General features: G+C 63.3%; 53 protein-coding genes and 2 pseudogenes (1 of these 55 only partly in view). 18 read left to right on the forward strand and 37 right to left on the reverse strand.

Going from position 1 to position 57,186, the window contains the following annotated elements; translation table 11 throughout:
• Nucleotides 1-167: 167 nt before the first annotated feature.
• The gene (locus tag B9A15_RS13300) at nt 168-1,049 is read left to right on the forward strand and encodes a hypothetical protein (protein ID WP_084410587.1); all 882 of its coding nucleotides are present in this window, start codon (nt 168-170) and stop codon (nt 1,047-1,049) included.
• 1,069 nt (nt 1,050-2,118) lie between these two features.
• Here B9A15_RS13300 and B9A15_RS13305 read toward each other — a convergent pair.
• The 4 genes from B9A15_RS13305 to cobT all read right to left on the reverse strand — a co-directional run bounded on the left by B9A15_RS13305 (nt 2,119) and on the right by cobT (nt 8,161).
• Complete coding sequence (locus tag B9A15_RS13305; RefSeq protein ID WP_244556948.1) at nt 2,119-3,078, reverse strand: SHOCT domain-containing protein; 960 nt, start codon at nt 3,076-3,078, stop codon at nt 2,119-2,121.
• Nucleotides 3,079-3,262: 184 nt separating this feature from the next.
• Nucleotides 3,263-4,807 (reverse strand): serine protease, encoded by a 1,545-nt coding sequence (locus B9A15_RS13310; protein WP_084410793.1) that lies wholly within the window; start codon nt 4,805-4,807, stop codon nt 3,263-3,265.
• A 165-nt stretch (nt 4,808-4,972) separates the two neighbouring features.
• The gene (locus tag B9A15_RS13315) at nt 4,973-6,145 is read right to left on the reverse strand and encodes a DNA recombination protein RmuC (RefSeq protein WP_084410588.1); all 1,173 of its coding nucleotides are present in this window, start codon (nt 6,143-6,145) and stop codon (nt 4,973-4,975) included.
• 105 nt (nt 6,146-6,250) lie between these two features.
• A complete protein-coding gene (gene cobT / locus B9A15_RS13320) occupies nt 6,251-8,161 on the reverse strand; it encodes a cobaltochelatase subunit CobT (RefSeq protein ID WP_084410795.1) in 1,911 nt (636 codons plus the stop codon).
• 253 nt (nt 8,162-8,414) lie between these two features.
• Between cobT and B9A15_RS13325 the strand changes: the two genes are divergently transcribed.
• A complete protein-coding gene (locus B9A15_RS13325) occupies nt 8,415-9,440 on the forward strand; it encodes a GGDEF domain-containing protein (RefSeq protein ID WP_084410589.1) in 1,026 nt (341 codons plus the stop codon).
• A gap of 176 nt (nt 9,441-9,616) precedes the next feature.
• Nucleotides 9,617-10,474, forward strand: coding sequence for an NAD(P)-dependent oxidoreductase (locus B9A15_RS13330; protein ID WP_170923292.1), 858 nt, complete (start codon nt 9,617-9,619; stop codon nt 10,472-10,474).
• 76 nt (nt 10,475-10,550) lie between these two features.
• Here the strand turns inward: B9A15_RS13330 and B9A15_RS13335 are convergent, their stop codons facing one another.
• Nucleotides 10,551-10,850, reverse strand: a complete 300-nt coding sequence (locus B9A15_RS13335) for a hypothetical protein (RefSeq protein ID WP_084410591.1) — start codon at nt 10,848-10,850, stop codon at nt 10,551-10,553.
• A gap of 89 nt (nt 10,851-10,939) precedes the next feature.
• Nucleotides 10,940-11,830: an NAD(P)-dependent oxidoreductase gene (locus tag B9A15_RS13340; protein WP_084410592.1), complete on the reverse strand. Its 891-nt coding sequence runs from the start codon at nt 11,828-11,830 to the stop codon at nt 10,940-10,942.
• Between the two features lie 243 nt (nt 11,831-12,073).
• Here B9A15_RS13340 and B9A15_RS13345 point away from each other — a divergent pair, with 243 nt between their 5' ends.
• On the forward strand, nt 12,074-13,528 hold the full coding sequence (locus B9A15_RS13345) for an aldehyde dehydrogenase family protein (protein ID WP_084410593.1): 1,455 nt from the start codon (nt 12,074-12,076) through the stop codon (nt 13,526-13,528).
• A 36-nt stretch (nt 13,529-13,564) separates the two neighbouring features.
• Here B9A15_RS13345 and B9A15_RS13350 read toward each other — a convergent pair whose 3' ends face one another.
• The 3 genes from B9A15_RS13350 to B9A15_RS13360 form a co-directional block, all read right to left on the reverse strand.
• Complete coding sequence (locus B9A15_RS13350; RefSeq protein ID WP_084410594.1) at nt 13,565-14,944, reverse strand: TRAP transporter large permease; 1,380 nt, start codon at nt 14,942-14,944, stop codon at nt 13,565-13,567.
• A complete protein-coding gene (locus B9A15_RS13355; RefSeq protein ID WP_084410595.1) occupies nt 14,937-15,410 on the reverse strand; it encodes a TRAP transporter small permease in 474 nt (157 codons plus the stop codon). The genes B9A15_RS13350 and B9A15_RS13355 overlap by 8 nt, the downstream gene beginning before the upstream one ends.
• A gap of 117 nt (nt 15,411-15,527) precedes the next feature.
• Entirely contained in the window at nt 15,528-16,550 is a 1,023-nt protein-coding gene (locus B9A15_RS13360; RefSeq protein ID WP_084410596.1) for a DctP family TRAP transporter solute-binding subunit, read from the reverse strand.
• Nucleotides 16,551-16,715: 165 nt separating this feature from the next.
• On the opposite strand from B9A15_RS13360, the gene B9A15_RS13365 reads away from it, so the two are divergent.
• The 5 genes from B9A15_RS13365 to B9A15_RS13385 all read left to right on the forward strand — a co-directional run bounded on the left by B9A15_RS13365 (nt 16,716) and on the right by B9A15_RS13385 (nt 22,267).
• Nucleotides 16,716-17,642 (forward strand): IclR family transcriptional regulator, encoded by a 927-nt coding sequence (locus tag B9A15_RS13365; protein WP_084410597.1) that lies wholly within the window; start codon nt 16,716-16,718, stop codon nt 17,640-17,642.
• Entirely contained in the window at nt 17,639-18,808 is a 1,170-nt protein-coding gene (locus B9A15_RS13370) for an acetyl-CoA acetyltransferase (protein ID WP_084410598.1), read from the forward strand. The genes B9A15_RS13365 and B9A15_RS13370 overlap by 4 nt, the downstream gene beginning before the upstream one ends.
• Nucleotides 18,805-20,430 carry an acyl-CoA synthetase gene (locus tag B9A15_RS13375; RefSeq protein ID WP_084410599.1) on the forward strand — a complete coding sequence of 542 codons (1,626 nt, stop codon included), beginning with the start codon at nt 18,805-18,807 and terminating at the stop codon, nt 20,428-20,430. The genes B9A15_RS13370 and B9A15_RS13375 overlap by 4 nt, the downstream gene beginning before the upstream one ends.
• 161 nt (nt 20,431-20,591) lie before the next feature.
• On the forward strand, nt 20,592-21,341 hold the full coding sequence (locus B9A15_RS13380) for an SDR family NAD(P)-dependent oxidoreductase (protein ID WP_244556949.1): 750 nt from the start codon (nt 20,592-20,594) through the stop codon (nt 21,339-21,341).
• A gap of 23 nt (nt 21,342-21,364) precedes the next feature.
• Nucleotides 21,365-22,267 (forward strand): PPC domain-containing DNA-binding protein, encoded by a 903-nt coding sequence (locus B9A15_RS13385; protein WP_084410601.1) that lies wholly within the window; start codon nt 21,365-21,367, stop codon nt 22,265-22,267.
• Nucleotides 22,268-22,432: 165 nt separating this feature from the next.
• On the opposite strand, the gene B9A15_RS13390 is transcribed toward B9A15_RS13385, so the two are convergent.
• A complete protein-coding gene (locus B9A15_RS13390; RefSeq protein WP_084410602.1) occupies nt 22,433-24,025 on the reverse strand; it encodes a GMC oxidoreductase in 1,593 nt (530 codons plus the stop codon).
• A gap of 197 nt (nt 24,026-24,222) precedes the next feature.
• On the opposite strand from B9A15_RS13390, the gene B9A15_RS13395 reads away from it, so the two are divergent.
• The 7 genes from B9A15_RS13395 to B9A15_RS13425 all read left to right on the forward strand — a co-directional run bounded on the left by B9A15_RS13395 (nt 24,223) and on the right by B9A15_RS13425 (nt 32,363).
• Nucleotides 24,223-24,693: a DoxX family membrane protein gene (locus B9A15_RS13395; protein ID WP_084410603.1), complete on the forward strand. Its 471-nt coding sequence runs from the start codon at nt 24,223-24,225 to the stop codon at nt 24,691-24,693.
• Nucleotides 24,694-24,730: 37 nt separating this feature from the next.
• On the forward strand, nt 24,731-25,282 hold the full coding sequence (locus B9A15_RS13400) for a VOC family protein (RefSeq protein ID WP_170923293.1): 552 nt from the start codon (nt 24,731-24,733) through the stop codon (nt 25,280-25,282).
• Nucleotides 25,283-25,524: 242 nt separating this feature from the next.
• Entirely contained in the window at nt 25,525-26,643 is a 1,119-nt protein-coding gene (locus B9A15_RS13405) for a cytochrome ubiquinol oxidase subunit II family protein (RefSeq protein ID WP_084410605.1), read from the forward strand.
• On the forward strand, nt 26,643-28,730 hold the full coding sequence (locus B9A15_RS13410) for a cbb3-type cytochrome c oxidase subunit I (RefSeq protein ID WP_084410606.1): 2,088 nt from the start codon (nt 26,643-26,645) through the stop codon (nt 28,728-28,730). Before B9A15_RS13405 ends, B9A15_RS13410 begins: the two co-directional genes overlap by 1 nt.
• A complete protein-coding gene (locus tag B9A15_RS13415) occupies nt 28,727-29,365 on the forward strand; it encodes a cytochrome c oxidase subunit 3 (RefSeq protein WP_084410607.1) in 639 nt (212 codons plus the stop codon). The genes B9A15_RS13410 and B9A15_RS13415 overlap by 4 nt, the downstream gene beginning before the upstream one ends.
• A gap of 2 nt (nt 29,366-29,367) precedes the next feature.
• Nucleotides 29,368-29,703 (forward strand): cytochrome o ubiquinol oxidase subunit IV, encoded by a 336-nt coding sequence (gene cyoD / locus B9A15_RS13420; RefSeq protein WP_084410608.1) that lies wholly within the window; start codon nt 29,368-29,370, stop codon nt 29,701-29,703.
• On the forward strand, nt 29,703-32,363 hold the full coding sequence (locus tag B9A15_RS13425) for an MGH1-like glycoside hydrolase domain-containing protein (protein ID WP_084410609.1): 2,661 nt from the start codon (nt 29,703-29,705) through the stop codon (nt 32,361-32,363). The genes cyoD and B9A15_RS13425 overlap by 1 nt, the downstream gene beginning before the upstream one ends.
• Nucleotides 32,364-32,625: 262 nt before the next feature.
• Here B9A15_RS13425 and phnX read toward each other — a convergent pair whose 3' ends face one another.
• From phnX to phnG, 14 genes are all read right to left on the reverse strand, one after another.
• Nucleotides 32,626-33,399, reverse strand: coding sequence for a phosphonoacetaldehyde hydrolase (gene phnX, locus B9A15_RS13430; protein WP_084410610.1), 774 nt, complete (start codon nt 33,397-33,399; stop codon nt 32,626-32,628).
• Nucleotides 33,400-33,402: 3 nt separating this feature from the next.
• Nucleotides 33,403-34,542, reverse strand: coding sequence for a TIGR03364 family FAD-dependent oxidoreductase (locus B9A15_RS13435; RefSeq protein WP_084410611.1), 1,140 nt, complete (start codon nt 34,540-34,542; stop codon nt 33,403-33,405).
• Nucleotides 34,539-35,123 (reverse strand): phosphonate metabolism protein/1,5-bisphosphokinase (PRPP-forming) PhnN, encoded by a 585-nt coding sequence (phnN, locus tag B9A15_RS13440; protein WP_170923294.1) that lies wholly within the window; start codon nt 35,121-35,123, stop codon nt 34,539-34,541. The genes B9A15_RS13435 and phnN overlap by 4 nt, the downstream gene beginning before the upstream one ends.
• Nucleotides 35,113-36,246 carry an alpha-D-ribose 1-methylphosphonate 5-triphosphate diphosphatase gene (locus B9A15_RS13445; protein WP_084410613.1) on the reverse strand — a complete coding sequence of 378 codons (1,134 nt, stop codon included), beginning with the start codon at nt 36,244-36,246 and terminating at the stop codon, nt 35,113-35,115. The genes phnN and B9A15_RS13445 overlap by 11 nt, the downstream gene beginning before the upstream one ends.
• A 222-nt stretch (nt 36,247-36,468) precedes the next feature.
• Complete coding sequence (gene phnE, locus B9A15_RS13455; RefSeq protein ID WP_244556950.1) at nt 36,469-37,293, reverse strand: phosphonate ABC transporter, permease protein PhnE; 825 nt, start codon at nt 37,291-37,293, stop codon at nt 36,469-36,471.
• Between the two features lie 111 nt (nt 37,294-37,404).
• Nucleotides 37,405-38,421: a phosphonate ABC transporter substrate-binding protein gene (gene phnD, locus B9A15_RS13460; protein ID WP_084410617.1), complete on the reverse strand. Its 1,017-nt coding sequence runs from the start codon at nt 38,419-38,421 to the stop codon at nt 37,405-37,407.
• A gap of 57 nt (nt 38,422-38,478) precedes the next feature.
• Complete coding sequence (gene phnC / locus B9A15_RS13465) at nt 38,479-39,339, reverse strand: phosphonate ABC transporter ATP-binding protein (protein ID WP_084410618.1); 861 nt, start codon at nt 39,337-39,339, stop codon at nt 38,479-38,481.
• Between the two features lie 207 nt (nt 39,340-39,546).
• Entirely contained in the window at nt 39,547-40,173 is a 627-nt protein-coding gene (locus B9A15_RS13470; protein WP_139798378.1) for a DapH/DapD/GlmU-related protein, read from the reverse strand.
• Nucleotides 40,170-40,889 (reverse strand): phosphonate C-P lyase system protein PhnL, encoded by a 720-nt coding sequence (gene phnL / locus B9A15_RS13475; protein ID WP_084410622.1) that lies wholly within the window; start codon nt 40,887-40,889, stop codon nt 40,170-40,172. The genes B9A15_RS13470 and phnL overlap by 4 nt, the downstream gene beginning before the upstream one ends.
• Nucleotides 40,890-41,666, reverse strand: coding sequence for a phosphonate C-P lyase system protein PhnK (gene phnK / locus B9A15_RS13480; protein WP_084410624.1), 777 nt, complete (start codon nt 41,664-41,666; stop codon nt 40,890-40,892). It abuts the gene before it with no gap.
• On the reverse strand, nt 41,663-42,508 hold the full coding sequence (locus B9A15_RS13485; protein ID WP_084410626.1) for an alpha-D-ribose 1-methylphosphonate 5-phosphate C-P-lyase PhnJ: 846 nt from the start codon (nt 42,506-42,508) through the stop codon (nt 41,663-41,665). Before B9A15_RS13485 ends, phnK begins: the two co-directional genes overlap by 4 nt.
• On the reverse strand, nt 42,505-43,602 hold the full coding sequence (locus B9A15_RS13490) for a carbon-phosphorus lyase complex subunit (RefSeq protein ID WP_084410628.1): 1,098 nt from the start codon (nt 43,600-43,602) through the stop codon (nt 42,505-42,507). The genes B9A15_RS13485 and B9A15_RS13490 overlap by 4 nt, the downstream gene beginning before the upstream one ends.
• Before the next feature lie 3 nt (nt 43,603-43,605).
• Entirely contained in the window at nt 43,606-44,202 is a 597-nt protein-coding gene (phnH, locus tag B9A15_RS13495) for a phosphonate C-P lyase system protein PhnH (protein WP_084410629.1), read from the reverse strand.
• Between the two features lie 3 nt (nt 44,203-44,205).
• Nucleotides 44,206-44,703 carry a phosphonate C-P lyase system protein PhnG gene (gene phnG / locus B9A15_RS13500; RefSeq protein WP_280173801.1) on the reverse strand — a complete coding sequence of 166 codons (498 nt, stop codon included), beginning with the start codon at nt 44,701-44,703 and terminating at the stop codon, nt 44,206-44,208.
• A 262-nt stretch (nt 44,704-44,965) separates the two neighbouring features.
• Here phnG and phnF point away from each other — a divergent pair, with 262 nt between their 5' ends.
• A complete protein-coding gene (gene phnF, locus B9A15_RS13505) occupies nt 44,966-45,700 on the forward strand; it encodes a phosphonate metabolism transcriptional regulator PhnF (RefSeq protein ID WP_084410632.1) in 735 nt (244 codons plus the stop codon).
• Nucleotides 45,701-46,317: 617 nt separating this feature from the next.
• Here phnF and B9A15_RS23655 read toward each other — a convergent pair.
• From B9A15_RS23655 to B9A15_RS23205, 4 genes and pseudogenes are all read right to left on the reverse strand, one after another.
• A complete protein-coding gene (locus B9A15_RS23655) occupies nt 46,318-46,890 on the reverse strand; it encodes an acyclic terpene utilization AtuA family protein (RefSeq protein WP_342170363.1) in 573 nt (190 codons plus the stop codon).
• 128 nt (nt 46,891-47,018) lie between these two features.
• Nucleotides 47,019-47,228: pseudogene (locus tag B9A15_RS23660) on the reverse strand (acyclic terpene utilization AtuA family protein); the annotation flags it as partial.
• A 169-nt stretch (nt 47,229-47,397) separates the two neighbouring features.
• A pseudogene (locus B9A15_RS23200) lies at nt 47,398-47,625 on the reverse strand (IS110 family transposase); the annotation flags it as partial.
• Entirely contained in the window at nt 47,567-47,779 is a 213-nt protein-coding gene (locus B9A15_RS23205; protein WP_210190519.1) for a hypothetical protein, read from the reverse strand. The gene B9A15_RS23205 and the pseudogene B9A15_RS23200, both read right to left, overlap by 59 nt.
• Before the next feature lie 57 nt (nt 47,780-47,836).
• Between B9A15_RS23205 and B9A15_RS13520 the strand changes: the two genes are divergently transcribed.
• On the forward strand, nt 47,837-48,244 hold the full coding sequence (locus tag B9A15_RS13520) for a hypothetical protein (RefSeq protein WP_139798379.1): 408 nt from the start codon (nt 47,837-47,839) through the stop codon (nt 48,242-48,244).
• Nucleotides 48,245-48,334: 90 nt separating this feature from the next.
• On the opposite strand, the gene B9A15_RS13525 is transcribed toward B9A15_RS13520, so the two are convergent.
• The 9 genes from B9A15_RS13525 to B9A15_RS13565 all read right to left on the reverse strand — a co-directional run.
• On the reverse strand, nt 48,335-48,751 hold the full coding sequence (locus B9A15_RS13525; RefSeq protein WP_084410634.1) for a GlcG/HbpS family heme-binding protein: 417 nt from the start codon (nt 48,749-48,751) through the stop codon (nt 48,335-48,337).
• A 367-nt stretch (nt 48,752-49,118) separates the two neighbouring features.
• Entirely contained in the window at nt 49,119-49,499 is a 381-nt protein-coding gene (locus B9A15_RS13530) for a c-type cytochrome (protein ID WP_084410635.1), read from the reverse strand.
• Complete coding sequence (locus B9A15_RS13535) at nt 49,487-49,948, reverse strand: hypothetical protein (protein WP_084410636.1); 462 nt, start codon at nt 49,946-49,948, stop codon at nt 49,487-49,489. Before B9A15_RS13535 ends, B9A15_RS13530 begins: the two co-directional genes overlap by 13 nt.
• Nucleotides 49,945-50,562 carry a cytochrome c oxidase subunit 3 gene (locus tag B9A15_RS13540; protein ID WP_084410638.1) on the reverse strand — a complete coding sequence of 206 codons (618 nt, stop codon included), beginning with the start codon at nt 50,560-50,562 and terminating at the stop codon, nt 49,945-49,947. The genes B9A15_RS13535 and B9A15_RS13540 overlap by 4 nt, the downstream gene beginning before the upstream one ends.
• Nucleotides 50,555-52,498, reverse strand: coding sequence for a cytochrome c oxidase subunit I (ctaD, locus tag B9A15_RS13545; RefSeq protein WP_425292960.1), 1,944 nt, complete (start codon nt 52,496-52,498; stop codon nt 50,555-50,557). Before ctaD ends, B9A15_RS13540 begins: the two co-directional genes overlap by 8 nt.
• Before the next feature lie 10 nt (nt 52,499-52,508).
• Nucleotides 52,509-53,597, reverse strand: coding sequence for a cytochrome c oxidase subunit II (gene coxB, locus B9A15_RS13550; RefSeq protein WP_084410640.1), 1,089 nt, complete (start codon nt 53,595-53,597; stop codon nt 52,509-52,511).
• Nucleotides 53,594-54,364, reverse strand: coding sequence for a c-type cytochrome (locus B9A15_RS13555; RefSeq protein ID WP_084410801.1), 771 nt, complete (start codon nt 54,362-54,364; stop codon nt 53,594-53,596). The genes coxB and B9A15_RS13555 overlap by 4 nt, the downstream gene beginning before the upstream one ends.
• Before the next feature lie 160 nt (nt 54,365-54,524).
• The gene (locus B9A15_RS13560; RefSeq protein WP_084410642.1) at nt 54,525-55,349 is read right to left on the reverse strand and encodes a quinoprotein dehydrogenase-associated putative ABC transporter substrate-binding protein; all 825 of its coding nucleotides are present in this window, start codon (nt 55,347-55,349) and stop codon (nt 54,525-54,527) included.
• On the reverse strand, nt 55,333-57,186 hold the 3' portion of the coding sequence (locus tag B9A15_RS13565) for a PQQ-dependent dehydrogenase, methanol/ethanol family (RefSeq protein ID WP_280173803.1). 129 nt of this gene lie beyond the right edge of the window; 1,854 of the gene's 1,983 nt are visible here — the last part of the coding sequence; its start codon lies beyond the right edge, outside the window; its stop codon occupies nt 55,333-55,335. Before B9A15_RS13565 ends, B9A15_RS13560 begins: the two co-directional genes overlap by 17 nt.

A 57,186-nucleotide genomic window follows, 5' to 3' on the forward strand; every position in this document is an offset into this window, starting at 1 on the left:
CCGTCGCAACCATGCGAAAGCTCCTCACCATCCTCAACGCCATCATAAGGGACAAAAGACCATGGCAAAGCGCTTGACCGGAAAGACAGTCGCTCCCCCCTCGGAAACGAACGGTCCATATAAAGGAACATACTGGAAAGGAAGACCAAGAAAGGGAACCTAGCTGCTTGGCCGGCACGCTCGCTCCGCTCACGTCCGGCGGGCAGCTTTTCGACCCGAACGAAGGCTGGGAACATCCGGAGGAGGCAGAGCCCTTGTCTTCGCGGAAGTCTTCTTCCCTCCCCCCGGTTGCGCCGCCCCCCCTCCCGGAATTGTTCGACCGGCTGGCGCCGCTGACCGGGCCGCGCAAACAGCGCGCCAAGTCCGTCACGCCGGAGGAAGTCATCCAGGTGTTCAACCGCGCCTTCGATGAAGTCCACGGCGCCATCCCGAACGTCGTCCGCCCTCAGTGGGGCGAAAACGCAGCCCATAAAATTCGATCGGCGCTGATGAAACCCTGGAAGGACGGCACCAAGACCGAGGAAAGCGGGCAAGAGCTTCTGGCCTTCGTCGATTGGTTCGTCCGGGAGTGGGGGGACATTCGAGGCGTAGCTCTCAGGTTCCGCACTCAGCGCCCCGCGCCCGAGTTCCCGACCGTTGGCTTCCTCCTCTCAGCCAGGGCACGTGAGCCGATCGTCGATTACTGGAACGGCCGGGCAACCGCCGACTGGACGCGCTCGATGCCCGCCGGAAAGCGCCGCCGCCTGGAGGAGCTGACCCGCAAGAAGGGCCTCAGCCGGGAGGAAGCCCTGGTTCAGTTCGGCAAGGAACAGTCGGCCGAGGAGAACGAGCGCAAGATGGCCGAGGTCCGGCAGCAGGCGGACGACGCGACCAAGCGAGCAGCTTACGAGCGTCGAAATTGGGAAGCCGAGCGTCGCACGCTTCAGAACGTCCCGGACATCAAAGAAGGGGCACGCCGCTTGCGCGAGCAGGTCGAAGCAAGAGCGCGCGGCCGGTCAATCTTCGCGTCCCGTGTGCATCCGGTTTCAAACTCGGGGAACGACGCATAATGAACGCTTATACCGCCGAAGAGCGCAACGCTGAAAATGAGGCGCTGGCTGATAGCGTTACGATACGACCTAAACGCTTCCCGCTGAACAACTTCAGTCGCCCCCTAAGCGTTGCGCAATCAAGCGGTAAACTTTCGCATTAGCGATTGGTACAGAAGCTCGGTACACAAAACGTGGCGTTCAAGCCTTAAGATATTGATTTTTCGATTTAATTTTTGCCGCGTGGCGTCCCCGCTCAGCTCCACCAACTCCACCTTTCTTCATCAATTCCCATTGAAAACAATGGCTTAGGCATTAGGGCTGAATTGCCTTGCACCCAAATTCGTGCCCATAGTTGGCGTCAGCGGAGCCCAAAATGTTTGGGGAAAAATCCGAGCGGTCATCTAGATGAATGTGAGCGCGTGCTTCCCCCCTTACCGGGGGTCCCTTCGATCCCTAAAGCTCCGCGAAAGCGTTTCGATCGACGGTCACCTCAGGCACCATCTTCACTGTGACGCCAAGGCGATGCTCCTTGAGAAGCTCGCAGAGATCGGTCTGAACTGATGCGGTGGATGCCCCCGCGCAGCGGCATCTTGTATGCCATGACGGTTCTATAGGAACCCGTCGGAGGGCGCATCCACGACGAAGACCTGCATTTTTGGCGATCGACCTGGCAAAGGGAAGCTTTCAAGTCTGCGCCGTTGGGCTAGATGGGGCGATCGTCTACAATCGGGTGCTGTCGCGACCCCGAAGCCGTGTCGGCAAGCGCATGTGGCGGGGGCAAAGATAGAGCACCCCATCCCCATCTGATCGGCACAGTCCCCTCGCAGGATGACGGATGAAGGATGACGGAACCAGACTCGATCGATGCCGCTCGGGGCGATGGGTAGAACCGAAATCGACACTGTCGATTGGATTCGTGAGCGTTGGATCCAACATTCGCCGAGTCCGCGCTTGGCTGACGATTTTTATCGTCTGCATCGGCGCGGCGATCATCAGCCTCTTTGGCGCCCGTGACATCCACGGGCGCCGCCTAAAGAGCTCTCTTCACAGCTGACGATTTCGCGAGAGGCGAGAGGCGAGAGCGCGGTCAAAGCCGGGAGAGAAGCTCGGCCTTCTTGGCTTGAAACTCCTCGTCGGTCAGGATGCCGTCCTTATGGAGATCGGAGAGCTTGCGAAGGAGTTCCAAGGGATCGCCCTGCGCCGACGCCTTCGGTCGGCTCTCTTCGGTCCTCGATGCCGGGGCTTGGGATGCGGGCTGAAACACCGGCTCGGGCTGCTGGGCCGGCGCGAAAGGCTCGGCCGCAGCGCTCGCCTCGGCCGGGACGAAATTGGACGGCTCGAGATCGTGACCGGATCGTTGGGGCTCGGACGCCGTCGTCCCAATCGGCTCCGAGGAGGCGGCGGGATCGGCCATGGTCGGCTGGGAGAGCGGTGCCGTCGCCGGACTCGGCTGGCTGAAGGAAGGCTCCGGACTCATCTCGCCGCCGCCGCTCACGAGGGGCAGGTCCTCCGCCGCGATCGTTCCGAACTGGCTGGAAAAGCGCAAGGTCGATGTGCCGCCCTGCTGCTGCGAGACGCCGCCGATCTGATGATCGCCCGTATCGTAGAGCCTGACGCCGGACCCGGTGTCGAGCGCGAGACGCCGCGCGCCGGGAAAGACGGCATAGCGCACGCCGTTCTGCGATCCGCTGGAGGACGGTTGGCCAAGTCCGTCCGGCCACCAAGCGCCACCGCCGAAACCGAAACCCGAACCGCCCATGCCCTGGCTCTGGCTCTGTCGCACCGGCAGGCGACCCTCATAGAGCGAGGACGAAGCCATGTCGGCGAGTTGGGCGACCCGGCCCTTCAGCGAATTGTTGAACATGTCGCCGATCATCAGCATTCCGCCGGACGACCATTGGCCGAAACCGCCGAGCTCGGGGTGATCGAACTGCGCCATGGTGCCGCCGCCGGCGCGCAGCGCCTCGACCATCGTGCGCACAGCGCCCTCGCTGAAACCCGTCATGGATGCAATGCGCAGAATTTCGTCCTGACCCTCGGTCATCATGGGTCCTTTCTTGAGCGATCCGCCCGCGGCGAACATCACGCTTCAGGTGGACCAAACCAGCGGTCAGCGAAAGGGGGCAGGCACGATTTGTCGAGATGAACGCAGGGTTGTCGGCAGAGTGAGATCTTACGAAAGCCTCGCACCATCATCGGTAAGGGCTTTCGCGCGCCAGAGGCATTTGGCCTCATTCGTCGTCGAGGCAAAGAACCGGAAGAACGGAATCCTTCACCATCGCCGTCGCATCCGGGACGCTGACGAGCTCGGCCTTGGGATTGGCCGTCAGATAGTCGACGCCATTCTTGTCGAGAAAGGTCGTGACCGTATCCGGCCGGATCGCGAAATTGATCGACTGGGGAATGTCGCCGGTCGCATCGGCGATCGCCACAGCGTTGAGCTTGGCGGTGACGACGCCCACGACGCGGCCGGCGAGATCGACCAGCGGGCCGCCGGAATTGCCCGGCTGGACTGGCGCCGAGATCTGCAAATAGCGCGGATCGTTCATGAGGCCAAGCAGCGAGGAGACGTTGCCGCGCGTCACATTGAGCGAGTCGGCGAGGATCGAGCGCAGCGGGAAGCCAAGCGCGAGAATGTCTTCGCCAAGACGGGGCTTGGTCACCGAAACACGTAGAGGATTCTCGAAGCGGCCGGAGACCTTCACGAGAGCAAGATCGTTCGCCTCGTCTACGACCTTCTCCACCGCCCGGCCATGCCCGCTGACGAGCACCGAGCGGCACGCCTTGACCACATGAGCATTGGTCAGGACCCAGCCATCCTTAGAGACCGCGAAGCCGGAGCCCGCCATGTCGAAGGCGACATCGGAGGGGTCCTTCTCGATCGCGGACTCGCCCATGGGCGGGATCGCGAAATAGTTCGGCTGGCTCGGATCGGCATAGGCCATGGCGAAGCGGCGATCGCTCGGCGCATCTAGATTGCGCTGGCGGGCCATCATGGTCGTAAAGGGCTTGTCGTCGCGGCTTGCCAGAAGCGGAGCGCGCGCATCGCCCGCAAAGGGCTCGAACAGCTCCGAGGCGACCGCCACATAGGGACGCATCTCTTGGCCGACCGCCGGATCGTAGGACACGGAGAAACCGCGCAGGTCATGGCTGTCCGAGCCGGATGCCGCAAAGCGCATGACATAGCTGCGCCCGCTTTCCTTGCCTTCCACCCGGAACCAGGTGCCGGCAAATTCAGCGCCCGACACCGAGCGCGTATCGGTCTCGACCTTCAGGACATCAAAGAGGCCGCGCAAGGTCTGCCCCGTATCGGCGATACGAACGGTCTCCATCTCGACGCGGCCGTCTTCGGCGCGCCACAGATTGCCCACATCGGTGCGGCCGGAATCGATCACACGGCCGAAGGGAACGAGGATCCGCGCGCCGGTCGCGGCATCGTCCACCAGCGAGACGCCGAGGCTGTTCTGGATCGCGTCGGACTTGTCGACGAGGCGACGCAGCATGCCGTCGGTGATGACGCCGTCCGGCTCCATTCCGTGACGGGCCTGAAAGTCCCGAATTGCCCGCAGCGAGCGCGGCCCGATGACGCCGTCGAACGCGCCGTCATAATCGCCGGTCCATGCCAGACGAATCTGGAGGCCCTGGCGGAAATCCTTGTCCGTTTGGCTATTGTAAGCCTCGGCCAGACCCATGGCATGGGCAGCCGGGACGGGCAGCACGGCCGGCAGCATCGCCAGCCCCAGAACCGCCATCATCGTCCGCGCAGCGCGCCGCATGGTATCCCCCTCGTGATCGAACACAGTCACGCATAAAAATGCGCATGGCTCAATTTCGATCCCGGACAATTTAACCTTTCAGTAACTTTAAACTGGATCGGGCCGAGTGAACAGCGGCTGAACATGCCGGAATTCGGCCATTTTTCCGCAACGTTAATGGCACCTTCACGAAGACGTGTAGGTGGCCGGTCGCGGCACCGCTCCGCCTTCATCCTGAAACGGCAAGGTCTCGATCCTGTCCGCCCGCTGCATCACCTTGCGCGTTGCGGTCAGGATCTCGTCGACGTCGCGTCCCGTGCGGTTAAAATGGGTTTTCAGAGCGCCGACGCGCTCGTCGAGACGCCCCAGTTCTTCGGCCAGATGGCGCACTTCGGTCTGGATGCGCCCGGCCTCCTGGCGCATGCGCGCATCCTTCAGAAGGTTCTGGACGAGCTGAATCGACAGCATCAACAGGCTGGGCGAGACAATGACGACACGGGCCCGATAGGCTCGCTGAAGAATTTCAGGCAGCTTCTCGCCGATTTCCGCATAGACCGATTCCGAGGGCACGAACATGAAGGCGGTGTCCTGGGTCTCGCCGGGAATGAGATATTTCGAGGCGATCGCGCGGATATGGACGTCCATGTCCCGTCGCAGTTTGGCGAGGGCGAAGTCCTCGGCGTCCTTGGTCTCGGCATCCTTCAACGCCGCATAGGCCTCCAGGGGAAACTTCGCATCGATGGCGAGCGGCGGTGCCTTGTTCGGCATAAGGACGAGACAGTCGGGACGCTTCCCGTTGGAAAGCTGCGACTGGAACCGATAGGCGGAGGCGGGAAGCGCATCGGCGACGATCGCCTGCATCCGCGCTTCGCCAAAGGCGCCGCGCGTCTGTTTGTTGTCGAGAATGTCCTGAAGCCGGCCGATATCGCCTGCCAGATCGGCGATGCGCGACTGGGCCCGGTCGATGACCGCAAGACGCTCGCCGAGCGCCGACAGGGACGAATGGGTCTGGTCGGTGGTCGAGGCGAGCGACTGGCCGATCCGGCTCGACAGCCCGTCGAAGCGATCGGCGAGCGTCCGGGTCATCTCCGCCTGGCGCGAGCCCATGATGTCGGCCATGGATTGCAGCCGCCCGGCCATTTCGGCCTGGGAGCGCAGCAGCGTCTCGATCCGCCCTTCCCCGGACAGATCGACGCCGAGATCGGCCCGCAGCGCGCGCAGCCGGCGCCAGACGCGGATCAAGAGCAACAGGAGCAAGGCGGCGAGCCCGATCGCCACGAGCGCCGCGCCGGACAGCGGCACGCCGGCGATATCGACATGGGTCGCGGCCAGAAAGGCGATGAGCGCTTCGACGGTCATGGTTCGATCCTGACGCAGAACCCTTAACGAATGGATCAAATCATGAACGAAATTGGATCGATCGTCGAGTGTCGGCCTTTTCCGGCACTCGCAGCCTGAAGACGGTCAGCGACCGAAGCCAGCCCTTCGGCGATAGGTGGACTGCATGGCCGGCCCCTCCTCGGCAAAGAGGGCGGCCAGCTGTTCGGTCATGGCGCCAGCCAGTTCCTCGGCATCGACGATCGTCACCGCCCGGCGATAGTAGCGGGTCACGTCATGACCGATGCCGATGGCCAGAAGCTCCACCGGCGAGCGCTGCTCGATCTCCTCGATCACGCCACGCAAGTGACGCTCCAGAAAGTTGCCGGCATTGACCGAAAGCGTCGAATCATCGACCGGCGCGCCATCTGAAATGACCATGAGAATGCGCCGCTGCTCGGGCCGGCGCATCAGGCGCGAATGGGCCCAGATCAGCGCCTCGCCGTCGATATTCTCTTTCAGAAGCCCTTCGCGCATCATCAGGCCGAGATTGTTGCGCGCCCGCCGCCAGGGGGCATCGGCCGACTTGTAGACGATATGGCGCAGATCGTTGAGCCGGCCGGGCTTTTGCGGCTTGCCAGCCTTCAGCCAGGCTTCGCGGGATTGACCGCCCTTCCAGGCGCGGGTGGTGAAGCCCAGCACCTCGACCTTAACCCCGCAGCGCTCCAGCGTGCGGGCGAGAATGTCGGCGCAGGTGGCGGCCACCGTGATCGGCCGACCGCGCATCGAGCCGGAATTGTCGATCAGAAGCGAGACAGTCGTGTCGCGAAATTCGGTGTCGCGCTCCATCTTGAAGGAGAGCGGCTGCATGGGATCGATGACGATGCGGGTGAGGCGCGCAGTGTCGAGATAACCCTCTTCCAGATCGAAGTCCCAGGAGCGGTTCTGCTGGGCCATCAGACGGCGCTGCAACCGGTTGGCAAGACGCCCGACGACCCCCTGAAGGCTCGTCAGCTGCTTGTCGAGAAAGCCGCGCAGCCGGTCGAGCTCGGCCTCGTCGCATAGTTCCTCGGCGCCCACCTCCTCGTCGAATTCGCGCGTGAACACCTGATAGTCGAGCGCCATCAAGGGGTCGGGCGGCGTCGTGTTCGGCCGGCGCGAGTCGCCCGGCGTCTCGGAATTCTCCTCGCCCTCGTCGACCGGGTCTTCGCCGGTCACCTCGGAGGATTCGGCTTCGGCCGTCTCCTCGCTTTCGCCCTCGGCCTCCCGATCTTCAGCCTCGGCGGCCTCCGAACCGCTCTCGTTCTCTTCGCCGCCCTCGTCCTGATCTCGGACCTGATTGTCGCCGTCTTCTTCGTCGTCCTCGGACTCGTCGTCGTTCTGTTCGGGTTCGGCCAGTTCCTCGGCCATTTCGAGCGAGACGAGGACATCGCGCACGGCCCGGGCGAAGGCCGCTTGGTCTTCGACGATGTCAGATAGGTTTTCGAAGCGTTGGCCGACCTTCTCCTCGATGAAGTCGCGCCAGACATTGACCAAGGCCTTGGCGCTGTCGGGCGCGGCGCGGCCGGTCAAGGCCTCGCGGACCATCAAGGCGACGGCATCCTCGATCGGCGCTTCGCTGCGCTCGGTCACCGCGCCGAGATTGGAGCGGACATATTTGTCCTCCAGCATGGAGGCGAGATTGTCGGCGACGCCGGACATGGCCTTTGCCCCGATCGCCTCGCAGCGCGCCTGCTCGACCGCGTCATAAACGGCGCGCGCAGACTGGCTGTCGGGCGAAAGCTGGGCGTGAAGCTTCGGATCGTGGCGCGCCCGTCGCAGCGCCATGGCGTCGGCCACGCCGCGCGTTACCGAGACGTCGTTCTTCGTCGCCCGTTTGGGAAGCTCGGGAAGCCTTGCCCGATTGCCGGCCAGGCCCGGCCGGTCGGAGGAGAAGGTCACCTCCATCTCCGCATCGCCCGAGATCGCCCGCAACGTGTTGGCGAGCGAACGCCGAAAGGGCTCCCGGTCGGTCGTCTTCTGGGAAGTGGGACGCTTGTTATCGCCGATCTTGCTCATGGAGACGAGATAAGGGGTTTGTGCGACGATGGGCAAGGGAGCAGGCCGCCCGTCGGCGAAAAGACGATTGCGCGCCAACGCCGCATCCAGACCGCCGCCCTGAGGCTGCCGCGATTTCAGCCTGCGTTTACACGCTGGAAACGGCGAACGCATTGTTCCCCGTCACGCCTCAAGTTCAACCGTGACAATCATAGATAGTTCGCTTTATAGACGGGCGGTGCCTGAAAATTTGAGTGATATCCGATCGATAGTCATGACTGAGAAGACAAGCATCTTCGATTCGGTCGAGGCTTACCGACGAGCGGTTCTGTTCATTCTGCTGCTCTTCACCGCCACCTTCGGCGCAGTGTTCTCCATCCTCAATTTTCGCAACGACAATTACATCGCCATGGCGGGCGAATTGGCGATGGGCTGCTTCGCTCTGTGCCTCGCGCCAGTCATCCGGACGACCCATCGCCTGCTCCTTTGGTCGTTCGTCTATCTCCTGCTCTTCAATTCGACGATGATGGCGATCATCGCGACGCCTGAGGCCTCGCCCTCGGTCTTTGCTTGGGTTCTTATGATCCCGATCCTGTCCCATATGCTGCTCGGACGGGCGCTCGGCGGCGGCGTTACGCTGGTGTTTCTCGCGATCGCCTTTTGGCTCTATATTACAAAATACGGAAGCGATGCCGCTCTCGGCAGCGACCGGGCTCTTCTCAACGTCGCGGGTGTTGCTCTGTGCATCTTCGGCTTTTCCTATGTCTATGAGACATCGCGGGCACGCGCCGAGATCGCGCTGAAACGCCGAGCTTATACCGATCCGCTGACCGGCCTTGGCAATCGCGCCGCCTTCTATCATCGGTTCGGCGAGGCCATCGCGCGCTTCGAGCGTCAAGGCGCCGGACCGGCCATCGTTCTGCTCGACATCGATCATTTCAAGGCCATCAATGACGATCATGGTCACGAGACCGGCGACGATGCGCTCAAACAGCTCTCGGCGATCCTGATCGAGACCATACGCCCGAGCGACGACGCCTTTCGCTATGGAGGCGAGGAATTCTGCCTGCTTCTTAACGACACCTCGCCGGCAGAGGCTGCAAACTTTGCCGAGACTTTACGCAAGGTCGTCGAGGCTGCGGAGATGAGCCGCGAAGACCACATGATCCATCTGACGGTCAGCCTCGGCGTCGCGACCGTTTGTGAAGACGGGACCGACCTCAAAAAGCTTCTGCAAGCGGCCGACCAACGGCTCTATGAGGCTAAGGCGAAGGGCCGCAATCGGGTCGTCTCCGGGTAAGCGCACCGACAAGCGCACGCTCGCCGTTGGCTGAGGGCGAGCGTGGACGATCTTGCCCTTACAGAAAAGACATGGGCTGCCGCGAAACCGCGCGAACCCGCAAGCGTTGGAGAAAAACATCACGCGCGATCCATTTACCGCGCGATGACGTCATTCCAACTGCAAGGGGACGATCCATGCCGACGATAGCCTTTCTCGGATTGGGCGCCATGGGAAGCCGCATCGCGAAGAATCTTCTCGATGCGGATCACGATCTCATCGTCTGGAACCGCAGCGACGAGAAGACGAAACCACTGGTGGAGGCGGGCGCCAGACGGGTGGAAACGCCGCGCGAGGCCGGCGAGACAGCCGATATCGTCATGGCGATGGTCGCCGATGACGAGGCCTCGCGTGCCGTCTGGCTCGATCCTGAAACCGGCGCGCTCGCCGGCATGGGAGCAGGCAAGACCGCCATCGAGATCTCGACGCTCCAGCCCGGCTGGGTCGAGGAACTCGGCAAGGCAATGAAGGCGCAGGGCGTCGATCTTCTGGAAGCGCCGGTCTCCGGAACCCTGCCCCAGGCCGAGAATGCTGATCTCGTCTTCTTTCTCGGCGGGGATCGCTCCGTTGTCGAGAAGGCTGAGCCCTTCCTGAAATCGATCGGCAAGGCCTCGACCCATGTGGGCCAATGGGGTGACGGCGCGCGCGTGAAACTTGCCACCAACGCCATGCTCGGCATCCATGTGGCAGCCTGGGCCGAAATCCTCTCCATGCTGGACCGCTCACCAACGGACACGCAGACCGCCGTCGAGGCGATCTCCAAAACCTCCGTCTGGGCGCCGAATTTCGGCTATCTGACGAAGACGATGATCGACCGGAACTTCGAGCCGAAATTCCCGATCGATCTGATCGAGAAGGATTTTCGCTATGCGATGGGCGTTGCCGGCGAGGCGGAGGCGCCGCTTATGCGTCAGGTCCATGAGACGATCGCACGGGCGATTTCAAAGGGCTATGGCAAGGACAATATGACGGCTCTGCGCAAGCTCTACGAATGAAGGGGCCCTCGAAGACGAGCCCGCCCCTCGATCCGTCATCGGCATCGCGGGGGTGTCCGAGACCAAGTCCGCCGCCTTAGCCCGTCCTCGCGGCGGCATAGAGGCGCCGACACAACGCGCCCAGCAGCAAGAGAAGGCCAATCGCGGCAATCGGAAGGCCGATCGGCAGGGTCATCAGGCCCAACCATCCCAGAACCCCGAACTGGTAAAGCGTTTCGCCGATGTCGTAGCCCCAGAGCGGGCAAGGATGAATAGAGCCTTCGTTCACCTCGCAGCCGAGGCTCGCGCCGAGTGTGCCGGCGCCGATGGCCAAGGCGACAGGCGCAATGCCGAACAGGAGCCCCCCAAGGGTGAGAAACAAGCCCAGCCTGATCAACCCTGCAAAATCCCTTCCTGACCATCACGACGGGTCTGATACGGTGTCCGACGGATAGTGCTCTCAAATCGGCAGCGGCAACGAGCTTCCTACGGTGCCATCTTCGCTTCGCGAAAAGCATCGCAGGCCTCCGGCATCATGCGGCGCCCATGGCCGTTGTGGTTCAGCCATTCGAGCGCGGCGAGAATACCTTTCGCCGCCTCGTGGCGCGCTCCCGTCTCGGCCACAAGGCTCTGATAATAGTCGATATCCTTGAGAGCATTGGCATTGGAAAAGCGCATGGCGGAAACGTCCTTCGACAAGATGAAGGGCGCCATCCGATCGAGCGCGGCGCCATAGCCCCCGCCCCGCTTCAGGCAATCGACGAGGACTTCCGCCGCGATGCCGCATTCGGCGGCGCAGGCCGCAGCTTCGGCGACGACGACCGCCGTTCCGAGCGAGACATAATTATGGAGGAGTTTCAGCGTCTGCCCTGCCCCGACCGCTCCCGCATGGAAACGGTTTTCGGAAAATGTCGCGAGAAGAGGCGTCAGCGCCTCGATCACCTCCAAATCGCCGCCGATGAGGAGATTGAGCCGTCCGGCCTTGGCCTCCGCCGGCGTGCGGGTCATGGCGGCGTCGACGAAGCGGCAGCCCGTGGCTTCGATCCGCTCCGCGACACGGCGCGTCTCGCTCGGAATGCCCGTCGAGCAGTCGACGACGATGGTTCTCGGCCGAAGCTTTGCCACCAGATCGTCCTCGCCAGTGAGAATCGCCTTGATCTCCCGACTGCCCGTCACGCAGAGAATGAGGATATCGATCTTCGAGACGAGGGTGGACGCATCGCTTTCGCGCTTTGCGCCCGCCTGATCGAGATCGTCGGTCGACTGATTGCCTTCGTGATGAAGATAGAAAAGGGGCCATCCCGCCGCGACGATGTTGGAGGCAATGCCATGCCCCATCATCCCGACCCCGATCATTCCGATGGTCTGCTTCGTCATGTTTTTCCCTCCTCACCGGATGCCGTCCGAGCCGCGACATGGACGATCGCTTGGGTCGTTTCGTTGCGCCGCGCATCTGAATCGACGGCCATCGAACGACACGCCCGAGCGAATCGCGCCTCACGCTCCCGATGCGCGCGGATGCTATCCAATATGCCGACGGGACGATAACAAAGCGCTCGAGACAACGGCCGGAGCGGGACGGTCCGGCCATCAGCCCGCCGCGACCCCATCGGAGGAAAGATGACGATCCATTTCGGTTTCGAGCGCACGAAACTCTTCATCGGCGGGGCTTGGTGCGACAGCGCCTCACACGAGACGATCGATGTGGAGGACCCTTCGACGGGGGAGCGCATCGGCCGGATCGCCCGAGGAACGGAACGGGATGTCGACGCGGCGGTGGCGGCGGCGCAAGCGGCCCTTATAGGCGAGTGGGGGGCGAAGAGCGCGACGGAGCGCGGCCGCATCCTCACCCGCCTCGGCGCGCTGGTTGAGGCAAATGTCGAGCGGCTCGCCGAGCTGGAGTCGCGCGATGTGGGCAAACCGCTCAACCAGGCACGGAACGACGCGAAGGCGCTCGCCCGCTATTTCGAATTCTACGGCGGCTCGGCCGACAAGGTCACCGGCGAGACGATCCCCTATCAAGAAGGCTCGACCGTCCTCACCTTGCGCGAGCCCCATGGCGTGACGGCCCATGTCATTCCCTGGAACTATCCCATGCAGATCCTCGGGCGTTCGGTCGGGGCGGCGCTCGCCATGGGCAATGCCTGCGTCCTGAAGCCTGCGGAAGATGCATCGCTCTCGGCCCTTGCCATCGCCGAACTCAGCCTCGAAGCCGGTCTGCCGGCCGGTGCCCTCAATATCGTCACCGGCTATGGCCATGATGTCGGCGCAGCGCTTTCCGCCCACCCCCATGTCCATCATGTCTCCTTCACCGGCTCGGTCGGGACAGGCCGCCGCATTCAGGAAGCGGCCGCCGCGAATGTCGTGCCCGTGACGCTGGAGCTCGGCGGAAAGTCGCCGCATATCGTGTTCGACGATTGCGATCTGGAAGCCGCATTGCCGACCCTTGTCGGCGCCTGCCTCCAGGCTGCCGGCCAGACCTGTTCCGCCGCCTCGCGCGTCCTCGTCCAGCGCGGTCTCTACACCGAAGTGAAAGAGCGTATGGCGGAGGTCTATCGCGGCCTCGTCGCCGGTCCTGCGAGCCAGTCCCGCGATCTCGGGCCTTTGGTCTCGGCCAAGCAGAAGCGGCTGGTGATCGAGTTCATCGCGAAGGGCCGCGAGGATTTGACCGTCGCCGCGGAAGGCTCGATCGCCGAGGATGCGCCCTCCGCCGGCCACTATGTTGCACCGATCCTCTTTGCCGACGTGCCGCCCGATCATCGCCTCGCCCAGGAGGAGATTTTCGGACCGGTCCAGGTTCTGATCCCCTTTGACGACGAGGCGGATGCGATCCGCATCGCCAATGGGACCGAATACGGTCTCGTCGCCGGGGTCTGGACCGAGAATGGCGGGCGCCAGATGCGGCTTGCCCGCGCGCTCCATTGCGGCCAGGTCTTCATCAACAATTACGGGGCCGGCGGTGGCGTCGAACTTCCCTTCGGCGGCGTCGGTAAATCAGGCCACGGCCGGGAAAAGGGCTTCGAGGCGCTTTACGGCTTTTCGCGGCTGAAGACGATCTCGATCAAGCACGGCTGACCGCCGCCTCGCTCCTGCGCCCAACGCAATGGACGCTCACCGCCCGACGGTGCCGAGAAGATGGGAGAGCTCCGGGAAGCCCGCGATGATGGCAAGGCCGATCAAGGCGGTGAGGAGGAAAGGCAACGCCCCGATGGCGATCTTCTCCAACGACAGTCGCGTGATATTCGCCGCGACGAAGAGATTGATGCCGACCGGCGGAGTGAACAGGCCGATCGCCAGATTGATCATCAAGAGAACGCCGAACCAGACCGGATCCCATCCAAGCGTGCGAACGACGGGCAGGAAGATCGGCAGGGCGATGAACATGATGGTGATCGCGTCCATGAACATGCCGGCGATCAGGACGACGATCATGATGATCGCCAGGATCACCCATTCATTGCTGGACAGACCGAGCAGCACCTCGGAATATTTGCCCACGAGATCGTCGACCGTGACCACCCAGCCGAACAGGCTGGCATAGGCAACGACCAGCATGACGACCGCCGAAGAGGCCGCCGATTCCGTCAGCACCGTATAAAGATTGCGGATGGTGAGCGTGCGATAGACGAGTGCGCCGACGGCGAGCGCATAGACGGTCGCCACGATCGCCGCCTCGGTGGGGGTGAAGACGCCGGTATAGATGCCACCGAGAATGACCACCGGCGTCATGAGCCCCCAGAAGGCATCGCGGAAAGAGCGTGCCAGGCGCTGGAAATAGGGCAGGCCTTCATAAGGGGCCGGCGAAATCGCCTGAAGACCGGTCACCGCTTTCGCATCGGGCGGCACCGGCGCCCCTTCCGGGATCGAGGCGCCGGACACGGAGGCCGTAAGCGGCTTCGTGCGCTTGGCGAAGGGAAGCGTCGCGAGCATCAGCACACCCATGATCAAGCCCGGCACGATGGCAGACAGAAAGAGCTGGGCGATCGAGGTCTCGGCGATGACGCCATAGATGACGAGGCCGATCGAAGGCGGAATGACGATGGAAAGCGCAGCGCCCGTGCAGACCAGCGCCGCGGCGAAGGGCCTTGGATAGCCGTCCTCCGCCATACCCTTGATGATCAGCGGACCGATCGCTGCGACCGAGGCCGGCCCCGATCCCGACACCGCGCCCCAGAACAGGCAGACCACCGTGCCGACGACGCCCATGCCGCCAGGGAGCGAGCCGATCAGCACGCGAAAGAAGCCGATCATCCGTTCGGCGATGCCAACGACGCCCATCAGCGTGCCGGCAAGGATGAAGAAGGGGATGGCGAGGAGCGAGAATTTGGCGATGCCGGCCGATAGGAGATCGCCGACGAGATCGAGGCCGAAGCCGATCTGCCACATGGCTAGAAGCGCCGAACAGCCAAGTGCAAAAGCGACCGGAACGCGCAGGGCGAGAAGCACGAAGAAGGAGATGATCATCATCGTGCCGGGATCGAGATCAAGCACGGTCGCCCCCTTCCCGAAAATCGCCGATCATGGACTGGATGAGACGCAAGGCGATCAGAAGGAAGCCGAGGGGAACCCCGAGCGAATAGTACCAGGCCGGAAGGCCGAGGCCGGGAGACGTGACGCCGCTGACGTACTGATTGAAGAGCAGATCAGCCGAATACCAGGCCGACAAGACGAGAAGGCCGACCGAAAGCGCCGTCGCAAAGAGAATGACGGCCTTGCGCGCCCCCTCGGGCAGAATATCGGACAGGAGCGTGACGGCCAGATGCTCACCGCGCCGGGCCGCGATCGCCGCGCCGAAAACGGTCATCAACAAAAAACCGTTGAGAAGCACCTCCTGCGTTGAAGCGAAGGAGTAGCTCGTCAGATAGCGGACCACCACATTGGCGAAGCCGAGGACCGTCATCACGATGAAGATGACGGCGCAGACGATCTTCTCGAAATCATCGAGGAGAAAGCGCATGGGGTCTTGGTCCTTGTGGAAATGCCGTGACGAGGGGGCTGCGCCTGCCGCAACCGGTCAGAAAAGGCCCGAAACGCCCGACCGGCGAACCGGCCGGGCTTTCGGGTTTTGCTCGCCTCAGTTCGACGAGGCGGCGTCCTTGCCGCCTTTTTCCTCGGCGATCGTCGTCTCGAAGACGGAGACGAGATCGGGACCAATGCGCTCGGCCCATTTGTCATAGGCCGGCTTGGTGGCCTGGCGGAAGGCGTCGATCTCGGCGTCCGAGGGCACAAAGACCTCCATGCCCTGTTCCTTCAGGAAGTCGACACCGCTCGCGGTTCCCTCGCGGGTGATTTCCTTCTGATAGGCCATCGCCTCTTCGGCGGCGGCGCGAATCTGCTCGCGCTTCTCTTCGTCCCAGCTGTCCCAGAGCTTCTGGCTGACGCCGATGAAGATCGGATCGTAGGAATAGTGCCAGGTGGTGATGTATTTCTGGGCCTCGTAGACGCGCAAGGGGACGATCACGGCGCCGATCGGGTTTTCCTGGCCGTCGACGACGCCTTGCTGGAGCGCGGAGAAGGTCTCGGTCCACTGCATCTGCTGAGGATTGGCGCCGAGAGCCTCCATCACGTCGATATACATCGGGCCGGCGACACGCATCTTCAGGCCCTTCATATCCTCGGGCGACTTGATCGGGCGAACATTGTTGGTGACCTCGCGAAAGCCGTTCTCGCCCCATGCCAGAACCACGATCCCGTGACCGGCCATGATCTCGGTCATCTTCTCGCCGGGCGCGCCGTCGACCGTGGCGTCCACCTCGTCGTAATTGCCATAGAGATAGGGCAGCGAGAACACCGCCATTTCCGGCACGAGCGGCGTGACATTGATGGCCGAGGTCATGACGAAGTCGAGCGCACCGCGTCCGACCATCTCGGCCTGCTTCATCTGATCGCCGCCGGTGAGCTGGGCCATTGGGAAGACGCGAACGTCCGTTTCGCCGCCGGTTTTCTCCTGGACGAGCTCGTTGAACTTTTCTCCGCCCTTGTGCCAGGTCGAGGTGTCGCCGGTGTTGTGCGACAGGCGCAAGGTCTCGGCCCCGGCCGCGCCGTGAAGCGCGATGAGGGCGATTGCGGTGGCGGCGGCGAAGCGCTTCAGGCTCATGGATTCTCCTCCCAGTCATTGTGCGCCGCAGCACTCATTCTCCCGATCCATCCATATTATGGACGTCAAATACAGCGGCTTGACGCCATAATGTCAGCGAAAAAAGGATTTGCAACCCTCCTAATGCTTGTTATCGTCTGAGACACGAATAAAGAGGTCCACGATATGGACGCCTATGAGGCGAGCAGAGATACAGGCGAAGGCGGCGGCGCGCAGAGCGTCGACCGGGCCTTGTCGCTTCTGTCCTTCGTCAGCCGCTTCGGCGACGAAGGGGTCTCGATCGCCGTCATCGTCACCGAGACCGGCCTCAGCCGCCCGACGGTCCGGCGCCTGCTCCTGGCCCTGATCCGCGCCAATCTCGTCGAACAGGACGAGACGAGCCGGCGCTATTTTCTCGGCGAGGAAGCCTTCGTGCTCGGCATTCTCGCCTCCCGCCGCTACGGCATCCAGGATGCGGCGATCGAGAGCCTTTCGGCGCTTTCGGCAGCAAGCGGCGATACGAGCTTTCTGTGCGTGCGCCGGGGCGTCTATGCGGTCTGCACCTGGCGCGAAGAGGGCAGCTATCCGATCCGCACCCACGCGCTCGACGTCGGCCAGCGCCACCCCTTGGGCGTCGGCGCGGGCTCCATGGCGCTTCTCGCCGCCATGCCCGACGACGAGATCGAGACGGTGATCGAGGCCAATGCCGCGATCCTCGCCAGCGCCTATCCGGGCTATGACCGCGAACAGCTCTGGGCCGACATCGCCTTCACCCGCGAGCATGGCTGGTCGCTCAATCCCGGCCGCGTCATCCCCAATTCCTGGGCAATCGGCTGTGCCATCGCCTATCCGAATGGCCGTGTGGCCGGCGCGATCTCGATCTCGGCCATCGACAGCCGCCTGCGCGAGGCCCGCCAGCTCGAACTCGCCGGCCTGATGCTGGGCGAGGCGCGGCGCATCGAAAAGCGTCTCGCCGATCTCTTCGATGCCGCGAGCGCGGCGCGCAAATCCACGAAAAGCACTGGCGGCGACGGCCATGAGCCGGCCGGCGGGCGCCCGGCAAGACGCGGCGCCCGCACGGGCGAAGCCGCCACCATGGGAGGAACAAGATGACCAAGGCACGGATGGTGGGCTGGGCCCACAGCCCCTTCGGCAAGCGTGAGGCACCCGACACGAAGGCACTGATGGCCGAGGTCGCAAAGCCTGCCCTCGACCATGCGGGGCTCGGGGCCAACCAGGTCGACGGCGTCTTTGTCGGCGTCCTCAATGGCGGCTTTTCCAAACAGGACTTTCAGGCCGCCCTCGTCGGCATGGCTGAGGATGGGCTGGCGATGGTGCCGGCGGTCCGCATGGAAAATGCCTGCGCCACCGGCTCGGCCGCCCTTTACTCGGCGATCGACTTCATCGAGGCCGGACGCGGCCGCGTCGCTCTCGTCGTCGGCGCCGAGAAGATGACCGGCCTGCCGACCGCCGAGACCGGCGACATTCTCCTCAGCGCGAGCTATCGCGAGGAGGAGGCCAATGTCGAAGGCGGCTTTGCTGGCCTCTTCGGGCGCATTGCGCAAGGCTATTTCCAGCGCTTCGGCGACCGCTCCGAAGAGCTGGCGATGATCGCCGCCAAGAACCACGCCAACGGCATGGCCAATCCTTATGCCCATATGCGCCGGGATTTCGGCGTCGAATTCTGCAACACCGTCTCGGACAAGAATCCTTATGTCGCCGCGCCCCTGCGGCGGACCGACTGCTCGCTGATCTCCGACGGGGCGGCTGCGATCGTTCTCGCCGACGAGGAGATCGCGGCCGATCTCGAACGCGCTATCGCCTTCCGCGCCCGGGCCCATGTCAACGACGTGTTGGCGCTGTCGCGGCGCGATCCAAGCGAATTCGCCGGCCCGCGCGAGGCTTGGAAACGGGCGCTCGCCGCCTCCGGTCTCACCCTTGACGATCTCGACATGGTCGAGACCCATGACTGCTTCACCATCGCCGAGCTCATCCAGTATGAGGCGATGGGCCTGGCGGCACGCGGCGAAGGCTACAAGGTCGTGCGCGAGGGCATCAATCGGAAGGATGGCAAACTGCCGATCAATCCCTCCGGCGGGCTGAAGTCGAAGGGCCATCCGATCGGCGCGACGGGGGTCTCCATGCATGTCATGGCCGCCATGCAGCTCATGGGCGAGGCCGGCGACATGCAGATCGAGAACACGTGCCTTGCCGGCGTCTTCAATATGGGCGGCGCCGCCGTCGCCAATTACGTCTCGATCCTGGAGCGCGCCAATTGAGCCCGAACAATGCCATCGATCCCGCCGGCGGCGTCGCGCGTCAGTCGCGGCGGGTCTCCAATCTCGCCCATTTTCTGACCAAGGCCGCCCGCCGGCTGAAGGAGCGCCCTGCCCTCGTCTGGGGGGATAAGAGCTGGAGTTGGTCCGAGCTCGACGACCGGGTCAGCGCCATCGCGGCGGCGATGACCGAGCGCTTTTCCGTCGAAAAGGGCGACCGCGTGCTGGTACAGTCCCAGAACTGCAATCAGATGTTCGAGACGATGTTCGCCTGTTTTCGCATCGGCGCGGTCTATGTGCCGACGAATTTTCGCCAGACGCCCGACGAGGTCGCCTATCTCGCCTCGGCCAGCGGCGCTAAGCTGATGATCTGCAACGCCGCCTTCCCAAAGCATGCGAGCGCCTGCCGGGAGGCGAGCCCTGCCCTTTCCGCTGTGATTGCCATTGGCGAGGCCGATTTCGGCCCCTCCTTCGACGCTCTCGTCGACGAGTTTTCCGGCAGAACCGTGCCGAACGCGGCCGTCGATCACGACGATCCCTGCTGGTTCTTCTTCACCTCCGGCACGACCGGCCGGCCGAAAGCCTCCGTCCTGACGCACGGCCATATGGCTTTCGTCATCGTTAATCATCTCTTCGATCTGATGCCGGGCACGGGGCCGCACAGCGTTTCGCTCGTGGTCGCGCCGCTCTCCCATGGGGCGGGCGTCCATCAGCTGATTCAGGTGGCCGCCGGCGCGACGACCCTTCTTATGCCCGGCGAGCGCTTCGACATTCCGGCCGCCTTCGAGCTCATCGAGCGCTGGAAGGTGACCAATATGTTCACCGTGCCGACGATCCTGAAGATGATGGTCGAGCATGAAGCGATCGAGCGATACGACCATTCGAGCCTGACCCACATCATCTATGCTGGCGCCCCCATGTATCGGGCCGACCAGAAGCGAGCGCTCGACAAGCTCGGCAGCGTCATCGTCCAATATTTCGGGCTTGGCGAAGTCACCGGCGCCATCACCGTCCTGCCGGCGAGCGAACATCAGATCGACGACGAGCGCCACCGGATCGGCACCTGCGGTTTCGAGCGCACGGGCATGGAAGTCGAGATTCAGGACGAGACCGGCAAGGCTCTCGCCTCCGGCGAAACGGGCGAAATCTGCGTGATCGGCCCCGCGGTCTTCGCCGGCTATTACGACAATCCGGAAGCCAATGCCAAAGCCTTCCGCAATGGCTGGTTCCGCACCGGCGATCTCGGCCATATGGACGCCGAGGGCTATCTCTACATCACCGGCCGCGCCTCGGACATGTATATTTCAGGCGGCTCGAACGTCTATCCGCGCGAGATCGAGGAGAAGATCCTCACCCATCCGGCGATCAGCGAGGCGGCGATCGTCGGCGTGCCCGATCCGGTCTGGGGCGAAGTCGGCATCGCCGTCGTCGTTGCCGCCAATGGCCAGAGCGTCGATCCGGCGGAGATCGCCGCTTTCCTTGAGCCAAAGCTCTCGCGCTACAAGCTGCCCAAACGCATCCTCGTCTGGGACGAGATGCCGAAATCGGCTTACGGCAAGATCACCAAGAAAATGATCCGCGAAGAGCTGGAACGGCGCGGCGAGCTGAGCCCTGCCGGACAATAAGACCGCCGGACGAACGAGTTGAGTCCGAGGGCCAATCCAAATCTGCCGGCTTTAGAACGGGCGATTGGCGCCCAAGGCCATGCGCCCTCGCCGCCAAAAAGGATCAAGGCCACACCGGGTGGAGCGGGTGGCCAAGACGCCATTCGAGAAGGAAGATGAGAATGAACGAGCGTTTGGCCGTCGTCACTGGTGGCGGTTCAGGGATAGGCCTTGCGACGGTCACCCGGCTTCTGGACGATGGCTGGCAGGTCGCGGCCCTCGACCGTGATGCAGCCGCGCTCGATCGGCTGGCGGCAAATAACGGCGGCGATGGACTGACCACCCACGCGCTCGACATCACCGACGGGGCGGCGGTGGAAGCCTTGGCCGCGTCCGTTGCCGGCAAACCGCTGCGCGCCCTCGTCAACTGCGCCGGGCTCGGCGCCAATACGAGCTTCATGGAGACGAGCGTCGAGGACTTCCGCCGCATCTATGAGGTCAACGTCGTCGCGGCCTTCGCCCTGGCGAAACATCTCGTATCGCTCATGGAGACGGCCGGCGGCGGGGCCATCGTCAACATCGCCTCGGTCTCCGGCATCGTCGGCAATTACGGGCGCTCGGCCTATGGCGCCTCGAAGGGCGCGCTGATCACCCTGTCGAAGATCATGGCGGTGGAACTCGCCGCGCGAAAGATCCGCGTCAATGTGGTTGCCCCGGGTCCGATCGAAACGCCGCTCGCCCAGCAATATCACACTGAGACGACGCGGCGTCTGTGGGACCAGACGGTCCCAATGCGCCGCTATGGAACGCCGGAAGAGGTGGCGGAGGCCGTGCGCTTCTTCATCGATCCGAACGCCTCGTCTTACGTGACGGGCCAGATCCTTTCCGTCGATGGCGGATTCATCGCCGCCGGTCTGACGCAAGCAAGCTGAGCGAGCGCAAAGGACGAAACGCCATGCGCGAATCCGACACCGGCTTCGACCCGCAAGCAACGAGCGGCATCGACGCAGACGACCGGCAGCGGCGCACGGGGCGCGATCTGCTCACCCATGGCGGCCCGCCAGCCGAAGAGCGCATCGAAACGCTGCCGATCGAGACGGTGGCAATCTCCGGCAGGCTTGAACCCAACCAGACCGTCACCCAAGCCCTTGCCGGTCTCGTCGCCTCGGCCGGATGCCGGGGCGCGGTGATCGAGATGCGCGGCGGGCATGGCGAGCCTTTCGCCTTTGTCGGCCCAGCGGAATCGACGGATGAGGAACATGCCGCCTGGTATAGCGAGACGCGACGGCCCGAAGGCGGCGCAAGGCTTCTCTTCGCCACCGCGATCGTCGGCTGGCGGGACGGCAAGCCCTTCATCCACTGCCACGGCCATTGGCAGTTCGAGGGCGAGACGGTGCTTGGCCATCTCCTCTGCGACGAGACGGTTCTGACCGAACCGGTCGAGGTCACGGGCATCGGCAGCCGCAAGGCCGCCTTCGAGAGCCTTCCCGACGCGGAAACGCGCTTCACGCTCTTTACGCCGCGCGGCGAGGCTGCCGAAGACGGCGACGGCTTTTTCCTGCGCGTTCGCCCGCATGAGGACATCGTCTTAGGGGTCGAAGCCGCCTGCCGCCGTCATGGCGTACGAAACGGGACGATCCTCGGCATCGGCAGCCTGATCGGCATTCGTTTCGACGATGCGCCGCCGCTGGCCGGTCCTCCGACCGAAGTCGTCGTCGAGCGCGGACGGATCGACAGTGGCCGAGCGACGCTCGACATCGCCGGCGTCGACGCAAGCTGGGATCAAGGGGTGGGCCGGCTGACCCGTGGCGACAATCCTGTCTGCGTCACCTTCGAGCTTCTCGTGGCCAAAACCTGACTTTCGGCTGCGCCTCGGGCGATCATCAAGGCACCCCCGCCGTCTTGATAATCGCCTGCCGTCGCGTCGACAACTTCAGCACGGGACCGGCCGCAGAGTGCGACGGCCTGAATTCCTCCATTCTTCCAGCGAAACGATGACGAAGCGTTGGGACCGAGCCCGTCTTCAGTTCAGCCGTTCGACGATGCGGTCCGCGACGCGCAGGGCATTGGCGATGATGGTGAGCGTGGGGTTCACCGCGCCGATCGAGGGAAAGAAGCTCGCATCGGTGACATAAAGATTGTCGAGGCCGTGGGCGCGGCAATCGAGATCGAGGACGTTTGTCTCCGAGTCTTCACCGAAGCGCAGGGTGCCGGCCTGATGGGCGGTGCCGCCGATCGGGGTGTTTTTGCCGAGATAGAGCTTCTGATCGAGAAGATGGGGGTGAATATCCACCTTGTCGCAGATCTGGCGCAGGGTTTCGCGCAGGATCTCGTGGGCCTCCATATTGGTGGGCGCGAGATCGAGATGGACCTGTCCGTTCCGGTAATAGATGCGGTTGTCCGCGATCGGCAGGTCTTCGGAGGTCAGCCAGAAATCGATGGAATGGCGGGCGATCCAGTCGAACGGCTTCTGTGGTAGCCAGTGGAGCATCTCCGGCAGGCCCTCAGCTTCGATCTGGGTGCCATCCGACTTGCCGACCATCTGGATATGGCCGAGCGGAAATTCGCGAGGATTGGCCGGCGATTTGTCATGCGCGTGGTAGAAATCGTTGAGACCGAGGGTCTTCTGGAACTCGGTCGGGTTCGGCGTGCGGGAGATGGCGAGAACCGTCGCATTGTTGTGGCGCATATAGTTTCGCCCGACCTGCCCCGATCGATTGGCAAGGCCGCTCGGATGTGCGTCATTGCCTGACCGCAGGAAGAGAAGCGCCGAGGACAGGGCCCCGCAGGCGACCACCACGATATCGCCACGGATGACATGGCGCCGGCTCTCGATGATCGTTTCAAGCCCCGTGACCTCCCGGCCGGCCGGATCGGTGAGAAGCTTGTCCACATAAGCGTTTTTCAAAAGCGTCAGATTCGGATGGGCGGCAAGCGCCGGGTCGACACAGATGATCTGGGAATCGGACTTGCCATTGGTGAGGCTCGGATAGCCGTCGAACGGGTCGCAGCGCAGAAGCTTCGAATGAGGCGTCGCCGCGCCGGTCTCGTCCTGGTCCATCAGCCCGCCCATGGGCAGATGAAAGGGGTGCAGCCCCTCGCGCTTCAATCCCTCCGAAAGTTCCGCGATCCGGGGTTCATGGGCAATGGGCGGGTGTTTGTAGGGTTTGGGCGAGTGGGGCTCGGTCGGGTCCTCGCCGCGGACCCCGCGCACCTCGAACAGCTCCTCGGCCACCTGATAATAGGGCTCGAATTCGTCGTATTTCACCGGCCATTCCGGCGACAGCCCGCCTGCATGGCGAATGGTGTCGAAGTCCTCCTCCCGCAAGCGAAGGAGCACGGCGCCATACACCTTGGAATTGCCTCCGACGAAATAGTGGAGGCCCGGCTTGAAGGTCTCGCCCGATGCCGAGGTCCAGGTCTCGTTCACCTGATAGCGCCCGTCGACGAAGACGGCTTTCGTATCCCAATTCTCGCGCTCGCGCTTCAGATAATCGCCGCGCTCGACGAGGAGGACGCGCTTTCCGGTTTGGGCGAGTTTCCAGGCCATGGTTCCGCCGCCGGGGCCGGAGCCCACAATGACCACATCGTAGCGCTCTTCGATATCCGGGGTCATCAGCGGACCTCATCCTCTTTGCTGGCTGAAGGCGCTCAACGTGGTTCGCACTCGCACTCGCACAATCTATTTAGCCGCCCGGACCGCCGGAGCAGCCCTTAAGGCCGAATTCGTAAACCTAAAAAATGTGTAAGGCCGGAACGGCGCGCTCATCGCCGGCTTATCGGTTTCATAAGAGACGAGGCAATCAACCTGCGATGACCCTGGAAATCCTGATCACCTTCCTGACGCGGCTTTCCCTCGTTCTTCTGTTCTTCCCCTTCAGCGCCTTCGACAAAACCGCCAATTTCAAGGCCGCCGCCGGCCAGGCCGGACAGGCAGTGTCCAGTCCGATGTTGGCACGCGGCTTGATCCTCATCGGTCTCTTCGTCGAAATCGTCATGTCGCTCGGCATCCTCACCGGCATTGCCGACCGGCTCGCCGCCTTCATCCTCGCTGGCTATTGCGCAGCGACGGCGATCTTCTTCAAGCAGTTCTGGCGCACTTCGGATTTCCGCCTGATCGGCGCCTCCAAGGGGCGCGAGATGTTCTGGGATTTCCTGAAGAACTTCGCAGTCGCCGGCGGCTTCCTGCTGATTACCTTCGGCACTACGGCCGGAACGGTAGACGATTTCTTCGTCAATCCCCTTTCTTCCACCAACCCCTATACGATCGGAGCCCAGCCATGAGCATTGCGCCATCATCGTTTCGCGCATGGAAGACGCGATGGCGCAGCTTGAAAGAACGAGTGGCTGGACGGCGATCTCCGAAGCCGGGCCTGAGCGCCTGCCGGCGGCGTCCGGCGGGGCGACGGCCTTCAAGTTCCGCGATCCCGATGGCCATCCGCTGGAATTTCTCGAATTTCCGGCGGGTGCGGTTCCCGAGCGCTGGCGCCGAGCCGAGACGGCGAACCCCTGTCTCGGGATCGATCACAGCGCGATCACCGTCGCCGATGTCGATCGCGCGATCACCTTTTACGAAGGCTTCGGCTTCCGCGTCACGGGGCGCCAGCGCAATGAAGGCGCCGAACAGGGCCGGATGGACGGGCTCGGAAGCTTTGCTCGATGCGAGGTGGTGACGCTGCGACTGCCCGGCGCCCCGGCGCCGCATCTCGAACTTCTCGGCTACCGAGAGCCCGGGGTGATCTTGGAAGAGGTTGAGGACGATTCGCCGTTTGCGACGACGCTGCTTCTCGAAAGAAGCGACCGGCCGGCCGAAAGCCTACGGGACCCGAGCGGGCATCGCCTCGAATTCCGGTCCGAACCGGCCGTGTCGTGACACGCCATGAAGGCGTGTTCGAGGTCGCAAAGGACGCGGATCGAGCGCTCGATGTTGCAGCGCAATGGTAATTTGCTGTCCCGTGAGCCTCGGTCTATCGCTGGCCAAGAAAGCCAAGTCCCTGCTTATGCCGGGTCGACAACAGTGACGGATCGGCGAACCATGTCGGAGCAAGTCATGAAGGGAGTGGCTTTGTGAGATCATCAGCAGCGCAAGAAGCTCTGGAACGCGGACAACGCGCCGTGTCCAAGCCGGCCCTCTTCAGTCGGCAAAAGATCATCACTGTTCTCGCGCTTCTCGCCGCATGCCTGGCCCTTCCGGTCTCGGCCGCTGCCGCCGATCTTTTCAATCCAATCGGTCCGGTCCTCGCCGCTGAGGCTTGGCATCTGGTCCGCGTGACACTGATCGGCGCCTTCGTCGTCACGCCGCCGCTTCTCCTCATCGTCTTCGTCATCTGGCGCTATCGGATCGGCGGCGGTTCTTCCAGCTACTGGCCGACCTGGGAGTTCAATGGCTTTTACGAAACCGCGATCTGGGCGGGGCCGTTGGTGGTTGTCGGTTTCCTTGGTATCTGGCTGGTTTCCTCGACCGTGGAACTCGATCCGTACGCGCCACTGCCCGGCGCCGATCCGCTCCGCATTGATCTCGTCGGTCTCGACGACAAATGGCTCGCCCTCTATCCGGACGAACGGGTTGCCGCGCTGAACGAGATCGTCCTGCCGGTCGGGCGGCCCGTCACCTTTCGCATCACGTCCGATACGGTCATGCAGAGCTTCCTGCCGCAAGGTTTTGCCGGCCAGATCTATCTGATGCCGGGCATGGTCACGGAGCTGAATCTCGCCGCAAGCGAGCCCGGCGAGGGCAAGGCGATCCAGACACAGTATAATGGGTCGGGCTTTGCCAATCAGCGCGTGCCGATGCGCGCCGTGAGCAAGGCGGACTTCGAGACCTGGGTGACCAGCGCCTCCGGCGCGCCGCTCACCGCCGACCGCTACCCGACGCTGATTTCCAGCGGCAAGAGCGTTCAAGAGTTTCACGCGGCGCAAGCGGTCTTGATGCCACTTTCCGATGACTGCCTGTTCGAGCGAGTGGTCGCTCGCTACCACCAGAATGCGCCGATCCCGGTCGCCGCCCAGCCCGGAAGCCCGACCTATGATCCGGGCGCCGCGCCGCTTCCGGCAGGGGCTTGCGGAGCGCTTCTGCCAGCGAATTTCGGCCCCGCCGGCATGGCGATGGGCACTGGAGAGACGAACCCTATGGCCGACGAAACCATGTCTGGCGCCGCCGATTCCGGCGCCCAGGGCGCCGGCGCCAAGGGTTCCGGAGAACAAGAAGGCGATCGGATGAGCGGGAGCGAGTGATGAACGAGACTTTTCTTCTCGGCCGGTTGTCCCTTGCCGATATCGAACCGCTGAAGCTTTTCCAGAATCCCGATATCAGCACCGCGATCGGCTCGCTGGCGAGCTGGGTCGTGATCGTCGGCGCCATCGCCGTGGTTGCTCTGCTCACAGTCAAGGGCTGGTGGAAGCCGCTCTTCACCGAATGGCTGAACACCACCGATCACAAGAAGATCGGCATCATGTATCTGACCTTTGCCGGGGTCATGTTCATCCGCGGGGTGCTCGAGGGCGTCGTGATGCGCGCCCATCTGATGACGTCCTATGAGGGCGGCTTTCTCACTTCCGAGCACTTTGCCGAGCTCTTCTCCACCCACGGCACGATCATGATCTTCTTCGTGCTGATGCCGGCCCTGATCGGCCTGATGAACCTTCTCGTGCCCCTTCAGATCGGAGCGCGGGACGTCGCCTTTCCGAAGCTCAATCAGATCAGCCTCGGCTTCACCGCCGTCGGCGGCGTCTTGATCATGCTGTCCCTCGTCGTCGGCGGGTTCGAGACCGGCGGATGGACCGCCTATCCGCCCTATACCGGTGCCGCTTTCCAGCCGGGCCCTGGCCCCGACTACTGGGTCTGGGCGATCGGCCTGTCCGGTGTCGGCTCGCTTCTCACCGGGCTCAACTTCGCCGTCACCATCTACAAGATGCGGTGTCCCGGCATGACCTTCATGCGCATGCCGCTTTTTGTCTGGACCGCGCTCTGCACCTCCATTCTTCTCATCTTCGCGCTGCCGCCGCTCACCGCCGTGACCCTGATGCAGGCCCTCGACCGGTATCTGGATTTCCACTTCTTCACCAATGACCTTGGCGGCAACATGATGAACTATGCGAACATGTTCTGGATGTTCGGCCATCCGGAGGTCTATATCCTGATCCTGCCCGCCTTCGGCATCTATTCGGAGATCTCCCAGACCTATTCGGGCAAGATGCTCTACGGTTATACCTCGCTGGTGCTGGCGACCATGGCGATCGCCGTCCTCTCCTTCACCGTCTGGCTCCACCACTTCTTCACCATGGGCCAGAGCGCGGCGATCAATGCCGCCTTCGGCGTCGCCACCATGCTGATCGCGATCCCGACGGGGGTGAAGGTCTATGTATGGATCGCCACTCTCTGGCGGGGGCGGGTGCGCCTCAGAACGCCGATCGTCTATCTCGCCGGCTTCATCGTCTTCTTCGTCATCGGCGGTTACACGGGCGTCATTCTCGCCAATCCGACCATCAATTTCGCGGTCCACAACTCGCAATTCGTGGTCGCGCATTTTCACAATGTGCTGCTCCCGGGAACGCTGTTTGCGATTCTCGCCGGCATCTACACCTGGTTTCCGAAATTCTTCGGCTTCCGGCTCGATGAAACCTGGAGCCTTCGCACCGCCTATCTCTTCGTCATCGGCTTCGCGGTCACCTTCCTGCCGCTCTATGTGCTTGGCCTGATGGGCTATCCGCGCCGCAGTCCCGCCTTCGACGATCCGACCTTCATTCCTTACGTCATCGTCTCCTTCCTCGGCGCCGTGATGCTTCTCGGCGCGCTCACGAGCCTCATCGTCAGCTTTGTCGTCTCGGTCCGAAAGCGCGACGAGCTCGCGGTTCCCGGCGGCGATCCCTGGGATGGCTGGACGCTGGAATGGGCGACGCCCGCCCCGGTCCCCGAATGGAACTTCGCCGTCATTCCGGAAGTCCATTCCCGCCACGCCTTCGGCATCGAGAAGATGTCGGGGAACGCCTTCAGTTTTGAGGAGAGCGAGATCGAGGCGATCGAGATGCCCGCCGGCTCCTATATCGGCCTTGCCATCGCCGTCTTCGGAACGCTTCTGGGCTTTGCCTTGGTCTTCTGGATCTGGTGGCTCGCCGCGCTCTCGCTTCTGGTCATGGTCGGCTATGGCATCGCCCTCGGCTTCCTGCCCAACCGGCCGATTATCGTTCCGGCCGAAGAGGTCGCCCGCGTCCACAAGAGCTGGGCCGACGCGGCCCTCGGCGAACGGCGCACCCGCCGCGAGGACGAGACCCTCCCCACCAATCGCGGCTATGCCGCACCGATCGCGGGAGCGCACGCATGACCTCCGCCGCCGCTTCCCCAAAGCCCTTGCATCCCGGTCTCAATCTCGGCCCCGCCCATGGCAAGGCCAACATGGAAGCTGAACCCGTCGTCTTCGGGTTCTGGGTCTTTCTGATGAGCGACCTCGTCACCTTCGCGATGTTCTTCGCGGTCTATGCGACGTCGGTTCATGCCACGGCCGGCGGCCCCGGCAATGCGGCAATCACGGATCTGACCAGTATCGCCATCCAGACCGGCGCCCTTTTGATCAGCTCGCTCCTCTTCGGCCTCGGCACGATCGCCATGAAATATGACGAGGGCCGCGCCAAGGTCGCCGGCTTCCTCGCCGCAGCGCTTGCCTTCGGCCTCGTCTTCCTCGGCTTCGAAATCCGCGACTTCATGCATGCCGCCGAGATCGGCGCCGTTCCCATGCGCTCGGGCTATCTGTCGTCCTATTGGGCACTCGTTGGCCTCCACGGGCTCCATGTCACCGTCGGCAGCATCATCATCCTCGCCATGATCGCCCAGATCGCGATTTTCGGCCTCAGATCGGACGTCAAATCGCGCATTCTGCGCCTCGGCCTTTACTGGCACTTTCTCGACGTGATCTGGGTCGGCATCATCACCGTCGTCTTCCTGCCGGGAGCAGTCGCTTGAGCATGAGCACCGACGCGAGCACACAAGAGTCCATCAAGGCCGAACACCGCCGGGAGCTTCGCTCCTATTACTGGGGTTTTGCCGGGGCGGTCGTTCTGACAGCCTTTTCCTTCCTTGCCGCCATCTGGCAGCCCTTCGGCCCCTTTGTGGCCTATTGCGGGCTCGGCGTCTTCGCCGTGGCGCAGATCCTCGTCCATTTCCGCTGCTTCCTGCATATCGACCTCAGCAGCCAGAAGCGCGAGGATCTGCAGCTGCTTCTCTTCACCGCGATGATCATCTTCATCATGGTGGCGGGCACGGTCTGGATTCTCGGCTCGCTCATGGACCGGATGATGTAATGACCGGCAAAGAGGACCGGCCAACCTCGCCGATTTTCGACACCGTCGAGGGCAAGCGCGTCGCACGGGCGTCCCAAGACGGCTGGCGGCGCTGGGGGCCTTATCTCGCCGAGCGCCAATGGGGCACGGTGCGCGAGGATTACAGCGCCGATGGCGATGCTTGGGTTTATCTGCCCCATGACCATGCTCGCTCGCGGGCCTATCGCTGGGGCGAGGACGGGATTGCCGGCTTCTCGGACGAAAAGCAGCGCTGGTGCCTGTCGCTCGGCCTGTGGAACGGCGCCGACCCGATCCTGAAGGAGCGTATGTTCGGCCTTGCCAATGCCGAGGGCAATCACGGCGAGGACGTGAAGGAGCTGTGGTGGCATCTCGACGCCGTGCCGAGCCATGCCTTCCAGCGCATGCTCTATCGCTATCCTCAAGGCCCCTTTCCTTATGACGATCTGATCGCGGAGAACGCTCGGCGTAAAGGCAAGGACGAGCCGGAATACGAGCTGGAAGACACCGGAATCCTGACCGGCGACCGCTTCTTCGACGTGACGGTCGATTATGCCAAGGGCGCGCCGGACGAGATCCTGATGCGCGTCACGATCGTCAATCGCGGACCGGAGGCGAAGACGCTCCACGTCCTGCCCCAGCTCGTCGCCCGCAATATCTGGAGCTGGCGCGACGACGCGCCGAAGCCGGCACTCACGCCTGAGACGAAAGACGCCGTCCGCGCGACCCATCCTCTGATGGAGGCGATGCGGTTCGAGGCGCTCCAGCCGGCGACATGGCTCTTCTGCGAAAATGAGACGAACGCCAGGCGCCTTTACGGCGAGCCGGTCGAAGGCGCCTTCAAGGACGCGATCAACGATCATATCGTCGGCGGCGATGCCTCGCCCCTCCCCTCATCCGGCACGAAATGCGCCGCGCTGTCGATCCATGAGCTGGCCCCCGGTGAAAGCCTCACCTTGCGCTATCGGTTTGCGCCGCCATCGGCCGAGCCGCTCACCGTGACAGGTTTCGATCGCCTGGCCGCCAAACGCCAGGACGAGGCCGACGCCTTTTATGCGGCGCTTCAGCAAGGCATGCAGGACGAAGATGCAAGGCTCGTCCAGCGCCGGGCGCTCGCCGGCCTTCTCTGGTCGAAGCAGACCTATCGCTACAACGTGAAACGCTGGCTGGACGGCGATCCAGCCCAACCCGCGCCGCCGGAAGAGCGCCGACAGGGCCGCAATGCGGATTGGACCAACCTCGACAATAGCGAGGTGATCCTGATGCCGGACACGTGGGAATATCCCTGGTACGCCTCCTGGGATCTTGCCTTCCACGCCATGGCCGCCGCGCTCGTCGATCCGGACTTCGCCAAACAGCAGCTCCTGCTTCTCACCCGCGAATGGTACATGCATCCGAGCGGCCAGATCCCGGCCTATGAGTGGAATTTCGGCGATGCGAACCCGCCGATCCAGGCTTTTGCGGCCCTGCGTGTCTTCCGCATGGATCAGGCGGCGACCGGCAAGCCCGATCTCGATTTCCTCGAACGCCTTTTCCACAAGCTGACGATCAACTTCACCTGGTGGGTGAACCGCAAGGATTCGCGCGGGCGCAATCTCTTCCAGGGCGGTTTTCTCGGCCTCGACAATATCGGCGTCTTCGATCGCTCCGCGCCCGTGCCGGGCGGCGGCACGCTGGAACAGGCGGATGGCACCGCCTGGATGGCGATGTATGCCCTCAACCTCATGCGCATCGCGCTGGAGCTTTCGACACGCAATCCCGTCTATGAGGACATCGCGACCAAATTTTTCGAGCATTTCCTGGTCATCGCCTCGGCCATGGCCCGTGTCGGCCAGACGGAGGGCGACAAAGACGGGGACGGGCTGTGGGACGAGGAGGACGGCTTCTTCTATGACGAACTCGTGCTGCCCGATGGATCTGAGGAAAAGCTCCGGGTGCGCTCTCTCGTCGGCCTCATCCCGCTCTGCGCGGTGGAAGTGCTCGATCCGGGGCTCGCCGACCGACATCCCGGTTTTGCCCGCAGGCTCGGCTGGATGCTGCGCCACCGACCCGATCTGACGCAGCAGGTCTCCCATTATGAGGATCGCGGCCGGAATTCTCGCATGCTGCTGTCGCTCCTGCGGGCCCACCGGATGCGGGCGATCCTGACGCGGATGCTCGACGAGGCGGAGTTTCTCTCACCCTTCGGAATACGCTCGCTGTCGAAAGCCCATGCCAAGGCGCCCTTCACCCTGGATCGCGACGGCATCAGCGCCAGCGTCGACTACGAACCCGGCACCTCGACCTCCGGCATTTTCGGCGGCAATTCGAACTGGCGCGGCCCGGTCTGGATGCCGCTCAACGTCATGCTGGTCGAAGCCCTCGCCGAGTTCGATCGTTTCTATGGCGACGGCCTGAAGGTCGAGTGCCCGACCGGATCAGGCCAGATGGCGAGCCTTTCCGAGGTCGCGGACGAACTCGCCCAACGCCTGACACGGCTCTTCCTCAAGGACGCCAAGGGTGAACGCCCCGCCCTTAGCGGCGCCGCGCCGCGCATGGTAGACGGCACCGAGCTCATCCTCTTCAACGAATATTTCCACGGCGACACCGGCCAGGGCCTCGGGGCCTCCCACCAGACCGGCTGGACCGCCCTCGTCGCCCTCCTTCTGCAAAACCGCGTCTGACGAACGAGGCCCCCCGCTTTCGATTGCCGCTTCGTGGACGGCCCGGACGGGTGACCAGCGCCGCTTTCCCGTCATCCGCGCTCGTTCCAGAAGCGCTGCCCGGCCAGTTCGGAGTTCCGCGCTGAAGATCAGGCAACCGAGCGAGAATTGACGAGACGGATCGAATCAGTCGCCTGGCCATTTGCTCAAACGCCGCTCGCGCTGCCGGCAGCTGTTCGAAAGCAATGCCTTCATAGGTTCGCGGGTCTGATCCCCCGATGGCTCAAAGCCGTTCGAGAAGCGCCGGCAGGTCCGCGACCGTGTCGATGACGTGGTGGGCACCGGCGGCCTTCAGCTTCGCGCCGACCCGCTCGCGAATGGCCCTGCGTTCCGCGTCTTCCAGCGCTTCAAATTCTGCGAAGGAAAGGCCGGCTTCGTTGCCAGAGAGGGCGACGCCGACCGTGATGCAGCCGGCGCTCGCGCCCTCCGCGATTCCGGGCTCGGTGTCGTCGACCTTCACGACCGCTCCCGCCGGCCAGACACCAAGGTCGAGGAAGCATCGATACATGCCCATCGGCGTCGGACGGCCGATCGCCAGATCGTCGGCACAGACGCAGTTTTCCGGCGCAAAGCCTTGGCTTTTCGCGAGCGGCAGAACCTTCTCCATGATCGCTCTCGTATAGCCAGTGGTCGAACCCACCTTGATCCCTTGCGATTTCAGCCAGTCGAACGTCTCAGCTGCTCCGGGCACAAGATCGCAATAGGCCGAGACGACATCGATGTTCTTTGGCACGAAGTGCTCGTAGACGCGTGTCACGGCGTCGTCGTCCGGCTTCTTGCCTTGCGCTTTTTTCCAGCGCTCGGCGATGTGCGGTTCGGCGAGCATCTGTGCGATATGATCGCGCTTCGGCAGTCCCATCGGCTTGCGCGCATCCGCGATCTGGACGTCGACGCCGAAGCCGGAGAAGGTCTCGATGAAGGCGCCCATCGGGGCGAAGGAGCCAAAATCGATGACGGTGCCGGCCCAGTCGAAAACAACGGCCTTGATGGTGTCCATGGATCAGGCTCCCGATTGCGTGCCGTAAAGCGCGGCGATGGTCTCCTCGCCGATGGCGAAGGATGTGGAGGCGCCGCAACCCGCAGTGACGACGACGAGACGAACGCCCTCCATCGGCGTGTCGGTGAACCGCCAACGATCGTCGGCGGAAGCATAGGTGCCGATCCAGTTCTCGGTGACCCGCCGGTTCGGCAGACTGAGCACCCGGTCGAACTCGTCCAGGATGAGATCGTTGACCTTGGCGTTGCCGAACGGATCGGGCGTCTGGGCGTAGTGATGACTGTCGCCGACAACCAGCGAGCCGTCCGCCGACTGCGTCACGATGAGGTGGACGCCGTTTGCGCGAGCGTCGCGCCGCTCGTCATCCATGCGGGCCTTGAGCGCGGAGGCCTCGGACATGTCGGCATAGCCGCGATAGCGCGCGAGGCCGAGGTCGGACATGACGGCGGTTTTCAGCGCCACCGGCGAAGCTGGTTCGAGCCGCATCATCTGAAGCTTGCACCGGGTGACCCCGTAAGCCAGGCTGCGATCCGGAAACAGCGTCCTCGTATCGTCGCCGGGACAGACGACGATCGTCTCAGCCTCGGTGACACCCCTCGCCGTGGCCAGCCGCCCGGTCTCGACATTTCGGACGGCTTCACCAAACCGGAAGACGACGCCGAAACGCTCCGTTAGAAAGGCGGCGATCTGCCTGATCGCGGTCTTCGACTCGACCCGGATTTCGTGCGGGCTGTGGAGCGCGCAACGGACGTCGCTCGTAAGCGGCGGCACGTATTTCGAGGCTTCCTCATGGCCGAGTTTCTGGCAGCCTTCCCCCATCTCGCTCGCCAGAAAGGCGTCGATGACCGCCTCGGATTCCGGATACCGCGCAGCGACGATCAGCCCGCGCTGCAGGATCGGGATGCGGGCAGCCGCTGCGATTTCCTGCCAGATCGCACAGGACCGTCTCGCCTTCTCCCAGCAATCGCCGGCCTCTTGGCCTGATACGGTGATGAAGCCGAAATTGCGCACTGAAGCCCCGTTCGCCTGCGCGTCCCTGTCGAAAACGACGACCCGCTTGCCCCGTTTGGCGGCGGCAAGCGCGTGGGCGAGGCCGATGATCCCGGCTCCGACGACCGCGACATCGAATGTTCGATCGGTCACGATGCGATCTCTTCAAGGGCCGCGCAGAAGCCGCTCACTGCATCGTCCAGAGTGCCGGAATTGTCGACGACCCAGTGCCCAACCAGCCCGTCTGGAAGCTCGCTCTCGCCCTTCCGCGCCACGCGCTCCTTGGCCGACCATCGATCCTCGCGGCCACGCGCGAGGATCCGCTCGACCAGAATCTCCCTCGGCGCGCTGACCGTGATCGCGGCGACATGGGGCATAAGATCGACCGCCTGCGCGATCGAGCGCCGGGATAGATTGGCGATGACGCTTGCGCCATTTGCCAAGTCGGTCTGCAGCTTCGCCGGCAGCCCATATGCGAGCCCATGCGCCCGCCAAGTCAGGCAGAAGCGGCCATCGGCTTCCCACGCCTCGAACGTCACCTCATCGAGCGTATCGTGGTCTTCCGATCCCACATCGGCAGGCCGGGTGATGACGCGCCGGGCGAAGACGAAGCGCCGATCGCCCTCATAGCGCTCGGCGGCCCGGCGGATCAGCGTGTCCTTGCCGGCGCCGCTCGGACCGACCACCGCGATCAGGGTGCCGGTGCGGCTCAGCGTTGCGGTTTCAAGCGACACGTCGGCCCTCCCGGTAGACAGCGCGAACGATCGGCGGTGCGCCGTTCCTATCGTCGATGCGCACGAGATCGGCGCGTCTGCCGGCAGCGATCTCCCCGCGATCGAGAAGGCCGACCGCCCGGGCCGGCGCACTCGTCACGAGTTGGATGGCCTTCGGCAGGGAGATAACCTTGTCCCCTGCGAGTTGGAAGGCGGCCTGCAGCAACGAAAACGGAACATAATCCGACGAGAGAATATCGAGGCGGCCCGCTTCGATGAGGTCGAGCGCTGCGATATTGCCGGAGTGCGAGCCGCCGCGCACCACGTTCGGCGCGCCCATCAGCACCGAGAGACCGGCCTTTCTCGAGGCCTCGGCAGCCTCAGTCGTCGTCGGGAATTCGGCGATCACCGTGCCGTAGGATACCGCCTCCTCGACATGGGCCTCGGTCGCATCGTCGTGAGAGGCGAGCGCGATGTTTCTCTCGCGGGCCGTCGACGCGATCGACCTGCGGCTGCGATCAGAATACTGTTCGGAATCCGCAATCCGTTTTGCGCTGAACGCCTGAAATTCCTCTTCCGTCAGATTCTTCTTGCGCTGGTAGAAGGTTCGATAGGCCTCGAGATCGGTGAACTGGCGCTGGCCGGGTGCGTGATCCATCAGCGAGGCGAGCTTGACACGTGGATTGTCCGCCATGCGCTCGAAGCCCTCGACCGCGTCCGCGGCGGAGACTTCGCATCGAACATGGATGAAATGGTCGGCGCGCGTACGACCGGTTTCGGCCGCTTCACCGATGAGGCTGCCGAGTTCGACCATGTCGTCGACGGTGATCGTCTGGTCCTCGTCGGTGCCCACACGGATCGCATCGAACACCGTCGTGATACCGGAAGCCGCGATCTGCGCGTCGTGCGCCTGGATCGCCGCGAGCTTGTTCCAGAACACTTTGGGGCGCGGGATGTAATGGCCTTCGATATGGTCGGTGTGGAGTTCGACGAGACCGGGGATCAGGAGGTCGCCGTCCATGTCCTCGCCGGCCGCCGGACCTTTGCCGATCTCGGCGATCCGGCCGTCTCGCAGGACGAGATGACCATGGATGATCTCATTGGGCAGGACGATGCGGGCATTGGTGAATACGGTCTCGGTCATCGCGATTGTCTCTCCTCAGCGGCCGCCGAAAGGCTGCGCGGAGCGCACAGAAAAAGGCACCCCCGCTTCCTGTTCCTCGAATACCGCGAGCCTGTCGATAGCGAGCGGCGTTCGGGGAAAGTCCGCGAAAGGCTTCTGTGCCACGGGTTGGATCCGGTCGAATTCGGCTTCCTCATGTCGCAGATCGGTTCGGACTGCGACGTCCAACGGATTGTCCGCTCGTCACGTCACGAACTTCCTCAGCTGCTGTGAGAGAAGATCGGTCAGGACGACCGTGATGACCACAATGATCAGGATCGCCGCTGACTCGGCGTAGTAGAAGCCGCGGATCGATTCGAAAAGAATTTGTCCGATCCCACCGGCGCCGATGACACCGAGGATCGTCGCCGAGCGCACATTGGTCTCGAAGCGGTAGAGGAAATAGGAAACCCAGAGCGGAAGCACCTGCGGAATGACGCCGTAGATCACCTCCTGAACGCGTGATGCGCCGGTCGACCGGATGCCTTCGACCGGGCGCGGATCGATCGATTCGACCGCTTCCGAAAACAGCTTCGCCATGATGCCGGTGTTGTGGATGAAGAGCGCCATTACGCCTGCGAAGGGGCCGAGACCGACGGCGACGACGAAGAGGACGGCCCAAACCAGTTCGTGGATCGCGCGGAAGAAGTCCATCAGCCGGCGGGTCGGCTGGAGAATCCACCAGGGAACCATGTTGCGGGCCGAGAGGATGCCGAACGGGACCGAGAGGATGAGCGAGAGGAACGTGCCCCAGAGCGCGATTTGCAACGTGACGAGCATCTCGCGGGCATAAAATTCCCACTGGGAGAAGTTCGGATCGGTGAAGCCTGACGCATATTCCAGCATATTGCCGGCATCGGTGAACAGGAATGGCCAGCGTTCCATTTCCGACGGGCCCCAGCTGAGTATCAACAGGACCAGCAGCGCGACCCCGATGCCGATATTCCAATAGGTTCGTGCCCAATCGCGGCCTTCGTTGACGTCGATGGCTTTGCGCTCGTCACGGGTTTCAGCCGTCGTCATCGTCATGAGGATTTCGCCGTCAGAAGTTGAACAGAAAAGAAGGCGGCGGCTTCCTCGACGAAGAAGCCGCCGCGTTGTTTCAAATCACGACCGGCGAACCGGGCGATCGAACCCGGCTCAAGCGCCGGGATTCTCGCCATTGGCCTCGATCTTCGCCTCGTACTCGGCCTTCTGCGCCTCGAGTTCCTTGATCTTGGCAGCCTTCTCCTCGTCACTCATCGAGCTATCACCCTGCATCTGGGCGATGGTCTTGGAAATCTCCATGACACGGATCGGGAGGAGCTGGTCGTTCGTGGATTTGCGGAAGGGTGCCCATTCGAGACCGGCAAGCACCTCCTTCTCCGCCTTGGCGTCGCCATGAGAGTCCGGCGTACCGTAGGACAGGATGAAGTCTTCGATCTTGGTCTTAGTCTCTTCCGGCAGATCGGCCTTGATCACGAGCGGATCGGAGGGGATCAGCGGCGACTTCCAGATAACCTTGATCTTTTTGAAGGCGTCCGGATTGTTCTTTTCGATGAGGCCGAGGTTTTCGGTGTTGTTCGAAGCCGCATCGACCTGGCCATTCGCCACCGCCATCGCGTTGGTTTCATGGTTGGCGTTGCGGACCGTCTTGAAGCACTTCTTCGGGTCGACGCCGTTCTTGGCGAAGACGAAGGTCATCGGCACGAGATAGCCGGAAGTGGAGTTCGGATCGCCCAGGCCGAAGTTCAGGGACTGGTCGCACTTCAGGAGATCATCGACCGAATTCAGCTTGGAATCGGCAGGCGCGAGAATCAGCGACCAATAGCCGGGATTGCCGGTGACGTCGACGGTCTGGGCAAAGATCTCGCCGCCGGCGCGGTCGACGGCTTCCATCGCCGACTTGTTGCCAAACCATGCGACATCGACCTTGCCGAAACGCATACCCTCGATGACACCGGCATAATCGGTCGCGAAGAACGGGTTCACGGACAGGCCCGTCTTCTCTTCCATGTCCTTCAGGAACGGCTCCCACTTCGGACGCAGGTTCTGCTGGCTTTCGGTCGAGATGATTCCGAAGTTGATCTCGCTCTTCGGAGCGTCCTGGGCGATAGCGGGCGCGGAGATCGAGAGCGCGACCGCGCAGGCGGTGAGCGCTTTGGTGAAAGCATTCATCGTGTTCGTTTCCCTGTCTGGATCCGTTTTGGTGTTTTGCTCGATTGGCCTGGAGGTTCAGGCAGGCTCCAACGCGCCGAGATTCGGCTCGATGGTCTTCGCCGGCTTGTCACGCCGTCTCTTCGCGCTCTCCACCGGCAGGTCCGCCGGCAGGACGAGCTCTTCCGAAGCCGAGCCGTAGAGCTCGGTCAGGAAATCGTTGGACAGCGCTTTCGAAGGTCCGTCATAGACGACCTTACCGTCGCGAAGGGCGATCGTGCGGGGGCAATAGACGCGCGCATATTCGACCTGATGCAGCGAGACGAGGATCGTCATCTTCTCTCGGCTGTTGATGTCTGCAAGGACATCCATGACCCGGCGCGCGGAGGCGGGATCGAGCGAGGCGATCGGCTCGTCGGCGAGCAGGATCTTCGAGCGCTGCATTAGAACGCGGGCGATCGCCGCCCGCTGCTGCTGACCGCCCGAAAGCGTCGAGGCCCGCTGCCAGGCAGTCTTCGGGATGCCGACACGGCCAAGCGCTTCGATGGCCTTGCGCTTTTCAGCCTCCGTAAAGATGCCGAGCGTGCCGCGCCAACGCGGGATACGACCGAGAATGCCGACGAGCACGTTGATCATCACCGGCAGGCGGTTGACGAGGTTGAATTGCTGGGAAATGACGCCGATCTGGCTGCGAAGCTCACGTGCCTTCGATCCGATCTTTCCGCCCTTCTGCTGAGTTTCGCCGAGGATCCGCACATGGGACGCGCCGGCATCGCCGCGCTCCAGGCCAGCAATATGCCGCATCAAAGTCGATTTCCCGGAACCCGACGCGCCGATCAGCGCGACCATCTCGCCCTCATCGATGGAAAGATCGATCCCATTCAGGGCCTTGACCCTGCCGAAGGTCTTCGAGAGCTTCTCAACTGCAATCGCGGTCATCGACGGAAACTCCGAAAGTTGGGACAGGGCTCGTCCTTCGAGCCGACGGATTGGTTGCCCCCGAAATGGTGCGATGCACTCAGCGGGAGCGAGCGCTCAGTTGCGAGGACGAACGCTCAACCAAGTTTCGGGGGAGAGCTTTAAAGCTCGTTCATGAGAGTCGAATGACATCCCTGCCACAATAAGGTGATAGAAAGTTTCCAGTGATTACAGTGCCTTGCCGGAATATCGATCGACGAATGCGGCAGCATCGAGCGAGCGAAAATCATCAAGGGTCGAGCGCAGCTTCTCATGCGGCCAATCCCACCAGGCGAGCGCGTCCATTCGCTGCCCGAGCTCCTGCGGGAAACGTCTACGGATGAGTTTCGCCGGCACGCCGCCGACGATCGTGTAGCGTTCGACGTCCTTCGAAACGACGGCACCGGCCCCGATCACCGCGCCATTGCCGATGGTAACGCCCGGCAGAATGGTCGCGCCGTGCCCGATCCAGACATCGTGTCCGATGGTGACGCTCTGCTCGCGCCGCCAGTCGAAGAACGCCTGCTCGTCGTCTTCGCCTTCGAAATAGTCACGAGCCCGATAGGTGAAGTGATGCAGAGTCGCTCGCCAAACCGGGTGATTGGTGGCGTTGATCCTGACGCTTGCGGCGATGTTGACGAACTTGCCGATCTCGGCGCGCCAAACCCCGCAGTCCTGCATCATGTAGGAGTAGTCGCCGAGCCGGGTTTCGGCGACCCGGCACCGATCGGCGACTTCTGTGTATCGGCCGAGATGAGAGTGCTCGATCTCGGCGGTCGGATGGACCAGCGGGGTCACTGACAGCTTGGGCATCAGGCGGCCGCCTTCCGCGCCGAGAATGTCGAGACATCGACGATGCGCCCGCCAAGCCGGTCCCGCACCTCCTCGTCGTGGAAGATGCCGAGGATCGCAGTGCCGTTCTCCCGCTTTTCCTCGATCATCGCACAGACGACGGCGCGATTCTCGGCATCGAGAGAGGCAGTCGGTTCATCGAGGAGGAGGATCGGATGGCTTGTGGCAAAGCCGCGGGCGATGTTGACCCGCTGTTTCTCTCCGCCGGAAAAGGTTGCCGGCGGAAGCTCGAAGAGTGCCTTCGGAAGGTTGAGGCGCGTAAGGAGCGCACGTGCGAGATCGCGGGCCTCGTCTGCGTTCGTGCCCCTCTCACGCAAGGGCTGTGCGACCACGTCGATGGCGCTGACCCGCGGGATTGCCCGCAGGAACTGGCTGACATAGCCGATCGTCGAACGGCGCAGGGCGATCACCTCTCGCGGGCTCACAGCCGCAAGATCGACGAACTGGCTATCAAGGCTGGAACGCATCAAGATCTTGCCGAATTCTATGCCGTAATTGCCGTAGATCATCCTCAGGATCGAAGATTTGCCGACCCCGGACGGTCCGCCAAGGATGACGATCTCGCCGGCGGCAACGTCGAAGCCGACTTTGTCCACCACCGGCAGATGCACCGCACCACGCAGATGGTTGGTGAAGCTCTTCGAGACATTGTCGAGCCGCAGTAAAATTCGCTCGGACATTCAGACCTCCAAGATCGAGGCGACGAGGAGCTGGGTGTAGGGATGGCGCGGATCGTCGAGGACGCGATCGGTCAACCCGGTCTCGATCACGCGGCCGCCCTTCATGACGATCATTCGATGCGACAGAAGTCGCGCCACGGCGAGATCGTGCGTGACGACGATCGCCGCGAGTGCGAGTTGATCGACGAGGCCGCGCAACAGGTCGAGCAGCCGTGCCTGAACGGAAACATCCAGCCCGCCGGTCGGCTCGTCCATGAAGACGAGGCGCGGATTTGTGACGAGATTGCGTGCGATCTGGAGGCGCTGACGCATCCCGCCGGAAAAGGCGGTCGGACGATCGTCGATGCGGACGCCGGGGATTTCGACGCGGGAGAGCCAATCATGGGCCGTCTCGCGGATCTGACCGTAATGCCGGTCGCCGATCGCCATCAGCCGCTCGCCGATGTTCGCTCCCGCAGATACGCGGATGCGCAGGCCATCTGCGGGATTTTGGTGGACGAAGCCCCAGTCCGTTCGCATCAGAAAGCGCCGTTCGGCCTCCGTCAGGCCCGCCAAATCGCGGGTCGTCCCATCTCTCATCCGATACGACACCCTGCCGGCCGTCATCGGCAGCCGCTGGGCAAGACAATTGAGCAGCGTCGTCTTGCCCGACCCGGACTCTCCGACGATGGCGAGCACTTCGCCTTCATGGATATCCAGCGAGATGTTTTCGCAACCAATTTGCGAGCCGTAGGTCTTGGTGATCGCGGTTGCGTTGAGGAGTGGCGCTTCGCTCATGCGGCGCGCTCCCGGCGTTCCTCGCAATAGTCCGTGTCAGAGCAGGCAAAGAGCCGGCCTCCGCGGTCGTCAGTGACGATCTCGTCGAGATAGACGTCCGTGGCACCGCAAAGGCCGCAGGGACGGTCGAATTCCTGCACCCGGAACGGATGGTCCTCGAAGTCGAGGCTCTCGATCCGCGTATGCGGCGGGATTGCATAAATCCGCTGCTCGCGGCCCGCTCCGAACAACTGAAGCGCCGGGCAATCGTCCATCTTCGGATTATCGAATTTCGGGATCGGCGAAGGGTCCATCACATAGCGGCCCTCGACCTTCACCGGATAGGCGTAGGTGGTCGCGATATGGCCGTTCTGGGCAATGTCCTCGTAGAGCTTCACATGCATCAGTCCGTATTCCTCGAGAGCGTGCATGATCCGCGTCTCGGTCTCGCGGGGTTCGAGAAACCGCAAGGGCTCGGGGATCGGCACTTGGTAGACGAGGATCTGACCTTCGCTGAGGGGTGTTTCAGGGATCCGGTGACGGGTCTGGATCACCGTCGCCTCGACGGTCTTCGTGGTCACTGCGACGTTCGCGACGCGGGCGAAGAAGGCGCGGATCGAGACGGCATTGGTGGTGTCGTCGGAACCTTGATCGATGACCTTCAAAATGTCGTCCGGGCCGATGACGGAGGCGGTGACCTGCACACCGCCGGTGCCCCAGCCGTAGGGCATCGGCATTTCGCGGGAGGCGAACGGCACCTGATAGCCGGGTATCGCGACCGCCTTCAGGATCGCGCGACGGATCATCCGCTTGGTCTGTTCGTCGAGATAGGCGAAGTTGTAGGCGGGAAGCGTGGCGTTCATTGAGCCGCTTCCTTATGCGCGTCTTCGTATTGTTGCTCGCTCCGCATCCGGCGCAGAAGTTCCAGCTCGGCCTGAAAATCCACGTAATGCGGCAGCTTCAAGTGCTCGACAAAGCCGGTCGCCTGAACGTTGTCGGAATGGGCAAGCACGAATTCCTCGTCCTGGGCAGGCGACACGCGCTCCTCGTCGAATTCCTCCGCTCGAAGCGCTCTATCGACCAGGCTCATCGACATCGCCTTCCGCTCAGATTGCCCGAAGACGAGGCCATAGCCGCGCGTGAACTGAGGCGGCTCGGACTTCGAGCCCTTGAACTGGGAAATCATCTGGCATTCCGTCACCTTCACGCGGCCGATCGCCACCGGAAAGCCAAGTTCAGGAAGTTCGATCTCCACCTCGACTTCACCGATGCGAATCTCGCCGACGAAAGGGTGCGTGCGCCCGTATCCCCGCTGGGTCGAATAGCCGAGCGCCAGCAAAAAACCTTCGTCGCCCCGTGCGAGCGCCTGCAGACGCGCGTCCCGATCGGCTGGAAAGGTGCGCGGTGAGCGGGTCAGATCGGCCGGTTCGCGCTCGGGTGTCCCCTCGCCATCGGGCTCGATCATTGCGTCGGCGCCGAGAATGTCGGTGACGCGCGGCGCGCTCTCGTGCCGATCGCACGACCTCCGCTCCGGCTCGGGCACCGGGCGATCATCGGCCATGTCCGGCTCGATCAGTCGATGCGTATAGTCGAAGGTCGGCCCAAGAAGCTGGCCGCCGGGTAGGTCCTTATAGGTGGCGGAAATCCGCCGCTCGATCTTCATCGCGCCTGTATCGATCGGCTTCGATGCCGCAAAGCGTGGCAGCGTCGTACGATAGGCGCGAAGCAGGAAGATCGCCTCGATAAGATCGCCCCGCGCCTGTTTCACGGCCATCGCGGCAAGCTCCGGGTCATAGAGCGAGCCCTCCGCCATCACCCGGTCGACCGCCAACGCCAGCTGCTGCGTGATTTGGTCGAGGGTGAGCACCGGCACCGATCGGTCGCCACGCCTTCGATCGTCCAGCAGACGATGCGCATTCGCGATGGCGGCCTCTCCGCCCTTGACGGCGACATACATGGCTCAGACCTCCGTCACGATGGTCGAGCGCGGAAGAGCGAGGAGCTCTGAGCCGCAGGTGAAAACGAGATCGAGCCCACAGGGAAACAGCGCATGATTGGCTTTTCGGAACTCCGCGAAATCGTCGAGTAATCCAGCGAGGACTATCCGGCTCGTGCCGTTAATACCCGGGCCTTCGAGGGTGAAGCTGTGTCCGTCCTTGAGGCTTTCGACTTCGACGAGGACGGTTGCCGAACGATCGGGATAGGCGAGCGTCCCGAGAGGCAGCCTCTCTAGCCATTCGCGAGACGGCCGCGAGACAATAGCGAACTGCGCTTCGCTCGGTTCGCCGATCCGCGCTCCGGTGTGAAAGGCGAGCCACTCGGCCATCGCCTCCGAGCCCTCCTCCACGAAGACCGGCGTGTCGCCGTCAGCAATGGCGAGAAGCAAAGCACCCTGCGCCATACTCAGCGGCGCCGGTGATCGGCAGCAAACCCCGAGATCGACGACGGTTCCGGGCCGGCTGATGGCGGTGAGCAGTCTTGCGAAGACGCCTTGCGCGTCGAAAGCCGGATCGAGGAAGCCGCCATCGATTGCCGTCTGGCTCTGCGTGAAGGACATCGCTCAGTCCTCCCCGCGGACCATGGTGAAGAAGTCGACGCGGGTCGCCTCCGTCTCTTCAGTCCGTTTCCGATCGCCTTCCGCAAGGGCCTCTTCGATCGGCGCGACGACCTCGGTTTCGATGCGTTCGCGCTGATCGCCGACCTGCCAGAGCGCGTCGAACCGCGCCGCGAGACCGGCCTTATCCGGATCGCGGCCCAAAACCATCGCATGGCCGACGACCGCGCCGTCGCGATCCTCCAGCCGAACGCTCGCCCGGGTGACGCTCGCTTCGCCGAGATTGAACGGCGCGCCGCCCCCGCCCGCGCGTCCGCGAACCATGACGAGACCGACTTCGGGACCGCGAACGGGCAGAGCGGTGCGGCCCGCTCCGAGCCGCTCCCACGCATCCGCGAGAAACGTCGAACCGGCTTGCGCAAACGCCGCCATGGCCCGTCGCCGGGCCTCGATCTGCGCATCGACCTGTTGCTCGTGGGATCGGTGTTTCGCACTGACGGTCACGGCCTGCCTCTCGTCATCAATTCACACGAAATCCGTTTGGTCGCTCCGCGAAACGGATTCTCAAACCCGCCCGAGCACCGCGCGGGCTTTGATACGGAGCCCGGCTGAATCAGTCGGGCCCCGTATCATTCGGGTCCGAACGCTCCCAACTGCGATCAAAAGAGTGACGATCGACCCTGCATCCAAAATTTGTCTATTTGTGTAGACAACACGTTGATTTGAGATACCATGACCGCAATGACAGCCTGATGACGGACCGCAGATGGCCTATGCTCATAGCAATGATGGGATCGCTCGCTGGCGTCGGATCGCCGACAGGCTCGAAAGCGACATCCTGAGCGGCGCGATCGCCGTGAAGCTCCCGCCGGAAGTCGAGCTCTCGAAGCGCTTTTCCGTCAATCGCCTCACCATCCGCAAGGCGATCGCCGCCCTCGCGGAGAAAGAATTGGTGAGGGCCGAGCAGGGCCGCGGCACGTTCGTCAACGACAGGCAGGAGCGACGGCTCGCCTATCCTGTCGGTCCGACCACTCGGTTCACGGAAAATATCGGTTCGCTCGCAAAGGATCCCGGGGGACGCCTGATCGGCTCGAAGCGGGAAGCGGCAGACCGCGATGTGTCAGAGCGCCTGGGCTGCCGCCTTGGCGAACCGCTCATCCGGCTTGAAATGTTGCGGGTCGCAGACGCCCTGCCGGTCCTCGTTTCGACCCTCTGGTTCGTCGCCGATCGCTTCTCCGGCATCGTCGCAAGTTACGCCGAGACCGGGACCCTCACCGCCGGGCTGGCGAAATGCGGCGTCTGCTCCTATCGCCGCCTCAACACAGAGGTTACTGCAGAGAGCGCCCATCCCGATGATGCGGAACATCTCCAGATTGCCATCGGCGACCCGGTTCTCGTCACTCGCTCCGTCGATGTTGATGAGGAAGGCGTGCCGGTTCAGACGGCCCGAACACGCTTCCGGGCAGATCGCATCGCACTGATGTTCGACCACCCGCAATAAAAGCGGTTTTCCTCCGCTGATTGACTTGCTGATACGGGATCCAAGCGATTCAGTCGGGCTCTGCATGACCGTTCGAAGCGAGGCCGAAACCGCCGTTCGTACGGCCTCAGCCACAGCTCGGAAGAAACAGTAGACAGCCATCGTCGCACAAGGTGGCGTGTCGAGCCCATCCTTGGCGTCCCGCTGTAGCAGTTGGCTGTATCAGGAGCCGATCTGGCCAGGTTCACGCATGGGCAAGTTTAGCTTGACCAAAGGGTTACAGGTTAAGTGGCGGAGAGGCAGGGACTCAACCAGCCTGACGATTAAGCCATTGAATAGTTAAAATTATATCGCCACTTTTCGGAGCCGTGTGCACCACTCTTATGGTCCAGCATCAAGCAAATGATGTCAGCCAATGATGATCGTCGTTAGGCCGGGCGGCTCCCGGTGTCGCAAACGGCCCAGCATCTCATTTTCACACGACCCAACGCATACTGAAGCCGGCCAAGATCACTTCGAGCGAAGGCTTTTGACAAGTTCGACTAGCATCGCGTCTCGCTCATTGGCGAGAGTCTGGATGCTTTTGCGGCCCGCCTCGCTGAGCGTTTCCCCAATCAGCTTTTCTCGCAGGTCCTTCGTCAAGGCTGGGGTCCCAAGATCGTCCCAGCGCCGCTGCTGGCTGTCGCCGAGATGGTCGAGGTAAGAGGCGATCCCGCCCTCGCCGCCCCCGAGATGACCGGACGTGGCTTGCCCTTCGCACCGAACACCCGGACACGATCACGTCCGACTTCGCGAACCTCTACCGAGCTCAGATCGAGGACGACGTCAGGAGTCAGATACGCGGACGGATCGTGGATCTCGTAAAGCAGCTGTTCCTTGACGATCCGCTCGTCGACGCAGCCGCCGGTCCCTTCCGGCTTGGTGAGAACGAGAGACCCGTCCGGACTGACCTCGCAGATCGGAAAGCCGATCGCCTCGAGCCCGTTGACGTCCTTGAAGCCTGGATCGGCGAAGTAGCCGCCGGTCACCTGCGCTCCGCATTCGAGAAGATGGCCAGCCATGGTCGCGGCGGCGATGCGGTCATCATCCCCCAAATCCCAGCCGAAATGCGCCGCGATGGAGCCGACGGCGAGAGCGGGGTCGGCGACACGGCCAGTGACGACGATGTCGGCGCCTTTGGTGAGCGCCGCGGCGATCTCACGGGCCCCCAGATAGGCGTTCGCGCTGACAACCGTTTCACCCGGGGCACGGCAGCGGCGAGCAGGGACGCAAGTTCATCATCCGCGGCTGCCGGGGACAGATCGTCGCCTGTGACAATCGCGATCCGCGGCGCGCGGCATCCGATGCGAAGCGCGAGCTGCGCGATCGCCTCGGCGGCCCCCTCCGGGTCGGCGGCGCCGAAATTGCCGATGATGGCGATCCGGTAATCGAGACAATCCTTCAAGATTGGAGAGAGCCGGGCAAGAAGATGGGCGTCGTAGCCGATCCGCCCTGCCCCGCGCTCCAACTGCGCCAGTGCGAGCGTCCGTTCGGCAAGGGTTTCGAACATCAGGCAGGCGGGTCCGCCGGCCTCCGACGGCAGGCAGGTCGCTGGTCTCGTCGGACAGGGCTTCCTCCAGTCCCTTGAAGTTCGCCGGCCCCTTCGGCGCGACGATGCCGAACTCGGCCAGATGACCTCGCAGCGCGTTGATAAGCTGCGTGCGCTGGCGGACCAGACACTGGTGCGTGCGGCACGCCACGGCACGCCCCTGCGTCTCGGCGCCCTTTATCGCCACGAAGCGCATGGCCGGGCGCGAAGCCGCTTCGGCGATCGCCTCCGCATCGGCACGATCGTTCTTTTGACGCTTCACGAAGGGCTTCACGTAGATCGCGGGCACGATCCGCACCTCATGCCCGTTCTTCTGTGCCACGCGACCCCAGTGATGCGACGTCGCACACGCCTCCATCGCCACGACGCAAGCCGGCTGGTCGGCCAGCAGCGCCGAGAAGCGCGCTGGCGAAAGCGCGCTTGTACAGAACCGTCCCGTCCGAGCCGATGGCGCAGACCTGGAAACTCCCCTTCGACAGATCGACCGCCAGCATGCTGATCTGCGCCATCATCGATGAATTCCTTCGATCGGTTTCTATAGAACCGTCCTGGCATAAGTGATGCCGCCGGTGGGGGCATTCACCGCATCAGTTCATTCTGTCGGATTTGCTTTCGTTGTTATCGAGCGGATCGGCGCTTTCGCAATTCGGGAGAATCCAGCGGGATCGTCCCGCCGCGATTTCGCGCGTTCTAATGCTGATATCACCGCCTCGGTTCCGCCTTGTCCGGGCAAGGACGTCTCATCGCCCAAAGCCCGACAATACCCAACGCACGATTCCGGCTTTCCCGTCCGGCCCGGTCGTCAAGATTCGCGCAAAATTGTTGGCGCTGACGACGGCCTCCGCAATCAATGGGTCGATAATCCGGAGATTACGCCGATGATCCTGTCGAACCGCTTCGACGCCGCCGGCGCGGCTTTCGTCGCCGATGGCGAGGGCGCCAAGCGCGCGCTGCTTCTCCTCGGCGCCTCGCAATAAGGGCTCGACGCCCTTGGGTCAGACTTTGAAAACCGGCGAGCCTCATGACGGCTTTCGAGCGCGCCATGGGGCCGCGATCGGACGTTGGCGTCAGAGAAAAGCCGAAGCGGCGGCGGTCACGATCTCCACATCCTGATCCACCGTGCCGCCGCTCGCGCCCACGGCGCCGATGATCTTGCCGCCGGATTCGATTGGCACCCCGCCGCCAAAGACGACCACACGCTCGTCATTCGTGGCGTGAATACCGAAAAGCGGCTGCCCCGATTGCGACATACCCGACAGCTTGGATGTCGGCATGTCGAACGCCCGCGAGGTCCAGGCCTTGTTGATGGCGATATCGACCGAGCCGCGCCAGGCGCCGTCCATGCGAACGAGAAGGAGGAGATCGCCACCGGCATCGACCACTGCGAGATTGTAGGGAACGCCAATCTCGCGCGCCTTGTCTTCGCCCGCCGCGACCATCTTGCGCGCGTCATCGAGGGTCAGGGTATCGATCGACTGAACCATGAGAGAGGCCCTTTCATGAGTTGTTTCTTGGATCGAGGCTCGGCGCTTGACGTCTTGCGGACAAAGGTTGCGCCCTCCCAAGTCAAGGAGGGCGTTCAGCGCTCAAGGCCTCGTTCGAACAATCCCTTGTGCGGCAGGTCAGTTCAGGCCCTCGCCGGTGATTTGTGCTTAGGCGCCTCGAAAGCGGCCGAGGCCGGTGGTAGGGTCGACCGTGCGCCGTCGAACGTCGAAGGGCATTGCGCCTCGAAAACGGATTCGTGTCGCAGCTCGGACGAAGAGCACGAAAGCCTGGACCCATTCCGACATGGCTTTGCTTGCGGCGACGAACCCATCCGCCATATCGTCAAAACGCCGCCGCCGTTTTCCCCTATCGCAAACTCTCGAGATAGGCGGCGACGTCTTCGGCTTCGTCCGCCTCGAGGCCGGTGTCGGGCATGGCGTTGCCGGGGACGACCGATTGCGGGTCCGTCAGCCAGACTTGCATGTTTTCGGCCGTGTTTCGGATCATGCCGGCGATGAACATGCGATCGCCCATATGGTCGAGCGGCGGACCGACGCGGCCGGTCGCGCCGTCGATGCCGGGGATTTCGTGGCAGGTGCCGCAGCCCTTGGCGGCGATCAGTTCGGCACCGCGGGCCGCTTGGTCCTTTCGGTCGGATACCGCTCCGTCACCGCCGCTCTCGCTGCAGCCGGCAAAGGCGAGGAGGCAGGCGGCAAGGGCTAAGGCAGGATGGATCAGACGCCGCATAGGTCCCCCCAGACATAGGCCAAGAGATTGACGGCGACGGCGAGGGCGAAGAGGCCGTTCGCCCAGATCGACCAGATGGCGACGAAACGCGTTCGCCCCTGACCGGCCTCCATCACGCTTTCCTCATTGCTGGGTTCCCGGTCTCCGGTGCGACGCAGGACGAGGATCGAGACCGCGAAGGCGGCGAGCGCAACGAGCAGGGCGATTATCGTCACGCCGATCATCGCGGGCGTTGCCCAGGACAGGGAGGCCGCATCGAGCTTCTGCCCGTCGCCGCCGATACAGGCGATGCCGCTCGCCGCCGAGCCGAAGAACAATTGCAGGGACCAGGCGATCGGTCCGGCCGAAAAGATGGCGAGGAGCGCGAGATCGGAGATCTTTTCCCGATCGGGTGCCGGATCGCCGATGTCGAAGATCGGATAGGTTCTGTCTTTGGATCGAGAGGTCATCGCAGATACGGCGTGATGTAGAAGGTGAAGAAGACGGCCAGCCAGACGGCGTCGACGAAGTGCCAATAGATCGTGCCGATATCGACGGCGCTCATGCGCCGCTCGTCGAAGGCGCCGAGCCCGGACCAGAGGGCGAGCGCAAGGAGGATACCGAGGCCGGCGACCACATGGGCCATGTGAAAGCCCGTAATGGTGAAGAAGGCGGACCCATAGGCATGCGAGGCGATCGTGTAGGGCTTCTCGCTCCATTCGAAGATCTGAAGGCCGACGAAGAGCGCGCCGAGCGCGATCGTGACGAGAAGACCGGCGAGAAGTTGGGCGCGTGAGCCCCGCCGCGCGCCGCGCTGGCCGAACCAGAGCGTGACGCTGGAGGCGATCAGGATCGCCGTGCCGGGACCGGAGAGGTGGAAGGAGGGCAGAGCCTCGGGCAGAAAGCCGGGGCCCGATCGGGCCGCGAAATAGTAATAGGCAAAGAGCAGGTAGACGAAGAGCGAGCTCTCCGTCACCACCAGCATCATCATGCCCCACCAGCCATTGGCGGCCCGGCCGATCGAGCCGATTGGCAGCCTGCCGATATTGAGGGGCGCGCGACTATCCAGGGGAAGCTCACTCATGGGCCGTTCCCTTCGTCTGGGCGAGATCGCCGCGCGGCCAGAGCCAGAAGACGCAGCCAAGAAGCGTGGCGACGCCGGCGGCAAGGCCGATCCACCACCAATGGAGAAGGAGGGCCGTGAAGCCGAGCGTCATGGCGAGCGTCACCAGGAAGGGCCATGGATCGTCCTCCGGCATTTTCAGGATGGCGCGGGGCGCGGCGTCGATCACGGATGTGGCAAGCATCTCCTTGCCGTCGTCGAGGATCAGGCCGCGCTCGATCGAGGAATGGCCCTCGCTCTCGCCAAGCCGATCTTCCCAGAGAGGGTGACGGCTCGCGACCACCGGCATGACCGTGAAATTATAGGCCGGGGGCGGCGAGGCGGTCGCCCATTCCAGGCTCGGCGCATCCCAAGGGTTCGCCCCGGCCGCGACACCCCGCCGAAGGCTCATCCAGACATTGACGAAGAGAAGCAGGATGCCGAAGGCGAGGATGAAGGAGCCAACGGTGGTCAGCATGTTGACCCAGGACCAGCCGGCACCCTCGGGATAGGTGTAGATGCGCCGCGGCATGCCGAGCAGCCCGGTCCAATGCATGGGTAGGAAGGCAAGATTGAAGCCCAGGAAGGTCAGCCAGAAATTCCAGCGGCCGAGCCGCTCGCTCAGCATCTTCCCGCTCATCTTCGGGAACCAGAAATAGAGGCCGCCGAGAACACCGAAGAGATTGATGCCGATCAGGACGTAATGGATATGCGCCACGACGAAATAGGTATCGTGAAGCTGCAGATCCGCCGCCACCGAGGCGGTGACGACACCCGAAACACCGCCGATCACGAACATGGAGATGAAGCCGGCGAAGTAGAGGAACGCCGTCGTCACGACGACGCGCCCCGTCCAGATCGTCGCGATCCAGGCGAAGGTCGCGATGGCGCTCGGAATGGTGATGATGAAGGAGGCGCCGGAGAAATAGGACATGGACAGGAAGGGAATGCCCGTCGCGAACATGTGGTGGACCCAGACGCCGAAGCCGAGCAGCATGGTGGTGATCGTGGCGAGGATGACGAGCGTATAGGCGACGAGCGGGCGCCGGCAGAAGACCGGCAGCGCATCCGAAACCATGCCCATGGCCGGCAGCACGATGATGTAGACCCAAGGGTGGGCGAAGATCCAGAAGAGATGCTGCCATAGGAGGGGCTGGCCGCCGCCAGCGGTGTCGTAGAAATGGGTGCCGAACTGGCGATCGAGCCAGAGCAGGAAGAAGGCGAGGCTGACCGCCGGATTGGCCAGCAGAATGCCGACCGAGACCGTCGTCGTGCCCCAGATCATGATCGGCAGCCGGTTGATCGACATGCCCGGCGCGCGGTTACGCATGACGGTCACGACGAAATTGGCCGCGCCGACCGTCGTCGAAATGCCGAAAAACACCATCCCCAGCGCATAGAAATCCATGTTGAGGCCGGGATTGAAGGGCTTCAGCGCGTAAGGGGCGTAGTTGAACCAGCCATTGTTCGGTGCCTGGCCGATCAAGAAGCTCGCATACATGAAGAGGCCGGAGGCGAGATAGACCCAGTAGGAAAAGGCGTTGAGCCTCGGAAAGGCCATGTCCCGCGTGCCGAGAAGCAGCGGAAACAGATAGTTCGAAAAGCCCGACAGGATCGGCAGGGCATAAAGGAAGATCATCGTGATGCCGTGCATCGAGAACAGCTGATTGTACTGTTCCGGCGTCAGGATGGTCTGATCGGGCTGCGCCAGCTGAAGGCGCATGAGAAGGGCCTGGAGGCCGCCGACCACCAGGAAGGCGAAGGCGGTGACGATGTAGCGAATGCCGATCACCTTGTGATCGACGGTTGCGATGACGCCGAAGAGGCCGGGCTTCGTCTCCCACATCTTGTGGAGCTTCGCCTCCAACTCCTTCGTCACATAGCCTGCTTCGGGGCGCTTCTGATAGTCGACGGCCAAGTGTGTCCCCTCAGTCGAGCGTTTCGAGATAGTGGCGGATGGCGTTCAGCTCCGGGCCCGAAAGGTCCGGGTTCGGCATCGTCGTTCCCGGCTTTTGATGCTGCGGATCGGCGATCCATCCGGAAAGATGGCCGGGCGTATTGGGCAGCGTTACCGACGCGATCGTGGTGCGGTCCATGAGGTGGGTGAGGTCCGGCCCCGCCTCGCCGCCCGCCAGCGTTCCGCGCACCGCGTGGCAGGCGCCGCATTGGAGACGGAACTGTCGCTCCCCGACGGCCAGCAGCTCGGACCCTTCCGGCACCTCGTCGGCGGGTTCGAGTTGATGATCCCACCAGGCCTGGAACGCCTCCGGCGCGTCGGCAAAGATCCGCAGGGCCATATGGGCATGCTGCAGGCCGCAATATTCGGCGCATTGGCCGCGATAGACGCCTTCGCGGTCGGCCTGCAGCCAGGTCTCGTTGGTCTGACCGGGAATGACATCCGTTTTGCCCGCAAGCGCCGGCACCCAGAAGGAGTGGATCACGTCGCGCGAGGCCAAGGTGATGCGAACCGGCTCGCCCACGGGGATATGCAGCTCGTTCGCTGTCACGAAGCTGCGCGAAGGGTCGTCGGGATCGACATATCGCGCTTCCCACCACCATTGCTGGCCTGTCACTTCGATGGTGAAGGCGGGTTCGCCCGCCGGCTCGTCGATCTCGGCCAGAACGTCCATCGTCCAGATCACCAAGGCGATCAGAACGAGCGTCGTCAGAGCAAGGCCGAGATAGATCCAGCGATGGCCGCCGGGCGGATGCGCGATGGGAAGAGGCGAGCCCGGCGTTGCCATCGACGAGCGCCCGTTGCGGAACATGGCGACGATGACGAGAACCGACATGAGCACCGAAACCCCGGCCGCGATCGCCAGAAGTCCCCAGGTGAGCGAGGCCGTGATGTCGCCCTTCGGTCCGAAGGTCTTAAGATAATACATCGGCGCCGAAGTGGATTCCTCGCTCGCGGCGATGGCGGGCGAAGCAAGCGCCAGCAACGGCGCCAGAGCGAGCCGACCGACGATCCTCGGCGCCTGGATAGAGGGCTTACGGTTCCACAGGCGTTCCATCATTGCTCGGAAGGGCTCCCTTCGTCGACCGCGACGGGCCGCTCGACATCGGCGAAAGGCGCCTGGCCATAGGAGAAGGGCTGCGTATGCGCCCAGGGGTCGGTGGTCGAGAGATATTCGGCGGGAACCTGCTCCGGCCCCATATCGTCGAGCGACATCGTCTGGCCCCAGGCATTCTCCGGCGGATCCTTGGCGATCGCCCGGACATAGGCGACGAGATCCCAGATGACGCTATCGGGCAGGAGTTCGCCATAAGCCGGCATGCCGGCGGGTCTGCCTTGCAGGATCGTCAGATAGATATTGGCGGGCTCGCGCCCATAGATGAAGGCGGCATTCGACAGGGACGGCCCCATGCCGCCCGCGCCATTCGGTGCGTGGCAGCCGACGCAGTTCATCTGGTTGAAATAGGTCATGCCGCGCTCGATCGCGGCCTCGGTCTCTTCGGGCGTGTTCAAAGTGGGCGAGACCTCGACATCACCCGGATAGACGCCGGTCACGGGCGTTCGCATCAGCGCGCTCGGATCGATGTCCCCATCCGGTGACGGCGTCTCGCCGACAGCCTCTGCCGCCTGGTCCTCGACCGAGGCGCCCGGTTCGGCTGTCCGCTCCACGCTATCGCTCTGCGTCTCGCCGCCGCCATCCTGGGCCAGCGCCAAGAGGGGATAGGAGGACAGCGCAGCGATCGCGAGCGGCAGGAGAAGAGCGCGTCTCAGGCCGGGGGCCGGATCGGGGGCGATGGCGTGTGTCTTCAGGGCTGGATGCCGGATCATCGAAATCCCTTTCCCATGGTTCGACGTGACTTGGTTCGGCGCGGGGCCGCACGGGCCGCCCGCCAGATCAGGCGACCGCAGACCGGCGTCTCGTTGTTCGTTCGGCCCGCCAAAGCGCATGGCGGAAACGGGAATGCCGGTTTTTCGACAACCCGGCGCGCTAGCGGCGCGGAACGCCGTAATCGGAAAGGATCGCGTCGATGGCCTCGCTCTTCTTAGCGATGACCTGGTCGAGCTTGTCCTTGAGGTCGTGGTCGTCCTTGCGAACGCCCATGGCGACGACGAATTCGAAGACGAGCGGGAGATAAGTCTCCGTGCCAGTGACCGGCGTGACCGTCAGCGGCACCTTGGAGGTCTGGGCGAACCAACCGGCGCGCGGACCCCAATCGATGGCCAAGTCGATCTCGCCGGCTTCCAGCGCGCGAAGGAGGTTCTCCGCCGGCGCTTCCTCACGATAGTCGCCATAGATCGGGAAGCCGACGACATTTTCCGAGATGCCGCGCCGAGCGAGCGCATGGGCGGGCGGCGTATTGGTGCCGTCGTCGCCGATGAGGCTCACGCCGATCGTCAGATCCTCCAGTTCCGGCGCATTGAGCGAGGAGATGTCGAGATCGTCCTCTGCCCGGCTCACCATCACATAGGTCGAGCCGTAATAGGGATGGGTCGTGTCGATCATGTCGAGCGGCGGGATGCCCATGACCACGTCGCAGCTGCCCGCCATCAACGTGTTGCGCAGGAAACCGCGCCGCTGGGGCCACCATGTATAGGCGACATGCGTGCCCATTTCCTGTGCCACGAGATCGGCGATCCTGTTCTCGAACCCCTCCTCGCGCTTGTTGGAGAAGGGCATGTTGTTGGGATCGGCGCAGACTTTCAAAGGAAGCGGGGCCGCGCCACTTTGCGGCTCCGCTGTCAGTGCCTTGGCCGGGAAGAGGATGGCGAGGCACGCAAGGAGCGTCAGGCCGAGATCATTGCGTGGAGCCATTGCCTGCCCTCCCGGCGTCGTTGTCCCTCACGGCATCGCCTTCGTCGACCGAGGCCGCCTGCGCCACATCCTCGGGCAGGGCGAAGACCAGAAGCGTCGAGCCGCCTTTGGTAAAAGCCGGCAGGTCTTGGCTGGCGCCGACGAAGCCGAGCGCGCCATTGCGCACCTGCGGGTCGAGTTCGGCCGTGGCGACCGCGCCCGACCAACCGCCGACCCCCGACAGGATCGCCACATATTGGCGCCCGTCCGAGCCGCGATAGGTGGAGGGCTGGCCGATGAAGCCGGAGGGGGCGCGGAACTGCCAGAGGACTTCGCCGGTCTTGGCATTCACAGCCTTCAGCCAGCGATCCATGGTCCCGTAGAAGGCGACGTCGCCGGCGGTCACGACCGTGCCGGACCAGACGGGAAAACGCTCCTTGATCGACCAGACCTCCTTCTGCTCGACCGGGTCCCACGCCATGAACTCGCCGCGATAGCCGTCGCCGGGGCCGGCATACATGTCGACCGTCGCGCCGAGATAGGGCGTGCCGGCGATATAGCCGACCTCTGAGGCCTTGAAGTTCATGCAAAGATGCTGGTGAGGGACGTAGAGGAGTTGGTTTTTCGGGGACCAGGCGACCGGCTGCCAATCCTTGGCTCCCGGAGGGGCCGGGCAGATATTCTCGACCGTCTTGCCGAGATCGGGGTGGAGATCCTCGTTCGGAATGATGCGGCCGGTTTCAAGATCGACGCCCTTATAGGCCGTGACCGTATCGAAGGGTTCGGCCGAGATGACCTTCCCATTGGTGCGGTCGATCACATACATATAGCCGGTGCGCCCGGCGCGCACGGCGACCTTGCGCTCTTCTCCCTCGATCTTAAGGTCGAGCAGCACCAATTCGTTGACACCGTCATGGTCCCATAGATCGTGCGGCGAGGTCTGATAGGCCCATTTCGCCATCCCCGTATCGGGGTCGCGGGCGAAAATCGTGGTCGTCCAGAGATTGTCGCCTTCGCGCTGATTAGGGTTCCAAGGGCCGGGATTGCCGGTGCCGTAGAAGATCAGGTCGAGTTCGGGATCGTAGGAGATCCAACCCCAGACGGTGCCGCCGCCGGTCCGCCAGGCGCCGGCGGGCCAAGTCTTTTCGCCGAGATCCTCGCCGCGCATCCACTCATAGGGCGCCTCGAAATCCTCGCCGATCTTCACGTCCTCGTCGGAGCCCGTGTGATAGCTGCGCCAGGCGATCTCGCCGCTTTCGGCATCGAGCGCCGTCAGCCAGCCCCGCACACCCATCTCGCCGCCGGAATTGCCGACAAAGACTTTCCCCTTCACGAAAAGGGGGGCCATGGTCATGGTCTCGCCCTTGGATATCTCCCCGAGCTTGGTGTGCCAGACTTCCCTACCGGTTTCGGCATCGACCGCGACCGTATGGTTGTCGAGCGTGTTGTAGAAGATCTTGCCATTGCCATAGGTCGCGCCGCGATTGACCACATCGCAGCAGGCGACGCCTTGCGCGGCGCGATCGGTCGGCGGGGAGAAGACCCATTTCAATTCACCGGTCGTCGCTTCGAGGGCGAAGAGATCGTTCGGCCAGGGACCGACGATATACATGGTGTCGCCGACGACGAGAGGGATCGATTCCTGCCCACGATTGACCCCGTTTGAAAAGCTCCAGGCGAGCTGAAGCTTGTCGACATTCTCCGTATCGATCTGGTCGAGCTCGCTATAGCGGGTGCTCGCATAGGTCTTGGCCGGCATCACCCACTGGTCGGGATCGCGCTGGAGCTGGTCGATACCTTGGGCGCCGACGTTCTGAGCGACGGAGCCCGAGCTCTCCTCACCTTGTGTCTTTCCGCC

The organism is Fulvimarina manganoxydans, from assembly GCF_900176465.1.
In the GTDB taxonomy this organism is placed as follows: Bacteria; Pseudomonadota; Alphaproteobacteria; order Rhizobiales; family Rhizobiaceae; genus Fulvimarina; species Fulvimarina manganoxydans.

Coding starts and splice junctions, on each gene's coding strand:
- B9A15_RS13560 (WP_084410642.1), bottom strand. CDS start 55,349: ATGGCTCCACGCAATGATCTCGGCCTGACGCTCCTTGCGTGCCTCGCC.
- phnC (WP_084410618.1), bottom strand. CDS start 39,339: ATGACCGCGATTGCAGTTGAGAAGCTCTCGAAGACCTTCGGCAGGGTC.
- cobT (WP_084410795.1), bottom strand. CDS start 8,161: ATGAGCAAGATCGGCGATAACAAGCGTCCCACTTCCCAGAAGACGACC.
- B9A15_RS13360 (WP_084410596.1), bottom strand. CDS start 16,550: ATGAGCCTGAAGCGCTTCGCCGCCGCCACCGCAATCGCCCTCATCGCG.
- B9A15_RS13445 (WP_084410613.1), bottom strand. CDS start 36,246: ATGACCGAGACCGTATTCACCAATGCCCGCATCGTCCTGCCCAATGAG.
- cyoD (WP_084410608.1), top strand. CDS start 29,368: ATGAGCACCGACGCGAGCACACAAGAGTCCATCAAGGCCGAACACCGC.
- phnE (WP_244556950.1), bottom strand. CDS start 37,293: ATGACGATGACGACGGCTGAAACCCGTGACGAGCGCAAAGCCATCGAC.
- phnK (WP_084410624.1), bottom strand. CDS start 41,666: ATGAGCGAAGCGCCACTCCTCAACGCAACCGCGATCACCAAGACCTAC.
- B9A15_RS13330 (WP_170923292.1), top strand. CDS start 9,617: ATGCCGACGATAGCCTTTCTCGGATTGGGCGCCATGGGAAGCCGCATC.
- phnL (WP_084410622.1), bottom strand. CDS start 40,889: ATGTCCGAGCGAATTTTACTGCGGCTCGACAATGTCTCGAAGAGCTTC.
- B9A15_RS13310 (WP_084410793.1), bottom strand. CDS start 4,807: ATGCGGCGCGCTGCGCGGACGATGATGGCGGTTCTGGGGCTGGCGATG.
- B9A15_RS13370 (WP_084410598.1), top strand. CDS start 17,639: ATGACCAAGGCACGGATGGTGGGCTGGGCCCACAGCCCCTTCGGCAAG.
- B9A15_RS13425 (WP_084410609.1), top strand. CDS start 29,703: ATGACCGGCAAAGAGGACCGGCCAACCTCGCCGATTTTCGACACCGTC.
- B9A15_RS13355 (WP_084410595.1), bottom strand. CDS start 15,410: ATGCGCTTTCTCCTCGATGATTTCGAGAAGATCGTCTGCGCCGTCATC.
- phnD (WP_084410617.1), bottom strand. CDS start 38,421: ATGAATGCTTTCACCAAAGCGCTCACCGCCTGCGCGGTCGCGCTCTCG.
- phnF (WP_084410632.1), top strand. CDS start 44,966: ATGGCCTATGCTCATAGCAATGATGGGATCGCTCGCTGGCGTCGGATC.
- B9A15_RS13525 (WP_084410634.1), bottom strand. CDS start 48,751: ATGGTTCAGTCGATCGATACCCTGACCCTCGATGACGCGCGCAAGATG.
- B9A15_RS13530 (WP_084410635.1), bottom strand. CDS start 49,499: ATGCGGCGTCTGATCCATCCTGCCTTAGCCCTTGCCGCCTGCCTCCTC.
- B9A15_RS23205 (WP_210190519.1), bottom strand. CDS start 47,779: ATGATGGCGCAGATCAGCATGCTGGCGGTCGATCTGTCGAAGGGGAGT.
- B9A15_RS13305 (WP_244556948.1), bottom strand. CDS start 3,078: ATGATGACCGAGGGTCAGGACGAAATTCTGCGCATTGCATCCATGACG.
- B9A15_RS13365 (WP_084410597.1), top strand. CDS start 16,716: ATGGACGCCTATGAGGCGAGCAGAGATACAGGCGAAGGCGGCGGCGCG.
- B9A15_RS13395 (WP_084410603.1), top strand. CDS start 24,223: ATGACCCTGGAAATCCTGATCACCTTCCTGACGCGGCTTTCCCTCGTT.
- B9A15_RS13535 (WP_084410636.1), bottom strand. CDS start 49,948: ATGACCTCTCGATCCAAAGACAGAACCTATCCGATCTTCGACATCGGC.
- B9A15_RS13380 (WP_244556949.1), top strand. CDS start 20,592: ATGAACGAGCGTTTGGCCGTCGTCACTGGTGGCGGTTCAGGGATAGGC.
- B9A15_RS13390 (WP_084410602.1), bottom strand. CDS start 24,025: ATGACCCCGGATATCGAAGAGCGCTACGATGTGGTCATTGTGGGCTCC.
- B9A15_RS13540 (WP_084410638.1), bottom strand. CDS start 50,562: ATGAGTGAGCTTCCCCTGGATAGTCGCGCGCCCCTCAATATCGGCAGG.
- phnH (WP_084410629.1), bottom strand. CDS start 44,202: ATGTCCTTCACGCAGAGCCAGACGGCAATCGATGGCGGCTTCCTCGAT.
- B9A15_RS13415 (WP_084410607.1), top strand. CDS start 28,727: ATGACCTCCGCCGCCGCTTCCCCAAAGCCCTTGCATCCCGGTCTCAAT.
- B9A15_RS13400 (WP_170923293.1), top strand. CDS start 24,731: ATGGCGCAGCTTGAAAGAACGAGTGGCTGGACGGCGATCTCCGAAGCC.
- B9A15_RS13410 (WP_084410606.1), top strand. CDS start 26,643: ATGAACGAGACTTTTCTTCTCGGCCGGTTGTCCCTTGCCGATATCGAA.
- B9A15_RS13315 (WP_084410588.1), bottom strand. CDS start 6,145: ATGACCGTCGAAGCGCTCATCGCCTTTCTGGCCGCGACCCATGTCGAT.
- B9A15_RS13490 (WP_084410628.1), bottom strand. CDS start 43,602: ATGTATGTCGCCGTCAAGGGCGGAGAGGCCGCCATCGCGAATGCGCAT.
- B9A15_RS13340 (WP_084410592.1), bottom strand. CDS start 11,830: ATGACGAAGCAGACCATCGGAATGATCGGGGTCGGGATGATGGGGCAT.
- coxB (WP_084410640.1), bottom strand. CDS start 53,597: ATGATGGAACGCCTGTGGAACCGTAAGCCCTCTATCCAGGCGCCGAGG.
- B9A15_RS13325 (WP_084410589.1), top strand. CDS start 8,415: ATGACTGAGAAGACAAGCATCTTCGATTCGGTCGAGGCTTACCGACGA.
- B9A15_RS13485 (WP_084410626.1), bottom strand. CDS start 42,508: ATGAACGCCACGCTTCCCGCCTACAACTTCGCCTATCTCGACGAACAG.
- B9A15_RS13385 (WP_084410601.1), top strand. CDS start 21,365: ATGCGCGAATCCGACACCGGCTTCGACCCGCAAGCAACGAGCGGCATC.
- B9A15_RS13345 (WP_084410593.1), top strand. CDS start 12,074: ATGACGATCCATTTCGGTTTCGAGCGCACGAAACTCTTCATCGGCGGG.
- phnX (WP_084410610.1), bottom strand. CDS start 33,399: ATGGACACCATCAAGGCCGTTGTTTTCGACTGGGCCGGCACCGTCATC.
- B9A15_RS13555 (WP_084410801.1), bottom strand. CDS start 54,364: ATGATCCGGCATCCAGCCCTGAAGACACACGCCATCGCCCCCGATCCG.